The following is a 55,072-nucleotide window of genomic DNA, read 5'->3' on the forward strand; positions in this document are numbered from 1 at the left end:
CCAGTGTTGCTGCCGCCTTCAATGGTGCCGAAATTGGTCATCGACGAGTCGCGCCTGACCTGGGCGCCGGTTCCGCCGCCGCTGGCGGCGGCTGCGGTTGAGCCACCCGTGATGGTACCGCTGTTATTGAAGGTCGTAAGGCCGGTAAGGCTAAGGCCTACGCCGCCGGCGCCTCCACTGGAGGAGCCGCCAATGACCGTACCATTGTTGGTGATCGTGCTCGGAATGGTGCCGCCATTCTGATTGAAGCCTACGCCGGCGGTGCCCGCACTGGCCGCTCCCTGGAACGTCCCTGACAAGGTCAGCAGGTTGCCGTTCGTGGTCGTGACGCCGAAGTTGTTTCCGACGATGCCGGTGATGGTGAAGCCCTGCGTGTCGAGCGTGATGGGCTTGGTGGGGTTCGGCATATTTCCCGCGACGAAGCTCTGGGTCGCTACGATCGTCGCACTGGCGTCGCCGTCGGCGTTTGCCGCGGCCACGGCATTGTTCAACTCGGTCGCGTTGCTGACCACATAGGTCGCGGCCGAAGCCGTGGCCGGAAACCAGCAGGCGACCGCGATACCGCTTACCCCGGCCAGCAGTTTTCTTCCTCGAATGCGCCGAAGCGCGCGCCCGCTCGCTCTCATGGTGCCCCCGCTCGAAAAATATGCGCCCGCGCCGGATGCCCGCGATCTGAGGCGGCGCGCCGAACCAAACCGACAACAAGTTAACTTGGAGTTTGAGCCGTGTCTTGTAGTTGAATTGTCGGTACTGGATTTTTTCTTGGAGTTACTTCAAAGCAACATTAGTTTTTTAAAATATAAGATGGACAAAAATAAGCTTTCACTTAAATGTCGGTCATGCAGGGCCGGCAACATATACGGAAACGCCGAGGCGAGCATCTGTTTGCCTCAGGAACGAAGTCCAACCATGCGTCAAAGCCTAAGGGCAATTCCAGGAAAAGCGTGTAAGGGTTTTCCGCCCGGGATTGCATCCAAACAAAGGGATAGAGCGGCTCGCCGTTTCCGCGAAACGGTGGACCGCTCTGGACATCGGCCAATGCGCTGGCTAGCGCCGCGCGATCTGGCGGTGGCCGTCGGGCAGGCGGGTGGCGATCAGCTTGTCGATGCGGCGGCCGTCGAGGTCGACCACTTCGAAGCGCCAGCCTTGCGCGTCGACGCATTCGCCGGTGTTGGGGAGGTGGTGCAGATGCGACAGCACATAGCCGGCCACCGTCTCGTAGTCGCGGTTCTCCGGCAGGTCGATGCCCAGCACCTCGGCCATCTCGTCGGCCTGCATGTAACCTGCGAGCAGCCATGAGCCGTCCTCGCGCTTGACGGCGTTTTCTTCCTCGCCGGCATCGAGGTCCGAGCGGAAGACGCCGGTGATCGCTTCCAGGATGTCGGCCGGCGTGACGATGCCTTCGAAATGGCCGTATTCGTCGTGGACGAGCGCCATCGGCACATCCGATTCCTTCAGCTTCGCCAGCACGTCGAGCGCGTCGGCCTGATCGTGCACGATGGGTGCTGCGCGCACATGCTGGCGCGGCTCCAGCACCTTGCCGCCGAGGATCGCCGACAGCACGTCGCGTGTCTGGACGACACCGACCATGGCATCGACATTGCCGTCGCCGGCGGGCAGGCGCGAATGCTGGGTCTCCATCAGGAGCCGCCTGATCGCCGCCTCGTCGGATTGCAGGTTGATCCAGTCGACTTCGGTGCGCGGCGTCATCACGGCGCGCACGGCGCGATCGCCGAGGCGCATGACGCCGGCGATCATGCGCCGTTCGTCGGATTCGATCGTGCCGTGATGCTCGGCCTCGGCGACCAGCATCTTGATCTCCTCGTCGGTGACCTTCTCTTCCGCCTCGCCGTGCTGGCCGAGCAGCCACAGAACAGCGCGGCCGGAAATGTCGAGCAGGAAGACGAGCGGCGCCGATACCGTGGCCAGGATGGTCATGGCAGGCGCCGCCCTGACCGCCACACGCTCCGGATCCTTCAGCGCGATCTGCTTCGGCACGAGCTCGCCGACGATCAGCGAGGCGTAGGTGATGAGCGCGACGACGATGCCGACGCCGACGGGGTCGGCGATGTTCTCGCGGATGCCGGTCGAGACCAGATATTGCGCCAGTCGCTCGCCGAGCGTGGCGCCGGAAAAGGCGCCGGAGAGAACGCCGACCAGGGTGATGCCGATCTGCACCGACGACAGGAACTTGCCGGGGTTGGAGCCAAGCGCCAGCGCGCGGCCGGCGCCCCTGACGTTGCGGTCGATCATCGCCTTGAGGCGGGCCGGCCGCGACGAGACGATAGCGAGCTCCGACATGGCCAAAAGGCCGTTCACCAGGATGAGGACGGCCACGACGGCGATTTCAACATAAAGCATGCGCGTCAATAGCATTGCCGCGGTGCATTCGAAAATAGTCCGCCGTTATTTTTGAAGCATTACAATTGGAGGCATGACGGGCGAGCCGTTCAGGCATCCCAAGGCGGCGCCGAAAAATGGTCGACGAGCGCGTCGATGACGACCCGCACCTTTGGCGTCAGCGCCCGCGTCACCGGCCAGACCGCGTGCACGACGATGTTCTCGACCAGACAGTCGGACAGGACCATTTCAAGCTCGCCGCGCGCCAGGCTCTCAGCCGCCAGCCAGGTCGGCAGAAAGGTGATGCCGCAGCCGGCAAGGGCTGCATCGAGCATCGGTTCGCCGTGGCCAAGAACAAGCCTGGCCTTGGGGACAAAAGTCGTCAGATGGCCGTCGGTGCTCCTGATGGTCCAGGGACGAACGACACCCTCGCGCCCATAGCCGATGACGCTGTGGCGGGCGAGGTCGTCGATGGACTGCGGCCTGCCATATCTTTCAAGATAGGCGGGAGAGGCGCATATCGCCGAGCGCTGGGCATAGATGCGGCGTGCCGCCAATGACAGGCTGTCGTCGAGATCGCCCATGCGCACCGCAAGATCGATGCCTTCCTCGATCAGGTCGACGCGCCGGTCGTTGAAGGAAATCTCGATGACCAGTTCCGGGAATCTGCTCGAGATGCCGAACAGCAGGGGGGCGACGCATCTGCGGCCAAAGGCTAGCGGAACGTCAATGCGCAGCCTGCCCGACGGGACCTGCCGGCTTGACGCGAGCAGCGCCTGCCCGGCCTCGATTTCCGCCAGTGCCCGCACGCAGGCGTCATAATAGCTTGAGCCTTCACTGGTGGGGCTGAGGCTGCGGGTCGTGCGGTTGAGCAGGCGAACGCCGAGCCGCTGCTCCAGTTGCGCGACCGATTTGCCGATGGCCGACTTCGTCACATGCAGCCGTTTGCCGGCCCCGGTGAAGCTGCCGGCCTCAACCGCATGAACGAATGCGACTATGCCTTGCAGGTCGATCGAATCCATGATGCGCCCGTTGTAGAGTTTCCCTCTCCAATCTGTCGTCGAATATCCCGCATTGCGGCATTATTTTCTATAGTTGGATCGCATAGATGTCTGGCGCAGCCATCAATAAAGGAGCGCCCCACATGAGCACCGACGGCAACAGGTCCTGGCAGATGACGGGGTTCGGCCTGTCAAAACTGAACCCTGTGAGCGGCAGATTACCCGAGCCAGGCCCGCATGAGCTTCTGGTGCGCACCAAGGCCATCTCGCTGAACTACAAGGATAAGTTGATCGTGGACGGCATGCTGATCCCCGATCTTTCCTTCCCCTTCGTGCCGACATCGGACGCCGTGGGCGAGGTCGTTGCCGTCGGCAGCGCGGTCAGCCGATTCCAGGTCGGGCAGCGCGTGCTCGGCCAGGTGATCGCCGACTGGCCGGACGGCGATGCGCCGCCGGTGCTCCACAAGCACACGCTGGGCTCGTCGCTCTCGGGCATGCTTTCCGAGCATGTCGTCTTCGGCGAGGACACCGCGGTGCTCGCGCCGCCATCGCTCAGCGATGTCGAAGCGGCGACGCTGCCGATCGCGGCGCTGACGGCCTGGTTCGCCATGGCCGAAGCGACAAGGCCGGTGCCGGGCCAGACCGTGCTGATCCAGGGCACGGGCGGCGTCTCGCTGTTCGCGCTGCAGTTCGCCGCGGCGTTCGGCCTGCGTGCCATCGTCACGTCGAGCAGCGACGAGAAGCTCGAGCGCGCCAAGGATCTCGGCGCCTGGCAGGTGATCAACTATCGCTCGCAGCCGGCTTGGGACGAGGCAGCCCGCGATCTGACGGACGGGCTGGGCGTCAACCATATCCTGGAAATGGTCGGCGGCGACAATGCCAGGCGGTCGCTCAATGCGCTTGCCGCCGATGGCCGGCTGTCGATCATCGGCCTGCTTGGCGCCATGGAGATCAGCTTTCCGGTCCTGCCGTTCATGCGCAACCGCATCGTCATGCAAGGCATTTCCATCGGCCACCGCCGCAGTTTCGAGCGCATGAACCAGGCTATCGAGGCGCTTGGCATCAAGCCCGTCATCGACAAGGTCTATGGCTTCGACGATGTGCCGGAGGCTTTCGGGCATCTGGAGAAAGGGCCGTTCGGCAAGATCGTCATCGCCATGACCTGACTTGCCGCGCTGTCACGGCAGAGTCTTCAGGACGCCGACTAGCGCGAGGCCGTCGGTGAAATACGGATCGCCGCCGCCATTCCTGCCGTCCCGCGTGGCACCGATCGCCGGTACCTCGCTGGTCGAGGTCAGCAGACCCGCCGCCTTGAGATCGCCGATCAGGAAGTTGCGCTCGGCGTCGATGTCCGGGCCGATATGGTGGGTGATGGCGCCAGTGTCGTGGCTGAGGCCGACGCCGCGGTCGAAGCTGGCGGCCCCCAGCCAGAGCGGGCGGCCGTCGTCGCCGGCCGTGTTGGTCTGCCAAAAGCGGACATGGTGGCGCCTGTCGGCGCTGTCGCCGACCGGCTTCTCGAAGGCGAGATCCTGGGCGCGGCCTTCGAACAGCAGGCGGCTCACCGGGGCATCGGGATAGGGCCGGGAGAACAAGACACTTTCCCCGATGTCGATCGCCGTCCTCAGTGTGATGGCATCGGCCGTATCCCAGCCGGCGACGGCAAAGGCGTGGACCACCTCTTTTTCGGTCCCGACAAGTCCGACATTGATCGGATCGCCCGGAATCCCTTGCGGCGTATGCGTCACCATCTCGAAGCGCTGCGTGCGGAAGCCGCGCTCCCGCCAGGTCCAGAATTCCGGCGCGGCGAGATAGGCAAAGGCCAGATAGAAGGCGCAGAAAGCCGCCAGCCAGATCGCCGCGCGCCGCCTAAGACTTCGCTCACTCACGAGAAACCGCTCCCGAGCCCGTTCGCGGCCACTCTATGCCGCGCCGATCGGATTGGGCAGGGGAATGCTAACTATTTGTTTTTACGCAATTCCGGACGGAAGGCTACGGCGAAGTCGCCGAGCCTAACCGCTGCGCAGTTTTCCTGGAATTGCTCTAGCGGCAGGCGCGATAACCGTTCCTGCGGTTCTTGACGTCGAAATGGAAATGGTTGCGGTGGTCGTAATTGTAACCCGGACCGAGCACCGTGTTGAAATACTGGCAGCCGTCGGCGCGCACATTGTTCAGGAAGCCGCGGGTGCGGAAGGCGAACAGGCCGGGCTTGCGGACGTCGATGTCGTCGCCATTGTTGAGCTCGATGCTCATGACGTCGAGGGCGTTGCCCTTGCCGTGCTCGGACAAGACACCTTCGCCGGCGATGTTGCGGCAGGAATAGCTCGAGCCCTGGTGGATCGCCCTGACGCCGGAGAAATAGCGCCAGCGGGCGGCCGGCACCAGCTCGTTCCGGGTCCAGGCCGCGAAGGTCGCGGCCATGTTGCAGGTCAGCGTGGCGGCCGGCTTCATCTCGACGCTGCCGATGGCCGAGACTTTCACCGGGAAGTCGATGCCGCACTGGCCTTCGTGGATCGGCTGGATATCGGTGTAGACGACGCCCATGCGCTTCAATTCGTTGCGGCAGTCGATCTCGCTGGCCGGCATCTGCTCGACCGGCGACATCGGCTCATCCATGCGCGGATAGGCGGCCTGGGTCATATAGGGGTTGGATGGGACAAGCCTCTGCATGCCGGAATATTGCGGCGCCTCGGGCACAGCGGCGGTCTGGCCACCGACGTCGACAGCCGGCTGCAGCGAGAAGACATCGCCGGTGGTGCAGGCGGATATCGCAGCGATGGCAAGCCCGGTGGCCAACCTGACGACGACGCGCGCACAATTGTTCTGTCGCGCCCTGGCAAGCATGGCGCCAAGTCTTCCGGCCATCGAAAGGTTTCCTGTCCCCGGATGGCACAAGTCTAGTCGGCAAGAGTAAAGGAAAGATCAGCGCCCGTATTCACGCCTGGGGCCGAATTGCGGCATCTGTTCTTATCGGCAGAACGTCCCTTATTGGCAGAACGTCCCGCCGTGGCGGCGCGGCTCGAGGTCGAAGTGGAAGTGCAGCGCGTGGTCGGGATCGCTGCCCGGGCCGAGCACCGTCTTGAACGGCCCGCAGGCAGCCTTGCGCACCGTGTTCAGGAAATTTGCATCCTTTTCGGGCGGCACCGGGCCGATCTCGATCTTCCTGCCATCCGACAGGGTGAAGGAAGCGATGTCCAGCGCATTGCCGAAGGCGTGCTCCGACAGCTTTTCGCCGCCGTGGCGCGGACGGCAGACGAAGGCGGAAGCCTGTGTGATCGATTTGAGATCGGCACCGAATTCGGCCTTCGCCGCCGGCTGGATGACATCGGCGGCAAAGTGCGCGGCAGCCTCGGCCATCCGGCAATTGAGCTCGGCGCCGGAACCGATGCCGATCGATTTTCCAAGCGTTTTCAGAACGATGGGGTAGGGGATCGAGCAGCCGATTGCAGCATCGTGCTCGGCCTTGTGCTCCTCGAATTCGACGCCGAGCGTCTTGAGGCGCTCACGGCAGGCAACTTCCTCGGCCGGCATCTTGTCGGCGGGACGATCGGCCGAGCGCGGATCGGGCAGCGGTTTGTTGTCGCCGGTACCAGCCGGTTTTTCAGGTGGCTTCGGCGCGACGGCGGGCGGCTCGACCTCCGGTTCCGCGATGTCGGGCCTTGGTGTCGGAATCGGCACCGCGCCCGGCGCCTCAGGTTCGTTGTTCATGTCGGTTGACGGCTTCGGTGCCGAAGGCTCGGGGCGCTGCCGCCTTCCCTGACGAGACTTCTCCTGATTGAACCGGTCGGATGCGTCGGCGTTTCGCGCTTCCGCGGGACGCGGCTCCGGCACCGGAACGTCGGCGGGCAAGGTCGGCTGGTCCTGCGTTTGTCGTTGCGTCAGCTTTGGCTCTATATGCCGCTTCGCTCGCGATCTCACGCGGTGCTTGCTCCTCGGCCTCAGGGGCCGATCGGCCCGCTGCGTCAATGGCTGCTCCATACGCGGTGTCAGCGGCTGCCTGTGGCGATGCTTGGCATCGGCCGGCGTGATCAGCAAGGTCGCCGCCGCCAAAGGCAGCGCCAGTCTGCAAAATCTCGAAAAGCTCAGCGTTGCCATCGGCCGGAAACGGCGCCGGCATGGTTAAGTTGCCTTGGCGGCGGCGGCGTTGCGATCAAAATCGGTTACCGGCCCGTTACGCGCCGATCGCCTCCAGGCCTTCCTCCAGCCAGTCGGCGAGTTGCGGCAGGCCAAGCAGGTATTTTGCAGTGCGCTTGTTGGCGCGCTCGCGCGCCGCGGCCACCGCGTCGATCCATTCGGAGGCATCGTAGTCGCCACGACCGATCCAGGCCAATGCCACCAGCTCTGCCGCTTCATCGACGTTGAGGTCGTTGATCAGCTCGCGGAATTCCTCTTCGGTGAGGTCTTCCGAAGCTTCCTCGACGAGGCCGTCGTGATGGTGGCTGTCGTGCGTGCCGCCGTCGAACTCGACCTCATGCTCGGCGCCGTCGTCGTAATCTTCGTTGACGGCGGCGCTCAGCGCCTTGGCCTTGAGGATGAACAGGCGCACCGTATCCGGATCGATTGAAAGCTCCCATTCCTTCTCGAGGCGTTGCTGCACGGGCCTTTCTCCCACGTAAGCGCTTAGCTGATGATAGCGGATTTGCGGCCCGCGTCACGTCAGTTCGCAAGGAGCGGGAGGCGCGCTCGGAAAGTCCAGTTGGCAGCCGTCAGCTTTTCGGGATGAAACCCTATCGAAGCGGCGTTAGTCTGGCATTGTCACGCTCACGGAGGCTTAAATGCGCAGACGTTTGCTTATTCAGGTCATGGCTGTTGGTGCCCTGCCGCTGTTCGCGGCGCCTGCTTTCACCGCTGGTGAAGGTGGTAGTGCTGGTTCTAGCGGCGGCCAGACAACCACCCAGTGCAAGAAAGGCGAGGTCTGGGACAAGAAGAAGAAGAAATGTATTGTGCCGCAATATGGCATGCTGGATGACGACAGCATCTACGAGGCTGGCCACGATCTGGCGATGGCCGGACGCTATGACGAAGCGATCTCCGTGCTGACTTTAGCCGCCAACAAGCAGGATCCGCGCATTCTCAACTATCTCGGCTATTCGCATCGCCATTCCGGCCGCGTGACCGTCGGCCTCGGCTATTACGAGGAAGCGCTGCGCATCGACCCGAACTACACGCTGGTGCGCGAATATCTCGGTGAGGCGCATCTGCAGATCGGCGATCTTGCCGGCGCGCAGCAGCAGTTGATGGAGATCGAGAAGCGGACCGGCAAAGGCTCGCGCGAATACGGCATGCTGTCCGAGCAGATCGATCATTTCCTGAGGAGCTGATTCGACCACCGGCTTCCCCAAACCGGCCGTGCGCAATCACGGCCGGTTTTTTTTCCGCCTGCCGCATTTCGCGGCCGGACCGTTTCGCGAAAGCGGTGGTGAATTTGCCAAACTTCATTTTTGGGCGTGAAAATCACACGAAGATCGCTATATTCAGGGAAATTGTGGTGAAACGGTTCCGTTAGCCCGAGGCTGCCGGACCGTTTTCTTTTTGTACCCATCGACAAGGCCGCTCCCGATAAGCGGGGGCGGTGGCAGGAAAGGTCAGGCATATGAACAAGGTCCCGATGACAGGCGAGGGGTTCGCGTCATTGAAGGAAGAACTGCGCTGGCGCCAGCAGGAAGAGCGTCCACGCATCATCGAGGCGATTTCCGAAGCGCGCTCGCATGGCGACCTGTCCGAAAATGCCGAGTACCACGCCGCGAAAGAGGCTCAGAGCCACAATGAGGGCCGCGTCAACGAGCTCGAGGACCTGATCGCGCGGGCCGAGGTCATCGACGTCTCGAAGCTCAGCGGCGACAAGGTGAAGTTCGGCGCCACCGTCGTGCTGGTCGACGAAGACACCGAGGAAAAGAAGACCTATCAGATCGTCGGCGACCAGGAAGCAGACGTGAAGTCCGGCCGCATCTCGATCTCCTCGCCGATCGCGCGCGCGCTCATCGGCAAGGAAGTCGGCGACGCCATCGAGGTCAATGCGCCCGGCGGCGCCCGGGGTTATGAGATCGTCCAGGTGCAGTTCATCTAGGGCCCCTACGCCGCTGCCTGGGACTTGAGCATAAGCAGCCGTTCAGCCTCCTCCACCACCTCCGTCGGCGTGACCTTGCCGCTGGCGGGCGCCAGCAAGGTCGACGAGAACGGCCCGCGCGGACCGGTCAGGCCCGGCTCCGTCGCCAGGAATATGGCGACGGTCGGCAGACCGAAGGCGCTGGCGAGATGGGTGAGGCCGGTGTCGGCGCCAATCACCAGCGTCGACCGGCCAAGGATCGCGGCGATTTCCGCGAGCGGCGATTTCGGGATCAGCACCGCTCCCGGAACGGCACCGGCGATGGCTTCGGCAACGCGCTTTTCAGCTTCGTTCGACCAGGTGACGACAGGCGTGAATTGCCTGGCAACCAATTGGCGCGCGGCCTCGATCCAGTCCTCGACCGGCCATTTCTTGTCCTCGCGGCTGGTGCCGTGCAGCAGGAAGGCTGTTTTCCCCTCGACCCCGGTAAGCCCGCCTGCCGGCGGCACAATGCCGGAGGCTAGCGTCGAAAGATCCGGCTGATAACCCAGTACCAGGCCGAACAGGCGCCTGGTGCGCTCGATAGCGTGCAGGTCGCGCGGCACTGCGTATTTGCGCTGATAGAACAGCGTCGCCGAGGGCTCGCGGGCGCTGGAGCGGTCGAAGCCGGCGATCGGCGCGCCGGCCTGCCTGGCGACCATGGCCGATTTCAACAGCCCCTGGGCGTCGAGAACCAGGTCATAGTGGGCGGTTCGCAGAGCGTGGCGCAGGCCGGCCATCTCGCGCCATGTGCCGCCGTCGAACGGCTTCCTGCGCCAGCGTCGGATCGCCACCTTATGGATGGATTTTATCGCCGGATGCAAGGCGACGATGCCGGCGAAGGCCTCTTCCACGCACCAGTCTAAACTTATGTCCGGGCGATTGCGGAGTGCATCCTCGACAGCCGGGAACGTATGGATGACATCGCCCATCGACGATGTCTTGACTATCAGCACCTTCATGCGGCTGCCGGAACCTTGAGCAACCGGTCGGCCGCGGCCGCGACCCGCGCGACGTCGAGCGTCTTGAGGCAGTTGAGATGGCCGAGCGGGCAGACCTTGCTGTGGCAGGGCGAGCAGGAAAGCTGGAGCCAGATCAGCTCCGAGCGATCGGTCAGCGGCGGCGTGTTCTCGGGCGAGGTCGAGCCGTAGACGGCGACGATCGGCGTGCCGACGGCGGCCGCGACATGCATCAGCCCGCTGTCGTTCGACACGGCAAGCTTGGCCGCGGCGACCAGGTCGATGGCGTCCTCGAGCTTCGTCCTGCCGGCAAGGTCGATGGCGCCCGGCGCGAGCCTCGCGATCTCGCCGGTGACTTCGGCGTCGTTCTTCGAGCCGAGCAGGGCGACGCCCAAACCCTTTGCCATCATGCCTCGGGCGAGCTCGGCATAGTGTTCGCTCGGCCAGCGTTTCGCCGGGCCGAACTCGGCGCCCGGCATCAAGGCGACGAACTGCTTGGCGTCGAGCCCGAACCGCGCCAGCAGATCGGCCTGGTTGGCCGTATCGACCGTGAGTTTCGGCGCGCGGAACGTGCCGCCGCGCGCCAAGCCGAAATAGGCTCGCGCCGTGCGCCGCTTGAGGGTGTCGGGCAGCGGAACGATGTCCGTCAGCAGCCCGTAGCGCATTTCGCGCAAATAGCCGACGCGGCGTGGAATGCGGGCAAAGAACGGGATCAGCGCCGATTTCCAGCTCCCCGGCAGCACATAGGCCATGTCGTAGCGGCCTCGCAGCAGGCGGCCGAAGCGCCTGCGGCTGCGGAATTCGAGCGCACCTGGCATCAGCGGGAAATCGATCTGGCAGCGAATTTCCGGCATGCGCTTGACCAGGGGCGCTGCCCAGGCAGGCGCCAGCACGTCGATGGCGGCGTTCGGATGCTTTTCCTTCAGTGCCGCGAACAGGCACTGGGCCATGACCATGTCGCCTACCCAGCGTGGGCCGATCACGAGGATCGTTGGGCTTTCAGCCATTGGACATAGTCCCTGACGCCGGTTTCGACGGTGCGGAATTGGCCATTGTAGCCGGCCGCGCGCAAGCGGGACATATCCGCCTGCGTAAAACTCTGGTAGCTGCCCTTGAGATGATCAGGGAAGGGGATGAACTCGATCTCACCCTTGCCGAGCGTGTCGATCACCGTCTCGGCAATGGCCCGGAACGGCTGGGCGCGGCCGGTGCCGCAGTTGAAGATGCCGCTCAGGCCCCGTTTCCAAAGCCACAGATTGACGTCGGCGACATCGCCGACATGGATGAAGTCGCGACTCTGCTCGCCCGGGCCGAAGCCGTCATAGGCGCCGAACAGTTTCGGGTTCTGGCCTTGCTCGACCTGGTTGAACAGATGGAGGGCAACCGATGCCATGGCGCCCTTATGCGCCTCGCGCGGCCCGTAGACGTTGAAGTAGCGCAGGCCCGTCACTTGCGAATGGTCGGCGTCGACATTGCGGCGGACGTAGTCGTCGAACAGCTTCTTCGAATACGCGTAGACGTTGAGCGGCCGCTCGAACTCGGGCTCCTCGCGGAACTCGCTGCCGCCGCCATAGACCGAAGCCGAGGAGGCGTAGAGAAAGGGCACGCGCAGGGCGAGGCAGGCGTGCAGCAGGCGCTTCGAATAGGCGTAGTTCACGTCCATCATGAACTTGCCGTTCCATTCGGTGGTGGTCGAACAGGCGCCCTGATGGAAAACGGCCTCGACGCGGCCGATCTCGCCATCCTCGAGCCGGACCAGAAACTCGTCCTTGTCGAGATAATCGGCAATGTGGAGGTCGGCCAGGTTGGCGATCTTGTGGCCGTCGGTCAGATCGTCGACGACCATGATGTCGTCGTGTCCGTCGGCGTTGAGCGCGGCGACGATGTTGGAGCCGATCATGCCGGCGCCGCCCGTGACGATGATCATGAAGGCCTCTGTTTGCGTTGCCGATTCCGGCTCTTATAGGGGAGGCGGGCGGGAGTGTCGATAAAGCACGTTCGCGGGCTAAGCCGGCGATGCTTGGCCATAGTCGCGCCGCAAAGCTCCCGCTTCACTCGCGCCCGTTCCGCCTGCCCGGTTCGCAGCCTGCCGTTGCGCTAGCCCCAATTGCGGTATATCGGCATCGCAAATACGATGGGCGCTGCAATTCCGGCGCTTCAAACCGACCAAATCCGCCCTCGGGGCGCCAGTGAGATGATCAAGCACAATCCGCCTTCTCCGGAACCTTTGCATCGCACCATCGCCCGGTTCGGTGACGTCACCGTGCTGGTGGTGGGCGATTTCATCCTCGACCGCTTCATCAACGGTGTGATCGAGCGCATCTCGCCGGAAGCTCCGATCCCCGTGCTGCATGGACGGGGCGAGACGCTCAACATGGGCGGCGCCGGCAATGTCGTCTCCAACATCGTTTCGCTGGGCGGGGCCGCCATACCCGTGTCGGTAATCGGCGCCGACCAGGCGGGCAACAATCTGATGCGGATGCTCAGCGAGAGCGGCGTCGACACCGACGGGCTCCTGCAGCGCCAGGACCGCATGACCTCGTCGAAAAGCCGCTTCAGCGCACTCAACCAGCAGGTGCTGCGTTTCGACGAGGAGGAGATCAAGCCGCTGGCCCGCGGTGAGCGGGCTGCGCTCGTCGAGCACTTTCAGGCCGCGCTTGCGCGCGCCGACATCGTCATCCTGTCCGACTACGGCAAGGGCATCCTGCTCGACGGCGTGGCGGCCGAGCTGATCGCCATCTGCCGCGATGCCGGAAAGCCGGTGCTGGTCGACCCGAAGGGCCGCGACTATGCGCGCTATGCCGGAGCGACGGCGGTGACGCCCAATCGCAAGGAGCTTGGCGAGGCGGTCGGGCGCGCGGTCTTCGGCGACGACGAGATCGTCGCCGCGGCGCGGGACCTGATCGCCGCGCATGACTTCGACTTCATCGTCGCCACGCGCAGCGAAAAGGGCATGAGCGTCGTCACCGCCGAGGATGCCCGCCACATCTCCACGCAGGCGCGCGAGGTGTTCGACGTCTCCGGCGCCGGCGATACGGTCATCGCGACCTTCGCGCTTTCCCTCGCCGCCGGCGCCGACCGGGTGCATGCCGCCGTAATCGCCAACGCCGCCGGCGGGGTCGTGGTCGGCAAGCGCGGCACGGCGCGGCTGACGGTCGAGGAGCTCTCCGGCGCGCTGTTCCGCTCGCACGGGCCGGTTGTCCACCAGGATGCCATTCTCGACGCCAAGGCAGCGGCCAGGATGGTGGCGGCGTGGAATGAGGAGGGGCTGACCGTCGGTTTCACCAATGGCTGCTTCGACATCCTGCATGCCGGTCATGTCAGCCTGCTGCACGCCGCGCGCAGCCAGTGCGACCGGCTGGTGCTCGGCCTCAACAGCGATGCCTCGGTGCGCCGGCTCAAAGGTCCCGGACGCCCGGTCAACGACCAGCATGACCGCGCCTGCGTGTTGGCGGCGCTTGCCTCGGTGGATGCCGTCGTCGTCTTCGAGGAGGACACGCCGCTCAAGCTGATCGAGGCGCTAAAGCCCGACATCCTGGTCAAGGGCGCGGACTATACGATCGAGACCGTGGTCGGCGCCGACGTGGTGCAGAAGGCGGGCGGGCGCGTGGTGCTGGTCGACCTCGTCGCCGGCAAGAGCACGACAAGCACGATCGGCAAGCTGCGCGCCGGCGGCACGAATTGAGGGTTTCATGTCCGAACTGAACGATTATCTGGTCCGCTCCGCGGCGGCGATCTCGGCGATGGTCGAGCGCGACCTCACCGGCGAGATGGAGCGCGCGGTGAGCACGGTCGTGACGGCGCTGTCGCGGGGCAAGGCGCTGCTGATCTGCGGCAATGGCGGCTCGGCGAGCGATGCCATCCACATCGCCGGCGAACTGGTCGGCCGTTTCCTCAAGGAGCGCAAGGCCTACAATGTCATCGCGCTGCCGGCCAATGCGGCGGTGCTGACCGCCTGGGGCAACGATTATGGCTTCGACACGGTCTTCTCGCGCCAGGTCGAGGCACATGGATCGGAAGGCGCGGTGCTGCTCGCCATCTCGACCAGCGGCAATTCGCCGAGCATCCTTGCCGCCGCCGAGCAGGCGCGCGCCATGGGGATGACGGTGATCAGCCTCACCGGCGACACCGGCGGCAAGCTGAAGCCGCTGACCGACATCCTGCTCAACGTGCCGTCGACCTCGACACCGATCATCCAGCAGGGGCATCTCTGCCTCTACCATCATTTGTGCGAGGCGGTGGAAGCGCGTCTCAGCAATGGCTGACGGCGAAAGGGATTTTCCGCTCGCCGAGCCCGGCCTGTGGGTCGAGCGGATTGGATCCAGATCGTTCCCAGCCGGCCTGCCGGCGCTGTTTCTCGACCGCGACGGCACCATCAATGTCGACACCGGCTATCCCGACGATCCGGCCGCTATTGTGCTGCGCGACGGCATCGCGCCGGTCATAGAGGCCGCGAACCGGCGGGGCATCCCCGTCGTCGTCATCACCAACCAGTCCGGCATCGCGCGCGGCTATTTTGGCTGGGATGCCTTCGCCCGGGTCAATCAGCGGGTGCTCGACCTGCTTGCCGAGAAGAATGCAGCCGTCGACATGGTGCTGGCCTGCGCCTATCACGAGGCCGGTTCTGGCCCGCTGGCCGTCACCGATCATCCGATGCGCAAGCCAAATCCGGGCATGCTGCTCGAGGCAGGGCGCCGCCTCGGCCTCGATCTCGAGCGATCGCTGATCGTCGGCGACAAGCCTGCCGACATGGAAGCGGGCGAGCGCGCCAGCCTCACACGCGGCTGGCTGGTCGATGGCGAAGCCTCAACGATGGGCGGGCTTGCGGTTGCATCGTTGCGCGACGCCCGTGATCTCGACGGCCTGCTGGCCGCGATACGATCGCTCTGATCGCATATTGATTCGAACTTGGGCGCCAAACCGCTGGCTCTCCAGGGTTTTTCGGAAAAGCCGGCGCAGTTTTCCAGGAATCGCCTTCGTCAGCTCGGAAAAGCCACCAGCCCTTCGTCTTTCACGCGGCGGATGGTGAGCGCAGTGCGCACCGTGTCGACATTGGGGGCCGAAGCCAGTTCCTCGATGACGAAGGTCTGGAAGGTGCCGAGATCGCTCGCCACGCAGTGCAGCAGGAAATCGGATTCACCCGAGACCATCCAGGCATCGCGAACGATCGGCCAGCCGCGTGTGCGTTCCGCGAAAGTCTTCAGCTCGGCGTCGGCCTGATGATGCAGGCCGATAAGGCAGAAAGCGACGACATCCATGCCGAGGGCCGGTGCGTTGAGCAGCGCCCGGTAGCCGCGGATGATGCCGGCCTCTTCCAGCCGCCTGACGCGGCGCAGGCAAGGCGGCGCCGAGATGCCGACCCGGTTGGACAGCTCGACATTGGTCATGCGGCCGTCGTTCTGCAACTCGCGCAGAATCTTCCAATCGATGGCGTCGAGATCGGCTTTGAGCGGCATGACCGGCCTTCGCGCAAGAATCTTTCGCGATTTTGTAATTTGGTTTCGCGCGCGAGGCCATCCCTTCCCGATAATTTTTGCGCGTTCGAAGGGACATGGCCGGTTATGCCTTCGCTATGAAGCTTTCCGGGGACGAAGGCCAAGCTGCCTTGCTGGCTTGGCGGGCAGCACTTACATTACCGGCGACAAAACCACGGCCTCGCGCCGCAGGGGACTTTTAATGAACATCAAACACGCGCCCGTTCTCATCATCGGCTCCGGCCCGGCCGGCTACACGGCGGCAATCTATGCCGCGCGCGCCATGCTGAAGCCGATGCTCGTCGCCGGCCTGCAGCAGGGCGGCCAGTTGATGATCACCACCGACGTCGAAAACTATCCGGGCTTCGCCGATCCGATACAGGGTCCGTGGCTGATGGAGCAAATGCTCAAGCAGGCTGAGCATGTCGGCACCGAGATCGTCAACGACATCATCACCGAGGTCGACCTCAACGTGCGGCCGTTCCGCGCCACCGGCGATTCCGGCACCGTCTATACCGCGGACGCATTGATCATCGCCACCGGCGCGCAGGCCAAGTGGCTGGGCATTCCGTCGGAGCAGACCTTCATGGGCTTCGGCGTTTCGGCCTGCGCCACCTGCGACGGCTTCTTCTATCGCGGCAAGGATGTCGCGGTGGTCGGCGGCGGCAATTCGGCGGTCGAGGAAGCGCTCTATCTCGCCAACCTCGCCAGGAGCGTCACCGTCATTCACCGGCGCGGCGATTTCCGCGCCGAGCGCATCCTGCGCGAGCGGCTGTTCCAGAAGGACAATGTCCGCGTCATCTGGGATACGGTCGTCGACGAGATCACCGGGCAGCCGGGCAAGGCGCCGCTGCCGCCTTCGGTCGAGGGCTTGAAGCTGCGCAATGTGATGACCGGAGAAATATCGCGGCTGCCGGTCGACGGCGTCTTCGTCGCGATCGGTCATGCGCCGGCGGTCGAGCTTTTCGTCGGCAAGCTCAAGCAGAAGCCGAACGGCTATCTATGGACGGCGCCTGACTCGACCCGCACCGACGTCCCCGGCGTGTTTGCCGCCGGCGATGTCACCGACGATGTCTACCGCCAGGCGGTGACGGCGGCAGGGCTCGGCTGCATGGCCGCGCTCGAAGCGGAGAAATATCTGGCGGGGATCGAGGTTCACCGGGAAGCGGCGGAATAATCGATCGGCTGAAAAAAGCCGTTTAAAAGCCTGATTTTTCATTCAGACGCCAAAGGCAACACGAGGGGAATCATGGCGCTGGACTGGGACAAGCTACGCGTGTTTCACGCTGCGGCGGAGGCTGGGTCGTTCACCCATGCCGCCGAGACACTGCATCTTTCGCAATCGGCGATCTCGCGGCAGGTCAGCGCGCTCGAGCATGACGTTGGTGTGGCGCTGTTTCACCGCCACGCGCGCGGCCTCGTGCTGACCGAGCAGGGCGAGATGCTGTTCCGCACGGCGCATGACGTGCTGATGAAGCTGGAGACGATCAAGTCGCGGCTGACCGAGACCAAGGATCGGCCGTCCGGCGTGCTGAGGGTGACGACCACGGTAGGCCTGGGCGCGGGCTGGCTGACTGAGCGGGTGCAGGAATTCATCGAGCTCTATCCAGAGATCAGCCTGCAGCTCATCCTCGCCAATGAGGAGCTCGACCTGACCATGCGCCAGGCCGACTGCGCCATTCGGCTCAGGCAGCCACAGCAGCCGGACCTCATCCAGCGCCGGCTGTTCACCGTGCATTTCCATCTCTACGCGGCGCCTTCCTATGTCGCGAAGTTCGGCAAGCCGGCCTCGATCGCCGAGCTCAGGAACCACAGGATCGTCACCTTCGGCGTGCCGGTGCCCGCGCATCTGTCGGAACTGAACTGGCTGGAGACGGTCGGCGATTTCGAGGGTGGCCAAAGAGTGCCGACGCTGCAGATCAACGACATCCTGTCGATCAAGCGCGCGGTGCAGGGCGGCGCCGGCATCGCCATGCTGCCCGATTACGTCATCAGCAAGGACTCGAACCTGGTCCAGTTGCTGCCCGAGACCGAGGTGCCATCCTTCGACACCTATTTCGCCTATCCGGACGCGATGAAGAACCAGGCGAAGCTGCATGTGTTTCGCGATTTCATCATCGCGAAGGCGCGTAGCTGGTCATTCTGAGACAGCCTGAGACGCCACCGGACGTAAACTGCTACCCGCGCCAAGGCGTGATGCGCGGCAGCCAGCCGGGCACGGCGCGGCGGTAGGTTTCGTACTCGGCGCCATAGCGCCGGGCGAGCGTCGGCTCCTCGTAGACCTTGACGAAGGAGATCATCGCCGCCGCGGCGATGAGGCCGTAGACCAGCACCGCCCAGCTCGAAAAGATGAGCACCTGGCCAAGGATGATCGACAGCACTGCGACATACATGGGGTTGCGCACGTGGCGATAGATGCCGCCGACGACCAGTTTCTCGGTCGGCGCGACCGGGGCCGGCGTGCCCAGGCCCTCCAGGGCGAAACGGGCGAAGGCGTGAAGCAGGACCCCGGCCGCCCCGATCACCAGAATCCAGCCCAGGGGCACGAAACCCGGCACCGTGGACCACGGCACACGATAATGATCGGTCAAAAGCCAGGGCATCAGCCCTGCGACCATGCCGGGTGCCGCGACCAGGAACAGCGCGCTGCCGGCGACTGCCGAAAACGTCCGCATCAGGTCCTCCTGCCGCAAAAATGAACGCGGCCTGCCCGAATCCGTATCATTTCGGATTTCACGTATTTCCGGACAGAATCGGCAGCGATTTGCATATCAGCGATCGCTTTCGGTCCGGAAAGGCCCAGGATTCGGCGATTTTTGCTGGTCCTATCGGTTCCCGGAATAGGTTGGACCACAGCCTGCGTCTTTTTGCATGCGTGTGTTGCAAAATAGATGCTTGTTTCTTGGGCATGATGAGCACATATATAGTTCATCTCCAGGGCGCGTTCTCCTCCCATTAGCGCCCTCGAGTGTTCCCCTCTGGAGGTTAGCCCTAATCGGCACTTCCAATCAAACTCAGCCGGATCTTTATTGATCCGGCTTTTTTGTTGCGCCGAGGTCACGCCGACACCGGAAATGTGTGCGCCGGGACCACGTAACAGTGACATGTAACATCGGGTAACATGTCGCAGACGCACTCTATCGATTAAGTAGATCATAGGACGCGGTTGGTCGGTCCGGGAGATGGGGGCATCACTCGGGCAGGCCGGGCTCAGGCAGCTACCGCGTCCGAACCATTTTTCCTGATGCGGCGGACCTGCCGTTGCCTCCCAGGAAGACGGTCCGCAATAAGAACGGCGTCCGGACGATCCGGGCGCCGTTTTCATATCATCAGCGAGATCAGTCAGGCGGCCTTGCCGTTGGCGTTCATCGCCTCGTCGGCCAGGCGGCCGGTCAACTCGGCCATATGGTCGAAGGCCGCCTTGTAGCTGGCGACGCCGGCCGTCGCCGAGCGCAACTCGATGATCAGGTCGCCGATCTCGGCCTGGGGCATGGTCGCCTCGACCACGTCCCAGCCGGGCCAGTCCGGCCGTGCGTCATAGCCAAGGATCTGGCCGCGCCGCTGCGGGATCAGCGCGATGATCTTCGAGGTCGCGTCGGAAGGCGTCACGATCTCGACCTTCATGATCGGCTCCAGCAGAACCGGCGAACAGGCCGCCATGCCTTCCTTCATCGCCAGCTTCGCCGCCATCTGGAAGGCCATATCGGAGGAATCGACCGCATGGTAGGAACCGTCGGACAGGTTGACGGCGACATCGACCACGGGGAAGCCGAGCGGACCCGTCTTCAGATAATCGCGAATGCCCGTCTCCACCGACTGGATGTAGGTCTTGGGCACGACGCCACCCGTGATGGTGTCGGTAAACTGGAAGCCCGAGCCGCGCGGCAGTGGCTTGATCTCGATCACGACGTCGCCGAACTGACCATGGCCGCCGGACTGCTTCTTGTGGCGGCCGCGCTGCTGGGCGGATTTACGGATCGTTTCGCGATAAGGCACCGCCGGCGAGTGACCTTCGATCGGGATCTGGTTCTTGCCCTCCAGGCGCTCGCGCACCACGCGCAAGTGCATTTCGCCATGCCCCGACAACACGGTCTCCGCGGAGTCCTGGTTGTGGTGCAGGCTGAGCGAAGGGTCCTCCTCGGCAAGCCTCTGGATTGCCGCCGACATCTTGACCTCGTCCTTGCGCTCCTTGGGGCGCAGCGCGAAGGCAAAGACCGGCTGTGGCGCTTCCAGCGTGACGAGAGGCTTGATGCCGCTCTTGGCGGAACTCAGCGTCTGGCCGGTCCTGACGTTATCGAGCTTGCCGAGCGCGACAGTGTCGCCGGCCCTGGCCGATGACAGCTTCAACTGGTCCTTGCCCAACATCTTGTAGATGCCGGAGACCTTCGTCGCGTCGCCGTTGGAGAGGAAGAGCTCGGCCGCATCTGCCAATTGCCCCGAAAGCACGCGCGACACGGACAGCTTGCCGCCATGCGCGGTGTGGATGGTCTTCATCACCTGCACGACCGTCTGGCTGCCGTCCGGCGCGCCCAAGCGCTTGCGGGTCGCCTCGATATCGGGCGCATCGTGGCGGATCGTCTTCAACAGGCGCAGCACGCCATTGCCTTTCTCCGCCGTGCCGATCAGCACCGGCGTTACCGTGCCGGCACGAAGGTCGGCGGCGAGGTCATCGAAAATCGCGTCCTTCGGCGGCTCGATCTCCTCCAGCAACTGTTCCATCAGTTGGTCGTCATGGTCCGCCAGCGTCTCCAGCATCGAGAAGCGGGCCTCGAGCTCGCGCGCCTTGTCGTCGTCCGGAATCTCGGCGATCTGGCTCTCGGCATATTCGCGGTAGACATAGGCGCGCTCGAGCGCCAGATCGATCGAGCCGATGACGACGCCGTCCTTGCGCAGCGGAATCTGGCGAAGCAGCAGCGGCACCGAGCTCGCCGGCTGCAGCATCTTAAGCGTCTCGCGCACACCGGCGATCGCCTTGTCCACCTTGTTGAGGAACAGGATGCGCGGCACGCCGAGATCGTCGAGCTTGCGCATGATGAGCTGGAGCGCGGGTATCTTCTTTTCGTCCGCTTCGGCAACGACGACTGCGACATCGCAGGCTGCAAGCACCGGCTCGGCCTCGAAGGCGAATTCGATGGAGCCGGGGCAATCGACGAAGGTGAACTGCTCGCCCATGAATTCCGTGGTGGCAAAGGTGGCCTCGACGCTCATGGCGTGGGCGCGGGCTTCTGGCGAATGATCGGAAACTGTGTTGCCCGATGAAACGGGATTCTGGCGGGGGATGGCGCCCGTGCGGGCTAGGATTGCTTCGAGAAGTGTCGTCTTACCGCTTGCGAAGGGACCGACTATGGCAATGCATTTCGGTCCCGTGCGTCGTCCTCCGGCGCGAGTACCCATGGCTGACCTCCACTCAGGCGTTTCCCTGGGAGCGGCGGCCGGCCTGTTCGGCCGTCGCGGGCGGGGTTGTTGCTCACCACCTGCCCAAGGCCATCGTCACACGGGTTCGCGGAGAGGGCAAGAAAAATAGGAAATGCGCCGGCTTTGGTTTTGTCAGGCGTCCAGTTTGTCAGGCGCTGAGCGCGAGCGGCTCGCCATCGGTGGCGCACAGCACGCTCGTCTTGTCGCGCGGCGCCGGCTTGCCGAAGAAATAGCCCTGGAAGCGGCTGCAGCCAGCGGTGCGGGCAAGGGTGAACTCCTCCGACGATTCGACGCCCTCGGCGACGATGGTGATGTCCTGGATGCGCGCGATCTGAGCCAGAGCGGAAACGAAGATCTGCGCCACCTGGTCGTGGGCGAGGCTGCGGATGTAGGAACGGTCGATCTTGACGCTGTCGATCGGGAGCGTCTTCAGATAGTTGAAGCCGCAATGGCCGGTGCCGAAGTCGTCGAGCGCGATATGGAAGCCAAGCCCGCGCAATGCTTCGAGGCGCCTGAGGATTTCCGGCGTGGCGGCCATTGCGACCGTCTCGGTGATCTCGATGATGAACTCGGACGCCGATCTGCCGGTCTCGCGCAGAATGCGCTCGCACATCGTCACGATCTCGTCGCGCTTCAACTGCTCGCCGGAGACGTTGATCGAGATACGCCGCCCCTGAAAGTGGCCGATGTCGGCGCAGGCGCGCTTGAACACCCATTCGCCAATCATGTCGATCAAGGTCGAGCGCTCGGCGATCGGGATGAACTCGGCAGGCGAGATCAGGCCGCGGACGGGATGGCGCCAGCGGATCAAGCCCTCGAGCGCGTCGATGGAGCCCTCGGTGCCTACGATCGGCTGATAGTGGAGCTCCAGCTCGCCAAGATAGACGGCGGCGCGCAATTCACGCTCCACGAGACGGCGATAGCGCTTGTCCGACAGCATCTCCTCGTCGAAGACGGTTACGCGGCCCCGGCCTGCCGCCTTGCTTTCGTAGAGCGCGAGGTCGGCAAGCAACATCAACTCGGTGGGATTGGAAGCGTGCAGCGGCGCAAGCGCGACCCCCAACGAGATCGATAGTGGAATGATCTTGCCTTCATGCCGCTTTCCGGCCCGCATCGCGTCGAGCAGCCGGCGCGCATCCTTGTTGAGGGCAGCCGCGTCACCATGCGGGACGATGATGCCGAACTCGTCACCGCCCAGCCGTCCGATGATGCCGTCGGCAAAGATGCGCTCCGCCTCCTTGACCAGATAAGCAAGGGCAAGGTCGCCGAACTGGTGGCCAAAGGTGTCGTTGAGCTGCTTGAAATGATCGAGGTCGATCAAAAGCAGGCTTGCTTGCCGCCGGTTGCGCAAGCTGCCCAGCCTGTCGCTCAATGCTTCGAGGAAATAGCGGCGGGTCATGGCGCCGGTCATTGCGTCGACGCTGAGAAAACGGTGCTTCTCGGCTTCAGCGTCCGCCGCCGACCGCAAGCGCTGGACGACGCTCGAGCGCATATACATCAGCACCAGGAGCGCAAGGCCGGTCGATGCGACCGACACGGCGAGAGCCGCGGTGCGCGAGGCATCTTCGGTCAGGCCAAAGGTGGCAATCGCCGTGGCGGCGATGCTCGCCAAGAGCAGCGCCTGAATACCGCGGTAAATCCTGCCGCTATGATCCTTGATTGTCGCCAAGATGCTCATGTCCGCGCCCCCACAGCACGGGCCATGGCTAGAGCCGAGCGGTTAAAAAGACATTGAGCGCGACGACTGTCTTGCTCCGTTCTCCGATGCTCGGCTGATCGCCTAATTTTATGGTTAAAAAGCAACAATTTATGACGGTATTTTAAACAGCTAACAAAAAAGATTTGACGCAACCCCAAAGCTGCTTCGACACCCGTCGCCGTCTGCACCCGGAAGCGCCGGTTGCACTAGCCTCACAGCCGGTTGAAACTACATCCTGGGATGCGCCGCTTGCGGCTTCATGTTTCGTCAACGATTGAGGATTTGAACGATGAAGATCATTGCGTGCGGCAGCGTGCCGACGATCATCGCGCCGGAGAAGTATTTCACCGGCAAGGTGCTGCAGACGCCGATCATCGAGAAGGAGGCGCCGGCGCGGCTGAGGGCGACGCTGGTCAGTTTCGAACCGGGCGCCCGCACCCATTGGCACATGCACCCGCTCGGCCAGACGCTCTACGTCACGGCAGGGGCCGGGCTTGCGCAGACATGGGGCGGGCCGGTCGAGGTGATCAGAGCGGGCGACGTCATATCCTTCGCGCCCGGCGAAAAGCACTGGCACGGCGCCGGACCAAAAACCACCATGACGCATGTCGCCATGCAAGAGGCGCTGGACGGCAGCCACGCCGATTGGCTTGAGGCGGTCTCCGACGAGCAGTATGGCGGCTGAGAAGCCCAACAAAAAACCCGGCTTGATGAAGCCGGGTTTTCTCATTGGCTGGCCGGGTCGCCGATCAGGTCAGCGATGCGGTGAAGCGCTGGATGCGGGTGCAGGCCTCCTCCAGCAGCGCATCCGACGTTGCGTAGGAGATGCGGAAGTTCGGGCCGAGGCCGAAGGCCGAGCCGAACACCACCGCGACACCCTCGGCGTCGAGCAGCTCCGAGCAGAAGGCTTCGTCGCTATCGATGACCTTGCCGCTCTTCGTCTTCTTGCCTATCAGCGCAGCGCAGGACGGATAGACGTAGAAGGCGCCTTCCGGCGACGGGCAAGAGATGCCGCGCGCCTGGTTGAGCATCGAGACGACGAGATCGCGCCGCCCCTGGAAGATCGCCTTGTTCTTCGCGATGAAATCCTGCGGGCCGTTGAGCGCCTCGACGGAAGCCCATTGCGCGATGGTGCAGGCGCCGGAAGTCTGCTGGCCCTGGATCATGTCCATCGCCTTGATCAGCGGTACCGGGCCGGCGGCGTAGCCGATACGCCAGCCGGTCATGGCATAGGCTTTCGACACCCCGTTCATGGTCAGCGTGCGCTCGTAGAGGTTCGGCTCGACCTCGGCGATGGTCTTGAAGACGAAGTCGCCATAGGTCAGGTGCTCGTACATGTCGTCGGTCAGCGTCCATACATGCGGATGCCTGAGCAGCACGTCGGCCAGCGCGCGTAGCTCGGCCTCGGTGTAGGCTGCGCCCGACGGGTTGGATGGCGAGTTCATCAGCAGCCACTTGGTCTTCGGCGTGATGGCCTTTTCGAGCACTTCCGGCGTCAGCTTGAAGCCGTTGTCGATCGAGGTGTCGGCGAAGACGGAGGTGCCGCCGCAGATCGCCACCATTTCCGGATAGCTCACCCAATAGGGACGGGGGATGATGACCTCGTCGCCGGGGTTCAGCGTCGCCATGAAGGCGTTGAACAGGATCTGCTTGCCGCCGGTGCCGACGATGGTCTGCTCGGGCCGGTAGTCGAGATTGTTCTCGCGCTTGAACTTTTTCGCGATCGCCTCGCGCAGCGGCGCGATGCCGGAGACCGGCGGATATTTGGTCTCGCCGCGGCGGATCGCGTCGATCGCCGCGTTCTTGATGTTGTCTGGTGTGTCGAAGTCAGGCTCGCCGGCGCCGAGGCCGATGACGTCACGGCCGGCGTTTTTCAGCTCGCGCGCTTTCTGCGTCACCGCGATGGTCGCGGAAGGCTTCACGCGGGAAAGGGCGTCGGCAAGAAAGGCCATGACTAAGCGTCTCCAAGAGAGGGGCGCGGCCAGGAGCGGCCGCGGCGCCTCTCATGTCGCATCGCAGGCTCCAGCGCAAGCATTGTCGGATGATCCACAAGTCAAGGTGGCGTGAGCGGCGGCAATTATAAATTCATCAACGACCGGTAAACCCTTGGCTGGCAGGATGGCTGATTGAATTCCGCCGCGCTGGCGGAGCGAGGGACCTTTGTCGCGCAGCATCGGGCTTGCCCATATCATCCGTCATGACGACGGCACCTCCAGCGGTGTCTGGGGCATCTACACGCTGCAGAGCGCCTTCCAGCCGATCTTCGCCTTCAACGGAGGCAAGCTTTCGGTCGCCGCCTTCGAGGGGCTGATCCGGCCGTTCCGCGATGGCGAGCCGCAATCGCCGGTGAGCTTCTTCGGTACCTGCCCGGCGGCCGACCGGCTGCATATCGAGGCGCTGACAAGGACGCTGCATCTGCTCAACGCCGGCGCGTGCCTGCCGGAAGAGGCATCCATCTTCATCAATTTCGATCCGTCGGTGTTCACCGACCGCGCCATTGTCGACAAGGCGCTGCGCGACATGCGCCTGGTGCTGCACGAGGCCGGCATCGACCCGCGCCGCATCGTCTGCGAGGTGACCGAGCAGAAGTCGGCCTCGCAGGAAACGCTCTACAGCTTTGTCGAAGCGCTGCGAGCCAACGGCTTCCGCATCGCCGTCGACGACTATGGCGCCGACGATTCCGACATCAACCGCGTCAAGGAATTGCGGCCGGACATCGTCAAGTTCGACGCCCACTGGATCACCCAGCTCATGGAGTCCGGGGCAGGATTCGCGCTGCTGACCGCGATGGTGAAGAGCTTCGAAAGCCAGGGCATCCGCACGGTCTTCGAAGGCATCGAGGAAGGCTGGCAGCTGGAGCTCGCCGAGAAGTCCGGAGCCTCGATGGTGCAAGGCTATGTGCTCGCCAGGCCGGAGTTGGCGTCCACCAATTTTCGCGTCTTCGGCAAGAGTGCGCAGGCGCCCGCGACCGAGGAGGGCAAAGCCGCTGCCGCCAGGCCCGCTTCGGTGGCGCCAGCGCGCCCGACTAAGGCGTTTGGACGCAAGGTGACGCCATGATCGTGCGGCCCGAGAGGCGGCGCCCAGAAAGGCGGCGCAATGTCGCCGAGGCGATCTTCGCCGACGAGATCGGCCTCCAGTTCGGCGTCTATGGCGAGTTCCGGCTGTGGAGCGCCTATCAGCCGATCTTCGCGCCGCGGGGCAGTACGCTCAAACCTGTCGCCGTCGAAGCGCTGATCGAGCCGCGCCGCGTCGCAACCCCCGTTGCGCCGCAAGTTTTCTTCGACAGCGTCGCGGCATCGGACCGGCTGTTCGTCGAGACGATGTGCCGGATGCTGCATCTGGGCAACTACCGCAACATCGGCGTCGACGGGCTTGCCCTGTTCTTCAACTATGACCCGATGATCAACGATCACCTCGGGCGGGCACTGGCCGAGATCCGCCTTATGACCAGGCATCTCGGCGATTTCGGCCTCGAGCCGACCAAGCTCGTCTGCGAGATCACCGAACAGGCGGCCGACGATCAGGTGCTCGCCAGCCTCATGCGCGAGATGAGGCGTGACGGCATCCGCATCGCCGTCGACGATTTCGGCACCGGACATTCGACCGAAGCGCGCATCGGCCTTCTGTCGCCCGACATCGTCAAGATCGACGGCGGCTGGTTCGCGGAGCTCTGCCGTCATGCCGCAGCCGAACGGTTCTTCCGGCCGCTGGTCTCGATGCTGCACGACCGCGGCGCCAAGGTGCTGGTCGAAGGCATCGAGCAGGCCACGCATCTGCGCGTCGCGCTCGACGGCGGCGTCGACCTTCTGCAGGGATATCACCTTGCCCGCCCGGCGCTCGCCGGCACGATCTTCAACGACGAGCCGCTGTCGGTCGATGCGCTGCTCGGCATCGACAACAAGGTCGTGCAATTGCATCAGCGCCGCTGATGCTTTCCCCTAAAAACAAATCACTGGATGAAACGCGCGCGGGCGGGTTAGAGGCTTCTCGACATTCGACGCGCGAAGCGAGGGGCCATGATCCTTTATGACATGATCGACAGCGGCAATTGCTACAAGCCGCGTCTGTTGATGGCAAAGCTCGGCATTCCCTTCACCCGCATCGAGGTGAGCTCGCATACCGGCGAGACGCGCAAGGCCGACTATGTCGCCAAGAACCCGAACGCGATGGTGCCGCTGCTCGAGCTCGACGACGGCCGGCGTATCGCCGAATCCAACGCCATCCTGCTCTATCTCGCCGAAGGCACACGCTTCCTGCCGGCCGACAGATACGAGCGGGCGCTGGCCTATCAGTGGCTGTTCTTCGAGCAGTACAGCCACGAGCCCTATATCGCGGTGCGCAAGGCGCTGCTCACCTTCCCGGAAAGGGCGAAGGACGCGACGCCGGAAAGGCTGGCGCAAACGTTGGAGCGCGGCAACAAGGCGCTCGGCGTGATGAACAAGCACCTGGAGCAGAACGCCTTCTTCGCCGGCAGCGCCTACAGCGTCGCCGATATCGCGCTCTATGCCTACACCCACACCGCCGAGAAGGGCGGCTTCCAGCTCGACGCCTATCCGGCAGTGGTGGAGTGGCTGACGCGCGTCGAGGCGGACAAGGGGCACGTGCCGATCGAGTGGGTGCCTTAGTTCAACCCTCGTGTGGGGTGCTATTTGATAAGGCGATCATATTCGGCGTGAGTGCCGATCCAGATCCAATGATAGCCGTCGGTACTTTCTAGAGCCAAGGCGCGATAGTTGTCGTCTATTCTCGCTGACCAGAGTTCGCCTACCTTTTTGAAATGAAGCGATGGATGCCGCGGGTTGCTCTTCATCAACGTGAAGCTCTTGTCGGCCACACGGCGAACGGCTTTTGGCAAGGAGTTATATTTCGTCCAAAAACTGGCCGTAGCGCGGTGCCTCACAGGTCGCGCAGCTTACCGGCGGCTATCTCGGCACGAGCCTCGGCCACCAATTTGTCCAGCCGGCCCGCCTTTGCGTCGGCTTCGATCTGCTTGTCCCACAAGTCGGCCTGAAGCGCCTCGAACCATGCGGCAAATGCCTTCAGTTCTTCGGGGTTCAGTTCGGCGACGGACTTTTCAATCTGTTCGAGCTTGGTCATGGCCAGCAAATAACATAGTTGGGCCAACGAGGCCAATGGCGGCGATATAGCCAACAAAAAAGGCGGGACAATGCCCGCCTTCCTATGCCGGTAGCCTGATCGGGAGCGTTAGGCCGGGCCGGCAGCAATCTGCTGCTTCGGCTTGTCGGGTCCTTCCGCTCCGGCGCGCTTATCGCGCGACCGTCAGTACATCCGTGACTTGCCGCGCGCCCCGAACCTTCGTTCGGCGCGCGCCATCGCAAAAATCAGGCTGCCTTGCTCAGAGATCCAGCAGCGGACTTGCCGGTGCGGCGGTCCTGCTCGATCTCGAAGTTGATCTTCTGGCCCTCAACGAGGGTGGTCATGCCAGCGCGCTCGACGGCGGAGATGTGGACGAAAACGTCCGCGCCGCCATTGTCAGGCTGGATGAAGCCGTAGCCCTTGGTGGCGTTGAACCACTTGACTGTACCAGTTGCCATGTAAAATGCCCTTCGCATTTGCTTCGTTTGACCGGGCCAAAAACCCGGCCGGTGGTATCGAAATTTTGGAGACGTCAGCAAACGCGAAGATCGCGAGGCCCGATCGATCGGCCAAATTCAATGTGCCGCATATAGTATGGTTCGGGAACGAAAACAAGATGGAGTTGCCGGCACGCACCGAGATAGCGTGCGATGGGCGCTCCAATCGCGTGGAAGCTTGAGGCCAGGCGTGCGTTGTTGAGGGAAGACACGTTCGCTGTTGTAGGAGAGGATCATGAGGAGAATTCTGCTTGCCGCCTGCCTGATGCTGGTGGCCGCCGAGGCACAGGCTGCCGCGCGCTACGACCCGACGCGCATGAGCTGCGATCGCGTGCAGGCGACGATCGCCAGGCAGGGCGCCGTCATCCTGCGCTACCAGTCGACGCGCGTGCCGGGGCTGCCGCTCTATGACCGCTATATCCGGGACGAGCGCTTCTGCAACATGGGCGAGGTGAGGGCGCGGGCCTATGTGCCCAGCGCCGACACCAGGTCCTGCCCGGTCTATGTGTGCAAGCGGCCGGACTTCGACCGGCATTTCCGCCGGCGGCTCTTTCCTCATCGCTAGGGCTTGGCGCCCGGCAACTTTTCAGAACCCGAACGAAGCCTGCGCGGCCGGCGGCGGACCGACGCGCACGCCTTCCATGGCCAGCATCTTCTCCTTGGTGGCGGAGCCGCCAGGCGCAGAGAAGCCGCCGATCTTGCCGCCCGCGGCAAGGATGCGGTGGCAGGGAATGACCAGCGGCACCGGATTGGCGCCGAGGGCGGCACCGGTTTCGCGCGCGAGGCCGGAATGGCCGGCGCGCTTGGCCAGTTCGCCATAGGTGGTGGTCTCGCCGAAGCCGAGCTTGCGCGCGGCGTCATAGATGGCGAGGCGGAAATCGTCGACGCCGTCGAGATCGACCGGCACGCCGGAGAAATCGACATCCTCCCCGGCTGTATAGGCCTTGATCGAAGCGATCAATTCGACCACCCATTTCGGCTGCTCGGTGGCTCTCGAAACACCGGCATTGCGAAACAGCCGGCGCTCGACCGCTTCGCGGCTGCGTTCGGGCAGGCAGAGCCGGATCAGGCCCTTTTCGCTCCAGGCAATGCCCATGAAGCCGATCACTGTTTCTAACACTGCGTGGCCGGCCGTGATCGGTGATGCGTTTTCCATGGTGCGCTCCTTTCCGCAAACTGCGAAAAACAGGTACATCTCCAGTACAGATAGGGAACAATATCGCAGTTTGCTCCGAGTCTCGCCACCCGAAACCTGCATATTGGCCCCGATTGCCCGGTTGGAATCGCTGGTGTAAGGACTTTTTAACAACCGACAATCGGACCTGCAGGGCTTGGCAGCGAAAATCATCCTCACCGCGATCGGCGTGCTCGTTGCCGCTGCCGGCCTCAGCGGCTGTACCTCGACCTCGCAGATGAAGGCCACGCCCGCGCTTGCGGCGGCTTCGACGCCGGCCGTCGAGGACGATACACCGACCGTTGCGCTGCCTGAGACGGTGGCCGTGCTGCCTGAGCCTTCCGGCCTCGCGCAGGTACAGACGGCGGCGCTAGCCGGCGATGCCGTGGCGTTGGTGACTTCTGGGGCGACGATGCCCGGCGCGCCGACGACGCCTGGCGCGCCATTGCCGCCGCCGGTGCAACCTGGCACCGCGCTTCCGCCGCCGGCGCAACCCACGGCATTCGCCGGTTCGACACCCGTCGCCGGCCAGTTCCCGCCGCCGCCGGTGCTGATGGCCGGCGCGTCGCCGACCGGCCCCGCTTCGCTCAAGCAGGCAGCCGTCTACAGGACCGCCGGCGTTGTCATGCCGGTCACCGGTCAGTCAGCCAAGGTGGCTCCCATGCCGGGCGTCCAGCAGGCCGCCTATGTGGTGCCGCAAAACCCGGCGCTGCTTGCCCAACCGGTCCAGCCCGAACAGCATGCCAGCGGCCCGCGCGCCGAGATCGAGCGGCTGATCGAGAAGTATTCGGCGATCTACGAAGTGCCGGTCGATCTGGTGCGCCATGTCGTCAACCGGGAGAGCACGTTCAACCCGAAAGCCTACAATCACGGCCATTGGGGGCTGATGCAGATCAAGCACGCGACGGCGCGCGGCATGGGCTATGCCGGGCCGGCGAGCGGGTTGTTCGACGCCGAGACCAATCTCAAATACGCGGTCAAATATCTGCGCGGCGCCTGGCTGGTCTCGGGCGGCAACGCCAAGCGCGCCGACACGCTCTACCAGACCGGCTATTATTACGACGCCAAGCGCAAGGGTCTGCTCGATCAGACGGGCCTCGGCGTCGACCGCCGCCGCCTGCAGCCGGGCGCCTGAGCGTCCTACCCGGCGCAGGTCACCCAAGAGTGCGCAACTTGGGGGCGTAGCTGTCTGGGGCAGGGACATGCATGAGAACAAAGATCCTCGCCCGCCGGCCCCCAATGACATCCGCCTTCGCAAGCTTCTCGACGATGCGCTGACCGCGCCGCATTGGCCGGACGGATTCATCATGCGCCCCTTCGAGCACAGGGATGCGCAGGCCCTGCATGCGCTCCTGGAAGAGGCGTTCGACGACGGCGCCGACGGCCCGTTCGACGATTGGTGGGAGCGTATCTCGGGCGATGCCGAGTTCGATCCCGATCTCTGCTTCCTGGTCATCGACGGCAAGGGCTTGCTCGCCGGCGCCGCGCTTTGCTGGACGGCCGGCTTCGTCAAGGATCTTGCGGTCCACCCGGGTTCCAGAAAACGCGGCATCGGCGAGGCGCTGATGCGGCATGTCTTCCTTGCCTTTCGGGACAGGGGCGCGATCCATGTCGACCTCAAGACCAACACGGTCAGGCACGCCGCCGCCTTCAGGCTTTATGAGCGGCTGGGCATGATCCCCGTCGGCTGGGAAGGTTAATGATTTTCCACCGACCACCGGCATTGTGAACCGCTTCACATAGGATGACGTTAGGGCATGCTAATGCGTCGTCGTGCCGGGCGGCCGATCGGCGGATCGACGCGGGCAAGGCGTCGGAGGAGGCTGTGCCGGCATGCGTCAGCCACTCCAAGGCGGGCTCCGGGGCGGCGGGTTTCGGAGCCCGCCCGCTTTGGTTTGAAATCCGCCCTTCCATCCAGCCAGATTGAATTCTTGCGCTTCGATCAGCGGCCGAGACGCGGCCGATTCATGCCGAATAGCTGATGTTGGAACCCAAAGCGGCGCTCCGCATTCAAGTGCTGGGTGGGCATCTGATGGCTGTCGGCGCGCGCAGTCTCGGCCGCCAGCCTCCAAAGGGAGGTCCACCGCCATGAAGCTTCTTCACGCATTTCTTGCGCTTGCGGCCGGCGCGATGTTCGCCGCAGTCCCAGCTCATGCGGTCGACCTGTCGATCGTGTCGGGCGACACCGGCGACGGCATCAAGGTGCTGCGCGAGATACTCGACCGCTACGAGAAGCAGAGCGGCAACAAGGTCAACATCGTCGTCATGCCGCCGTCGACGACCGACCAGTTCGGCCAGTACAAGCTGTGGCTAGCCGCCGGAAACACCGACATCGACGTTTACCAGACCGACGTGATCTGGGCGCCGCAGCTCGCCAGCCAGCTCGTCGACCTGACCGATGCGACCAAGGACATCGTGGCCAAGCACTTCCCCTCGATCATCCAGTCGCAGACCGTCAACGGCAAGCTGGTCGCGCTGCCGATCTACACCGACGCGCCGGCGCTCTACTACCGCAAGGATCTGCTCGACAAATACGGCGCCAAGGTGCCGACCACCTGGAAGGAGTTGGCCGACACCGCGAAGCTGGTGATGGACAAGGAACGGGCCGCCGGCAACAAGGACATGTGGGGTTTCGTCTTCCAGGGCAATGCCTATGAGGGGCTGACTTGCGACGCGCTCGAATGGGTGATGTCGAATGGCGGCGGCCAGATCATCGATCCGGACGGCACGGTCTCCGTCAACAATCCAAAGGCGGCGGCCGCGCTCGACATGGTCAAGGGCTGGATCGGCACCATCTCGCCGCCGGGCGTGCTCGCCTACCAGGAAGAGGAAGCGCGCGGCGTCTGGCAGACCGGCAACGCCGTCTTCATGCGCAACTGGCCCTATGCCTATGCGCTCGGCAACGGCGGAGATTCACCCATCAAGGGCAAGTTCGACGTGGCGCCGCTGCCGGCGGGGGAGGGCGAAGGCGCGCGGCCGGTCGCGACGCTGGGCGGCTGGAATCTCGCGGTCTCCAAATATTCGAAGAACCCGGAGGCGGCGATCGACATGGTCAAGTTCATCGCTTCGCCCGAGATGCAGAAATACCGGACTCTGAAGAGATCGACCCTGCCGACCATCCAGGCGCTCTATGACGATGCCGACATCGCCAAGGAACAGCCGATCGTTCCGCGCTGGAAAGAGGTCTTCCTCAACGCGGCGCCGCGGCCCTCGGCGACGGTCAAGGTCAAGTACAACGAGGCGTCGAGCCAGTTCTGGACCGCCGTGCACAAGACCCTGTCCGGCGAGGGCAGCGCCGCCGACAATCTCGCCGATCTCGAAGTGACGCTGACCAAGCTGAAAGGCAGCGGCTGGTGACCGCGGCGCCGGCAGAAGCCGGCTCGGGCGTCCGCGGCGGCAAGACGAAACGGGCGCCGGAAGCAGTCGCCACCCGGCGTCCGCGCTCACGGCTGATGGCGCAGCGCGTGCGCTCGGCCTGGCTGTTCCTCACGCCGATGCTTGCGGTGCTTGCCGCCGTCGCCGGTTGGCCGCTGATCCGCACCGTCTATTTCAGCCTCACTGACGCCTCGCTGTCGGACCTCGACGCCCGCCAATGGGTGGGCTTCGCCAATTACTTCTCGATGCTCAGCATGCCGAGCGGCCGCACGATCTATGACGGGCTGCTGGTTGATCCGGTGTGGTGGCGCGCCGTCTGGAACACGATGCGCTTCACGGCGGTCTCGGTGACCTGCGAGACGATCCTGGGCATGATCGTCGCGCTCGTGCTCAACGCCGAGTTCCGTGGACGCGGCATCGTCAGGGCGGCGATCCTCATTCCCTGGGCGATCCCGACGATCGTCTCGGCAAAGATGTGGCAATGGATGCTCAACGACCAGTTCGGCATCATCAATGTCGTGCTGCTGAACCTCGGCCTGATCCATGCCAAGATCGCCTGGACCGCCAGCGCCGACACGGCGATGGTCGCGGTGCTGATCGTCGACATCTGGAAGACGACGCCGTTCATGGCGCTGCTGATCCTTGCAGCATTGCAGATGCTGCCGCGCGAGATCATCGAGGTGGCAAAGCTCGACGGCGCCAATCCGTGGCAGATCTTCTGGCGGGTGACCCTGCCGCTGATCCGCCCGGCGGTGATGGTGGCGGTGATCTTCCGCGCGCTCGATGCGCTGCGCATCTTCGACCTGATCTATGTGCTGACGCCCAACAATGTGCACACCAAGTCGATGTCGGTGTTCGCGCGCGAGAACCTGTTCGAGTTCGACAAGTTCGCCTATGGCTCGGCCGCCTCGACGCTGCTGTTCCTGATCCTCGCGCTGCTCACCATTTCCTACATCCGCATCGCCCGGATAAGCCTGGAAGGAGGCCGCTGAGATGGCGATCCTGAAACGCGCGGCCTTCTATCTGCTGGTGGCAGTGATCATCTTCATCGCGGTCTTCCCGTTCTACTACGCCATCGCCACCAGCCTGAAATCGGGAACGGAGCTCTTCGAGGCGAACCTGTGGCCGCATACGATCAGCCTCGCCAACTACCGGAACGTGATCACCGAAGGCACCTTCCTGCGCAATCTCGTGAACTCGCTGGTCGTCTCGGGCGCGGTCGTGCTGATCTCGCTGCTGCTCGGCGTCACCGCCGCCTATTCGCTGGCGCGCATCCGTTTTCGCGGCCGTGCGGCGCTGATGCTCGGCATCCTGTCGGTCTCGATGTTCCCGCAGGTGGCGGTGCTGGCCGGCCTGTTCGAGATGATCCGCTGGGCCGGCCTCTACAATTCGCTGATCGCGCTGATCTTCTCCTACATGATCTTCACCCTGCCGTTCACCGTCTGGGTGCTCACCACCTTCGTGCGCGACCTGCCGGTCGAGATCGAGGAAGCGGCGATCCTGGACGGCGCCACACCCTGGATCATCATCACCCGCGTCTTCCTGCCTTTGATGTGGCCGGCCTTGGCGACGACGGGCATGCTCGCCTTCATCGGCGCCTGGAACGAGTTCCTGTTCGCGCTGACCTTCACTTCCAACAATGCGCAGCGCACCGTGCCAGTGGCGATCGCGCTGCTTTCCGGCACCTCGCAGTTCGAAATTCCGTGGGGCAACATCATGGCCGCGTCGGTGATCGTCACCGTGCCGCTGGTGGTGCTGGTGCTGATCTTCCAGCGCAAGATCGTTTCCGGTCTCACCGCCGGCGGGGTCAAGGGATAGGCGTCAGAAGAAAGTGAGGGCGGCACGCGCCAAAAGTGTCGGATGCAGCCGGCGCGACACGTCCTTCGGTCGTAGTGCAACCCGCGCCGGGACGCCGGCGCGACGGCCAAGGAGAAAGCCATGATCACCTTTCCCAACGAATCCGCCAAATATCGCGCCGCCCGCGAGAAGCTCCTGCAAAAGGAAATCGAGCTGCGCCGCGCCATGGAAGCCGTGGCCGCGGCCAGACGCGCGCTGCCGCCGGGTGGGCTGGTGTCGCACGACTATCTCTTCGACGGGCTGGACGGCGAGGGCAGGGCGACGCGGGTCAGCCTGTCCGACCTGTTCCAGCCGGGCAAGGACTCGCTGATCCTCTACCAGATGATGTTTCCGCGCCATCCGCAGGAAACGCGCGCCGTGGCGGCGAGCGGCGAGACGGCGAAGCTTGCCCGAGCGGACCAGCCATGCCCGTCCTGCACCGCGCTGCTCGACCAGCTGGACGGCGCCGTCGGCCATCTGGAGGCGGCGGGCTTCAACTTCGCCGTGGTGGCGAAGACCGCGCTCGACAATCTGACGGCGCTCGGCCGCGACCGCGGCTGGAAGAACATGCGGCTCGTCTCCTCGGCCGGCAACAGCTTCAAGCGCGACTACAATTCCGAGACCAGCGACGGCGCGCAGATACCGCTGCTTTCGGTGTTCCGGCGCGACGACGACGGCATCCGTCATTTCTGGTCGTCGGAGCTTGGCTTCGCGCCGACCGAGCCCGGCCAGGATCCGCGCGCGATCGGCACCTGCGAGATCCTGTGGAACCTGATGGATTTCACTCCGGACGGCCGCCCGGACTGGCACGAGCAGCTGCAATATTCCGAACGCGCCGCCGAAGCGTCCTGCCACTGACGGCAAGGCGGGCTGTTCCGGCGCCGGTCTTTCCAGGCAACCCCGACGCCGGTGCCGCGTTTGAGGTGGCAGAGGGGCTGTTCCGGATCGGAGACTTCAGATGAGAACGCTTCTGCCCCTGGCCGCCATCGCGCTGCTCGCCGGCGCGCCGGCTGCCCTTGCCCAGTCGGACGACACCAGCCCGGATGCGGTTGGCCCCATGGTGACCGAGGACAAGGTCGACACCCAAACCTTCGTCGCCACCGTGCCCAACGCCGACGAATTCGAGATCCAGTCGGGCAAGCTGGCGCAAGAGAAGTCGGCGTCGGACGACGTCAAGGCCTTCGCCGGCCAGATGATCGCCGACCACGCCAAGATCGGCGAGGACTTCAAGGCGGCGCTGAGCCAGGGCCAGACGACCGCCTCGATCAAGCCCTCCGATCCCGCGCTGCAACCCAGGGAGCAGCAGATGCTCGGCGAATTGAAGAGCGCCAGCGGCAAGGATTTCGACCGGAAATACATCAAGATGCAGACCGACGCGCACAAGGATGCGGTCGCCCTGTTCAGCACCTACGCGAAGTCAGGCGACGACCCGGCGATGAAGGAATTCGCCAAGAAAGAGCTGCCGGTGCTGAAGATGCATGAGAAGCATGCGAAGGATCTGGCCGTGGCGCATCAGGGGAGTTGAACAGCACCTGATGAGTGCCTTGCAGAAAAAGGGCGCCGGCGTTGCGGCCAGCCCCTTCTCCCCGTTCCACGGGGAGAAGATGCCGGCAGGCAGATGAGGGGCAGCGCCGACGTTGGTTGGATAGTAGCGGGGCTTCGGATAGATAGTTGCCGCTGCTCGATCCATACCTTACCAAACGCCGGCGCCGCCCCTCATTGCCCTGCCGGGCATTTCTCCCCGTCTAGAGACGGGGAGAAAGACGCTTGCGCCGACGGTTTCGCCAATTTCCGAGGTTGCAGAAAGGGCGCTGACGTCGCGGCCAGCTCCCTTCTCCCCGTTCTACGGGGAGAAGATGCCGGCAGGCAGATGAGGGGCAGCGCCAACCTCTGCCGGTAGGCGAAACGATTGCGTCCGCCCTTTTTCGCGGCAGAATGTCGACCCGAACCGAATGAGCGATCACCCATGCCCAAGATCGACCTGTCATCCGTACCCGTCCGCAAGGGCTCGGGCTATCCGCCGCCCTTCGACCTCCCTTGCGCCGACCGCACACGACAGCGCCTCGGCGATGCCGGCGGGCTGGAGGATTTCGGCGTCAACCTGATGACGCTGCCGCCCGGCGGCTGGTCGAGCCAGCGCCACTGGCACAGCCATGAGGACGAGTTCGTCTATGTGCTGGAAGGCGAGCTGACGCTGGTCGAGGACGGCGGCGAAACGCTGCTCAGGGCGGGCGACTGCGCGACGTTCGCCAAGGACAGCGGCGACGGCCACCACATGATCAACCGCTCGTCAGTGACGGCGCGCTACCTGGAAGTCGGCTCGCGCAACCCGGACGATCTCATCACCTGCTCCGACATCGACATGATGAGCCCAAGCTCGGATGGACGGTTCTTGCACAAGGATGGGGTGCCGTATCCGGGGCAGGGGTGAAATTGGCATCAACAGTCTCGCCCAGTATGCGGCGTTCACGCGGTAGATAAGACCACGACGCCTGGCGTAGCGGCGCTAACTACGTCTAAGGCTCTTAAATGCATAAGGCCTGCGATGCCAGTGTTCTGCCGTCTAAAACGTACATGTTGTGTACATGGCCGGCCTTGTGTACACTCTTGAATGGGTGGGAGGACGAAATGATAGCAGATCAGAGTCTACAGGCGCTCGGCGAAATCGAGGGACTAATTAGAAACCCTCCAGAGACGAGCCGGATTGTTGATATCGATCCGAAGACCGCAAAAATTCTTTTGGACCAGAGAAACAGAGGAAACAGACCACAAAAGCCAAACAAGGTTCAGCAATTCACCGCCGATATAAGCTCAAGCAGGTGGGGCCTTACTGGAGACACCATCAAATTTGGCAGCGACGGGCGCCTTTTGGACGGGCAGAATCGACTTGCGGCATGCGTAAGAGCGGATAGGAACTTTAAAACGCATGTTGTCTTTAATATTGATCCAGCTCTTTTCGGTAGAATGGATATCGGAAAGCCGAGGAACGCAGCAGACGTCCTGCATATTGCTGGATACAAGTATGCCTCTACACTGGCATCAGCCGTACGGTGGGCCTATTTGCTCGATACAAATCCATACAACCGCGATACCTTAGGTCCGGATTTCATCCTCGGTCTCGTGAAGAACAAGTATCCTGACATTGAACCTTTTCTGTCTCGTGGACGTTCGATAAATAAGCAGTATGCCCATCCTGCTGGCCAAGCTTCTGCTCTTCTGTACAAATTCTCTAAATCAGATACTGGTAAATACTCTGAATTCTATGATGCGTGGATGACGGGAAAGAGAAATGGCCCGTACCAGATAATCGATACTATGCAAGCGCTTCTTCACTCGCAAAAAGTAAATAATAATGGCAGAATTCACGAGCTTGTTCGAGCGTCTGTCATCATTAAAGCGTGGAATATTTTTAGACTTGGTCAGAAAGGCTCGTTGGCCCAATTGCAAGCTGCAATGAATTCACCAATTGAAAAAATTGGGTAGCTTACACCTCATGTGCAAATTTGTCGTGAGAGTGCAACGAGATCCGTTGAGATAGAATCCACCCAACGGATAGGTGGTTGCGTGTTGGGTACGCGATCTCGAAGGAATTTCCCGGGCGTGACCCAGGGTAGCGGCGACCTGCTAACGACATGGTGGCTTGATCAAACTCGCGAGCGGCATGGTCTTGAGCATGTGCTATGCGGTGGCGAATAGCGGCGAAGTGCTGCAATCGCGCCTGCGCTGAGGCTACTATTATTTCATAGCGGCTATTATTAAGATAGGCGCGCGCACGATTGATAACTTGCCCCGGATTGTGCCACAGTTTGTACAGTTGATTGCCAAGAATGGCTGCTTCGGCATCCGCTATCGTCCTGAAATAGGTCTGATTTTGCCGCAACGGCTCCTGTCCGCCGGAATGCCGATAACCGCACAATAGCCGAAGCAGGCTTTCCTCCAGGAGGACTTCCCAAGAAAGAAATATTCTTAGATAACTAAGCTCATATGAAAGCTCTATATTTGCAGTCGAGAGGCGAGCGATTTGACGGCCCTGAGCAAACGCGTTCACCGCTTCGATTCTTGATATAAGAATCAATGCAGCATCAACATCATGTTGGAAGCTGACGTCGAGATGAGGTAGCTGCCTCGGCATTCAACGGAATGCCGATCCATATATATTCTCAAGGCGGATTTGCCGCGGGCGCAAGTTATCGGTTTGCCGTGAACACGCGCGAATAAACGTCTCATAACCCTCGAGTACCTCCCCGTCGTCTTCTTTGGCCAAGACGAGTATGCTGGATAGGTTCAAAACTGCTATCTGGAGTGTCTCTGCGTCGCTGCGGCTAAATCGCCCCGTGGCAGAGGTCTGCAGTTCAATCCTTGGCAGGCCGTATATGCGATGGTAGGTGGCTGTAAAAAGTGAATAGAAAAGTGGCACCCTGCGGAATTCTGTTGAAGGTAATTCATCCCCGACCGAGACATTGATGGCGTCGATGGTTTTGCGAAAGCGATCTTCTACTTGCCCTCTTTCGGGAAATTCTTCATCAAATTTGGCATAGAATCCATCAATTGATTTCTTTTTATCTTGCAACCCAGAAATCATAGCTATTATAAGCTCACTTGTTAGTTCTGCCTCTTGCATTCGAGCAATGCCTTGCTCTGTGAAGATTCTATTTTTTCTCCAAAACTCAAGATGCTCGACAGCGAGATCATAAGAAGACCTTTTAAATTGTCCAAAATACTTTCCATTGCGCAACTCTTGTGCATTCAACTTAACGGAGTGCGTATTTAACCTTGCGAATATCCTTAATATGTCGCTATCTTCGACGCCATAAAATACTTCACAGATGAGAGAGTATTGAGATATGCGATCCTTGGCATCTTGATCAAGGTCTGAGAACCGTTTCCCGATATAGGGGGATTCAATATTTTTCGTTAGAGCATATTTATCCCGCATAAACCCCAGTATTGCGCTTACACGTTGCTGACCGTCGACGACTTCACGTACAAGAGCTTTTCTACCCTGATCCTGCGTTACTCTCAGGTATATCGGAGGCACAGGCAATCCAAGGAGGAGAGTATCGATAAGAAACGATTGAGCAGCCCTGCTCCAGACACCTCTTCGCTGAAATTTAGGAGAAATTGCAAGGGTTCCGGCCTCGTCCCATTGGAGAAAATCCAGAGGAGTATAGTTACTTCTATCAGGTTTTCTCATTCTTATGTCGTCGATTCTGGATGTTAAATAGCGAAGGGCGTGAAGCCTAAGGATATAAGACGGAATTGCGCTCAGCAAGGAGCAGCGTCAGCTTAGTTTTCGGTAGAAATTTGGTGTTTCGTGACGGTGTTGGGGCTGCCACCTGCGTGGCCCCGAGAAGCGCATGAGCTGCCGCCTGCTCTCATCAAAGCTCGAAATGACGGCTCGTCACCCTCACCCAAAATACTCCTGCAGCGGCCGAACCTCCAGATTCCCCGCTCGCAGTGCCGCAATCGCCTCCGCCACCGCAGCCGCGCCTGACAGCGTCGTGTAATACGGCACCTTCTGCATCAGCGTGGCGCGGCGCAGTGACTTCGAGTCCGACACCGCCTTCTGGCCGTCGGTGGTGTTGAAGACGATCTGGACCTGGCGGTTGCGGATGGCGTCCTCGATGTGGGGGCGGCCTTCGAGCACCTTGTTGATCTTTTCCGCCGTCACGCCGTTCTCGGCGAGGAAGCGGGCGGTGCCGGAGGTGGCGAGGACCTTGAAGCCCTGGCCGGCGAGGCGTTTTACCGCCGGCAGGATGCCCTTCTTGTCTTCGTCGCGCACCGAGACGAACAGCGTGCCGGAGCGCGGCAGATCGACACCTGCGCCGAGCTGGCTCTTGGCGAAGGCCAGGGCGAAGTCGCGGTCGAGGCCCATGACCTCGCCGGTCGAGCGCATTTCCGGCCCGAGCAGGATGTCGACGCCGGGGAAGCGTGCGAAGGGGAAGACGGCTTCCTTGACCGCGATGTGGCCCGGGCTGCGCGGGTCGGGCATGGCGCCGTAATGGGCGAAGGCGTTTTCCAGCGTCTCGCCGGCCATGATGCGGGCCGCGATCTTGGCGATCGGGCGGCCGATGGTCTTGGCGACGAAAGGCACGGTGCGCGACGCGCGCGGGTTGACCTCCAGCACATAGACCGTGCCGTCCTTGATCGCGTATTGCACGTTCATCAGGCCGCCGACATTGAGCGCGCGAGCCAAGTTTGCTGTCTGCCGCTCCAGCTCGTCGACGAGGTCGGGGTGGAGCGAATGCACCGGCAGGGAGCAGGCGCTGTCGCCCGAATGGATGCCGGCCTCCTCGATATGCTCCAGGATGCCGGAGACGAAGGTCTCCTTGCCGTCGCACAGGCAGTCGACGTCGACCTCGGTGGCGCCGGTCAGATAGGTGTCGAACAGAAGCGGGTTCTTGCCGAGCAGTGTGTTGATCTGGCCAGTCTTGTCGGCGGGGTATTTCTGCTTGATGTCCTCCGGCACCAGGCCGGGCACGGTGTCGAGCAGATAGGTCTGCAGCATGCCTTCGTTGTAGATGATCTGCATGGCGCGGCCGCCAAGCACGTAGGACGGGCGCACCACCAGCGGGAAGCCGAGCTCGGCGGCGACGAGGCGCGCCTGCTCGACCGAATAGGCGATGCCGTTCTTCGGCTGGGTGAGGCCGAGCTTGTGCAGAAGCTTCTGAAAGCGGTCGCGGTCTTCGGCGAGGTCGATCATGTCGGGCGAGGTGCCGAGGATCGGGATGCCGGCCTTCTCCAGCGCATCCGCCAGCTTGAGCGGCGTCTGGCCGCCGAACTGGACGATGACGCCGACGAGCTCGCCGGAAGCCTGCTCGGCGCGCAGGATCTCCAGCACGTCCTCCGGCGTCAGCGGATCGAAATAAAGCCGGTCGGAGGTGTCGTAGTCGGTCGAGACGGTCTCCGGGTTGCAGTTGACCATGATCGCCTCGAAGCCGGCGTCGCGCAGCGCGAAGGCGGCATGGCAGCAGCAATAGTCGAACTCGATGCCCTGGCCGATGCGGTTGGGGCCGCCGCCGAGGATGACGACCTTCTTGCGCGACGAGACGCGCGCCTCATTGGCGAGCTCGCCGGCAAACGGCGTCTCGTAGGTCGAGTACATATAGGCGGTCGGCGAGGCGAACTCGGCGGCGCAGGTGTCGATGCGCTTATAAACCGGATGAACGCCGAGCTTTTCGCGAATGTTCTGAATCACTTCCGCGTCGGTCTTCGTCAGCGAGGCGAGGCGAGCATCGGAGAAACCCATCGCCTTCAGCATGCGCAGATTGGCGGCGTCCCGCGGCAAGCCATGCTCGCGGATACGCTCTTCCACGGCGATGATGCCGGCAATCTGCTCGAGGAACCACGGGTCGATCTTGCACATGGCGTGCACGTCCTCGAGCGAGGTGCCCATGCGGATCGCCTGCGCCACCATGCGCAGCCGGTCTGGCGTCGGCGTGCCGAGGGCGGCGCGGATGGCGTTGCGGTCGTCGCCGCCATCGGCGGAGCCGAGGCCGGGGATCTCGATCTCGTCCAATCCCGTCAGGCCGGTTTCGAGACCACGCAAAGCCTTCTGCAGCGATTCCTGGAAGCTGCGGCCGATGGCCATCACCTCGCCCACAGACTTCATGGCGGTGGTCAGCACCGGCTCCGCGCCGGGGAATTTCTCGAAGGCAAAGCGCGGGATCTTCGTCACCACGTAGTCGATCGACGGCTCGAACGAGGCCGGCGTCGCGCCGCCGGTGATGTCGTTCTCCAGCTCGTCCAGCGTGTAGCCGACGGCAAGTTTCGCCGCGACCTTGGCGATCGGGAAGCCGGTCGCCTTGGAGGCAAGCGCGGAGGAGCGTGAAACGCGCGGGTTCATCTCGATCACCACCAGGCGGCCGTCGGCCGGGTTGACGGCGAACTGCACGTTGGAGCCGCCGGTCTCGACGCCGATCTCGCGCAGCACCGCGATCGAGGCGTTGCGCATCATCTGATATTCTTTGTCGGTGAGCGTCAGGGCAGGGGCCACGGTGATGGAATCGCCGGTGTGCACGCCCATCGGATCGAGGTTCTCGATCGAGCAGATGATGATGCAGTTGTCCGCCTTGTCGCGGACGACCTCCATCTCATACTCCTTCCAGCCGAGCACGCTTTCCTCGATCAGCACCTCAGTGGTGGGCGAGGCGTCGAGGCCGGACTGGACGATGTCGTAGAATTCGGCGCGGTTATAGGCGATGCCACCGCCGGTGCCGCCCATGGTGAAGGAGGGGCGGATGATCGCCGGCAGGCCGACATGGTCCAGCGCCTGGGCGGCGATCGCCATGGCATGGCTGATATAGCGCTGCTTGCGGTCGCCTTCGCCGAGGTTCCAGCGCGTCTCCAGCGCGTCGAGCGCGGCGTCGAGGTTTTCGGGGTGCTCCGCCTTCAGCGCGGCGCGCTCGGCCTCGTGGATCTTGCGGTCGGCATCCTTGACGTCGGTGGCGTTGGCCAGCATCGAGCGCGGCGTCTCGAGGCCGATCTTGCTCATCGCCTGGCGGAACAGCGCGCGGTCCTCGGCCTTGTCGATGGCCGCGGCGTCGGCGCCGATCATCTCTACTTGATAGCGGTCGAGCACGCCCATGCGGCGCAGCGACAGCGCCGTGTTCAGCGCCGTCTGGCCGCCCATGGTTGGCAGAAGCGCATCGGGGCGCTCCTTGGCGATGATCTTGGCCACCACTTCGGGCGTGATCGGCTCGATATAGGTGGCGTCGGCCAGCTCCGGGTCGGTCATGATCGTGGCCGGATTGGAGTTGACCAGGATGACGCGGAACCCTTCCTCTTTCAGCGCCTTGCAGGCCTGGGTGCCGGAATAGTCGAACTCGCATGCCTGGCCGATAACGATGGGGCCGGCCCCGATGATCAGGATCGACTTGATGTCGGTGCGTCTTGGCATAGGCAGTTGGTTCCGTTCGGCGAGCGGCTTGCACGAAAAACCGGGCGGGGGGAGGACCCGGCCGGTTGTGCTTGCGATTCTGGTATCAGGCTAGGAGGGCCTTATAGGGAAGAGTTTTGGCGGATGTAACCCCGAAAATGAGAGAAGCAGGGCAGTAGGGCAGTAGGGCAGTAGGCATTCTTTCCCTACTCCCTTACTCCCCTATTCCCTTACTCCCCTAATGCCAGCGCGTCGGTGATCTCGAACCGCTCGGAAACGCCGACGCGGATCATGTTCAAGCTGCCTTCGCGCGTGTAGCGAAATTTATCCGGCGAGTCCGAGCCGGCGGGCATGCCGCCATGGAAGTTGATGACGCGCGTGCCGCCGTCCGGCCAGGTCACGGTCACGGCGCTGTCGCCATCCTTACGCGCGACGCTCACCTCGCAGCGGGTCATCGGCTGGCCGATGCGGCGCGCGCAGGGAATGCCGCCGGCGGCATCGGGGGCAGGGGTGTCGGATTCTTCGGCAGACGACGCCGAGGCCGCGAAGGCGAGACGATAGGCGTCCTGCATGGCGGTCACGCTGATGTCGGCCGCGGATGGCGGCTCGGCCGGCTCGCTGGCGCCCAGGCGCGACGCGATGTCCGGCTGCTCCTCGGAGGGCTGAGGCGCGGCGGCCGCAGTCGCCGGGACGGCGGCATCTTCCGGCGCAGGGGCCGGGTTGTTGGGGCTGAGATAGCGGGCGGGCGCCCATCCGGTGATGTGCGCGTCCTGCGTATCCTCGACCTTGCACCAGGGATAGTTGTTGACGAGCTTGCAGCCGTAGTTCTTCACGGCCGCGCCGTTCGGCAGGCGCGCCTCGATCTTGCCGCCCGGCGAAGCGGTGGCGCGAATGTTGAGGAGATCGTCGGGTGCCAGGCCGCCGATAATCGAAATGATCGCCGCCGGCGCCTCCTCGGCCAAAGCCGGCATGGCGGCCAGCAGCAAAGGGGCGGCGATCAGCAATATCGATCGGAGCGTGACTTTGCGCTTCATCCTTCGGCCACGGGCAATGCACTGCAATTGTCAGGCGCGACCAGAATCGGCGCGCCCACCTCAAGCCACGGCGTTTTTAGGGGAGGTTGCCGTCGCATGTCATCTCCAAAATGGACGCGTCGGCCTGGCTATGCTTACCTTGGCAGGGCACATGCCTTGGCGATTGGCCGAAATGCCCATCCCGTCGTCATCCTCGGGCGGAGCGGGAAGCGAAGCGTACCGCGCAGACCCGAGGATCCATGCTGTGACTTCAGAGCGCTGCTACGATGCAGAATTCTGCTCCGCTTGCACCCTTCGATCAAGGTAACGGCATGGATCCCAGGGTCTCCGCGACGGAGCTTCGCTCCTGCTTCGCCCTGGGATGACGAGGTTGAGAGGCTTCAGCTAGTCCCCAGCGCTTGCGCTGATTTCACAGAAACGGCGAAAATCTCACCGCTCACCCTGCACCTTTCGAAATCCCGGTGTCGAGGAACCAGCCGTTCGGGATATGAGCTGCGCTCAATCCTGGGTATGAGCTGCGCTCAATCCTGCACAAATCCGGTTCGCAGCGCGTGCGCCCATTCTGGGCGTCCCGCTTGTTCGGCCTGCGTTGCGGCGGCTTCATGGTCGTAGTCCACGGCGATCGCCTCGAAGCGGTCCGGGCGGTAAGCCGCGTCCAGCTCGACGATGCCATAACGCGCATGCGGGGTGCCTTGCTCGGAGACATGCGCGGGCGGTGTGTCATCCTCATAGGCCGGGCAGCCGACGCTGCCGGGGTTGAAGATGACCGGGCCGCCCGGAATGCGGATCAGCTCGCTGCGATGGCTGTGGCCGCACAGGGCTAGGCGGCAGGCGGGGTCGAGTGCCTTCAGCCGACGTTTGATCGCGCCGAGCGGCGCGCGCACCAGCTGGCCGTCGACGATCGCATCGGCAAGGTATTTTTCGTCATGGTCGGGCCGGGCATGGAAGGCGACGACGCCGGGCGCGATCTCGAGCGTGAGCGGCAAGGCGAACAGCGCTTCGCGCTGGGCGGCGGTCAGCCGTTCCTGCGCATAGCGGTCGGACGGCCACATTGCCTCGTCGGCCGGGTCCTGGGCGACACGACGGTCGTGATTGCCGCGCACGGTCGGCAGGTCGAGCGCTTCCAGCCGCTGCATGGTCTCGCGCGGCCAGAGCGGGCCGGAGACGCAATCGCCGAGATTGACGATGAGATCGGCGCCGCCGCGCTGCTGGAGATCGTGGAGGACGGCATCCAAGGCCAGCACGTTGCCATGGATGTCGGCGAGAATGGCAATGCGCATCAGGCGTCGATTTCGGTATCGGCGGCGCCGACCGCGGGAAGTGCCTTGTCCTCGCCGGCAGCCGCGATCACGCTGTCGAGCAGTCCGGGGAAGCGTCTGTCGAGGTCGTCGCGGCGCAGCGTGATCAGCCGGCTGGTGCCGACCGCTTCGGTGCGGGTCACGCCCGCCTCGCGCAGCTTGGCGAGGTGGTAGCTGAGGTTGGTCTTGGAGGCGAGGTCGAGGAACTTGCCGCAGTTCATCGGCACGCCTTCCTTGCTGGCGAGATAGCGCACGATGGCAAGCCTGGTCGGGTCGCCGAGCACGGCAAGCACGATCGGCAGGCTGATCTGATCGGCAGTCGGGTGGGGCAAGGTCATGTCGCAGAATTAAGCACAAACTGAAGCAACTTCAACGCGCCTCCTCGTCTTGCCGGTCTACACGTGCCCCCGGTTTTTGCCGGTCCTGACACAGGGCTGTCAGCAGGGTTCGGTTATTTTCCCCTGGCTCGGTTGACATCATGCCCCGTTATGTCCAATTGTTCAATAACTTTTGAACTAAGGACATCCCCATGGACAAGCGGATCTATTGGCTAGCGCTCGGATCGTTCGCGATCTCGACCGAAGGCTTCGTCATCTCCAGCCTTCTTCCCGACATCGCCGCGGATGCCGGCATCTCCGTTCCGCTCGCCGGATCGCTGATCACCGCCTTCGCGCTCGCTTATGCGATCGGCGCGCCGATCCTGGCGACGCTGACAGGCGAGTGGGACCGGCGGCGCGTCATCCTGTGGACGCTGGTCTTCTTCGTCATAGGCAATCTGGTCGCGGCGGTGAGCTCGTCCTTCGAATTGCTGCTGATCGCGCGCATCGTCATGGCGCTCTCGTCCGGCCTGTTCGCGGCGACCGCGCAAGGCACGGCCGTGGCACTGGTCGACGACCATCACCGGGCGCGTGCGATTGCCGTCGTCGTCGGCGGCACCACGGTGGCGGTCGCGGTCGGCGCGCCGCTCGGGGCGCTGGTGGCGGCGATCGCCGGCTGGCGTGGGACGTTCTTCGCCATTGCCGGGCTCGGCGCGCTGGCCGGCGCGATCCTGTGGTGGCGGCTGCCGCGCGGCATCATCGGCACCAGGCTGCCGCTGAAACGCCGGCTGGCGGCCGCAGTCCGTCCGGGCGTGTTGCCGATCCTGGTCACGACCGTGCTGGCGCTGGTCGGCGCCTTCACCGTCTTTGCCTTCATCGCGCCTCTCGCCATCGAGGGCGGCGGTCTCAGCCCGCTTGCATTGCCCGGCATGCTGCTCGCCTTCGGCATCGGCGCGGTCATCGGCAACATCGCCGGCGGCCAGGCCGCCGACCGTTTCGGCGCGGCGCGCACCGTCTGCTGGTCGCTGGCGCTTTCCGCGGCGATGCTCGTCACCTTCTCGCTGATCCCGACCTTCCTGCCGCATTCGATCGCCGGGCCGGCGCTGATGGGCATGATGGTGCCGTGGGGCATCGTCGGCTGGGCCTTCCCGCCGGCGCAGGCGAGCCGCATCATCAAGATCGCTCCGGACGCCGCTCCGATCGTGCTCTCGCTCAATGCCTCGGCGCTCTATTTCGGCGTGGCGCTGGGCGCTGTGGTCGGCGGCGCTGTGCTGCGCTTCGGCGCGCCGGCCGATCTCGGCCTGATCGCTGCGATCTTCCCGCTCGTCGGGCTGGGCGTCGTGCTCGCCGGCCGCGCGTTTGCTCGTCCGGTCGCCATGCCGGCCGAATAGGTTCGGCCAAAACGCTAGAGCGGCTCACCGTTTTACGGAAACGCCGAACCGCTCTAACTCTTCGTTTTTACGCAGTTGCGGGCGGAAAACCGATCACACTTTTCCTGGAATTGCTCTAAGAACTCACCGACGGCCGCTCCTTCAGATGGAAGGAGCGGCCGCTGCCAACTCAAAATCCAGCGCGGCCACTTCGTCCAGCGTCGCGCGCAGCTTCGCGGCCCGTTCCACGCCGACCATATCCTCGAATTGCCGCTGGGCGGCGCTCCACAGCTTGATCGCCTCGTCGAGCTTTGCCTGACCCTGCGGCGTCAGCCGCACGCGCTTGATGCGGCGGTCGTCCTTGTCGGCAAAAGTCTCGACATAGCCATCGCGGATCAGCGGCTTCAGCGTGTGGCCAAGCGCCGACAGATCCATGATCAGCTCTTCGGCAATCTCGCCCATCGCCGGCTCGCCGCCGGCATGGATCTGGAAGAGCAGGCCAAACTGCGTTCCCTTCAGTCCCGAAGGCGCCAGCGCGTCATCGTAGAAGCGGCCGAGCCTGCGCGCGGTGCGCCGCAAGGTGGCGTTGTTGCAACGGCTGAATCCGGGTTGCTGAGCTTCGGTCATGTCCACTCCTTGCCGGTGCGAAGGTGCGCCAGCCTGCCGCAGAGATAGTTTTCGCAACCGCCGTTGACAAGATAGTGGCATATACCTACTTCGGCAAAAGTGGCATATGCCACTAATAGAACATAGGCTCGGCGGTTGAGGTGTCCATCGGCGCCGAACGTGAGCGAACAGGACGAAAAGGAGCAGGACGATGAGCAAGAGCGAAAACAAGGGCACGGCCGTGATCACCGGCGCCTCCTCGGGCATCGGCGCGGTCTATGCCGACCGGCTTGCCGGACAGGGCTACGATCTTGTGCTGGTGGCGCGGCGCGCCGACCGGCTGCAGGAGGTGGCGGACCGGCTGGCTTATGCCTATGGCCGCAAGGTCGAGACGGTCGTCGCCGATCTCTCCGTAGACGCCGACCTGCGCCGGGTCGAGCAGGTGGTCGCGGCGGACGAGAGCGTGACGCTGCTGATCAACAATGCCGGCATGGGCGGCATCGAGACGGTGGCCGACGCCGACGCCGATGCGGCCGAACGTATGATCAAGGTCAATGTCGTCGCCTTGACGCGTTTGACCCGCGCGGTGCTGCCGGGGCTGCTTGCTCGCAATCGCGGCGCCATTGTCAACATCGCCTCGGTGGTCGCCTATGGCATCGCCGTCGGCGGCATCTACAGCGGCACCAAGGCCTATGTCGTCAACTTCACCGAAGCGCTGCAGAAGGAGGTCGCCGGCACCAAGGTGAGGGCGCAGGTCGTGCTGCCAGGGCCGATCCGTACCGAATTCTGGGACGTCTCCGGGATCAGCCTCGACAGGATCAACCAGGACTGGGTGATGAGCGCCGACGACCTGGTCGATGCGGCGCTGGCCGGCTTCGTCCAGGGCGAGACCGTCACCGCTCCGGGGCTGGCCGATCCGGCCGGGCTGGACACCTATCTCGGCGCGCGGGACCAGTTCTATGGCAGCCTGTTCGCCGGCAAGCCGGCGGCGCGTTACGCCGTATAGTCTCTCTCAGGCTGGCCGCCACATCTGCAGGATCGAGGCGGCCAGCAGCAGGCCAAGCACGATGTTGAGCGCGCGCCACTGCCGCTCGGTCTTGAGCAGGCGTGCCAGCAGCGTGCCAGCCACGCACCACAGCGACAGCGAGAAGGCCGCCGCAAGGCCGAACACGGCGCCCAACAATAGCGCGAGCTGCAACGGGCCGTCGGCGAGCGCCGCGAAGGAAGCGGCGGCGCCCAGTCCCATGGCCCAGCCCTTCGGGTTCATCCACTGAATGCCGGCGCCGCCGAGGAAGCTGTTCGGCTTGGCCATGCTGACATCGAGATTGGGCGGACCGCTGCGGCCGATCCTGATCGCCAGCCAGATCAGATAGAGCGAGCCCGCGACCTTCATGGTGAGCTGCAAGGACGGGACGGCGGCCAGCAGCCCGGCGAGGCCCGCCGCGCCTGCCGCCGCCACGGAAGCGAGTCCGGCTGCGCTGCCGGTCATGAGCGGCACCGAACGGCGAAAGCCGAACTGCGCACCGGACGCCGTCGACAGCGTCGTGGCGATGCCGGGCGTCGAGGTGGAAATCAGCGCGAACAGGACAAGAGGGGTAATGGTTTCGGACATACAGCTTTTCCGGTCGAAGAAGCCGTATGCTAGGCGCCTTGTGCTATCAGTAAATGCAATGTTTGATATGATCTGCATTAGCAGTTATAATGGATAAATGATCCGCGATCTCGATACCACGTTTGTCCGCACCTTCGTCACCGCAGCCGAAAAAGCGAGCATGACGGGCGCTGCAAATGCGCTCAATCTGACGCAAGGCGCCGTCAGTCAGCAGATCAAGCGACTGGAGGAGGTGCTTGGCCAGACGCTGTTCGAACGCGACCGGCGCGGTCTGAAGCTGACGCGCTCGGGCGAACGGCTGCTCGACAAGGGCCGGCGTCTGCTGCAGCTCAATGACGAGATCATCGCCGAAATGGGCGGCAAGGCGGTCGCCGGCCAGGTGCGGATCGGCGTGCCTTACGACCTCGTCGGCACATTGCTTCAACCCGTGCTCAAGACCTATGCCGAGGCCTGTCCGCAAGTGGAGATATCGCTGGTCTGCGCCTCCTCGCCGGAGCTCGCGGCGGCGCTGACGGCGGGGACGATCGATCTCGCCGTCATCGAGGAGCGGGCCGGGCCAACGGCCGGCGAATGCCTGCTGGTCGACCGCCTGGTCTGGGTCGGCGCGAGAGGCGGCTTGGCGCGCCTGAAGCGGCCGCTGCCGGTCTCGATGGTCGCCGACACCTGCGCCTTCCGGCCCGAGGTGCTGGCAGCGCTTAGCGGGCATGGTCTGGACTGGCGCACCGTGTTCGAGAACGGCAACATCGACGCCACGACCGCGACGGTACGCTCGGACCTGGCAGTGACGACATGGCTGGCCTCGACGGTTCCCGCGGACCTCGACATCCTGTCTGATGCCGACCTGCCGGCGCTGCCGAATTTCGCCATCAACCTGCATCTGCCGAAACATGGCGTCGAGCCCGCCGCGCGAGAGTTTGCGCGGCATATCAGGGAAGGGCTGGCGCGGCGGCCGGTTGCGGCTTGAGCCCTGGAAGAACTTGGGTTCCTCTCCCCCTTCCGGAGGGAGAGGAAAGGTGCCGGGGCCGTCCCGCTACTTCCAGTTCTTGCGCCGTTCGAGCTCGGCGTCGGACGGCTCGTCCTGCGCGAAGGATCCGGTCTTGATCTCGCCGCCACGCTCATAGGTCGCCATGATGACGCCGGTGCTGGAAGTCTGCGACTTGATGAGCTTGAAGGCGGCCGGCATCGCGTCCTCGCCGAACAGCCGCTTGCCCTTGCCCAGCAACAGCGGGAAGATCATCAGCCGGATCTCGTCGATCAGCCCGTTGGCGAGCAGGGTCTGGATCAGGTTGCCCGATCCCTGGATAAGCAGGTCGGGTCCGTCTTCCTGTTTGAGTTCCTTAAGCCTTGCAACGATATCCGGCCCAAGCGACTGAGTGTTCTGCCAGGTGAGCGACTCTGGCCGATGTGTGGCTACATATTTGGTCGCAGGGTTGAAGGCATCCGCGATCGGATCCTTCTGATACGGCCAGTATGCGGCGAAGATGTCGTAGGTTCTGCGGCCGAGCAGCAGGGCGAAGGGCTTGGAGAACAGCTCGTCTATTGCCGCGCCCGCAACCTCGTCAAAATAATGGAACGTCCAGCCACCGAATTGAAAGCCGCCGACCGGATCCTCTTCCGGCCCGCCCGGCGCCTGCATGACGCCGTCGAGGCTGACGAAGGTGGCGGCGATGATCTTGCGCATCTGTTTCTCCTTTTCATGATCCGCGCCGTCGCGGCCGGATTTCAGGCCAAGGACGAACGACGGGCGTCCATTGCGACAAGCGCCGGTAAGTTTTTAGCGTTTGCCGCCGGCGCGGATGGCGCGGGACGAGAACCAGACGTCGCCGAAGACGGCAGTGGCGGTGCGGTCGGGCGCCTTGTCTTCACTCAGCCAAATCGAGCGCGTGCGCGCGGCGCGCTCGCGGGTCGGCACTTTTGCCCCTGGTCCGGCGACCCAGGCGCCGACGCAGGGGATGAACCAGGAGCCCATGAACGGCTGGCAGGCAAAGCCTCTCTCCATGCGCGTGACGATCACCGCCAAGCCGATGCGCTCGGCGGGACGCCAGGGGAAGATCATGCGGCCGCCGGGTTTGAGCACCCTCAACCATGCCGCCGGAGGGGCGGCGACACCGGCATTGACATAGATGATGTCGGACGGCGGTAGCAGGCTGGTGACCGCGTTGCCGTGGATGACTTTCACATTGCCGTAAGCTGCAAGATTCTGGCTTGCTCGCTCCGCGAGATCGGCCTCGAGCTCGAAGGCGGTGACGCTGCCGCCAGGCTCGACCAGCTTCGCCAGCAGCGCGGTGTAGTAGCCGGTGCCGGCGCCGATATGGGTGACGGCTTCGCCGGGCCTCGGTTCGACCTTGCCGATCCACATGGCGTGCAGAACCGGCTCGCCGTTGTTGATGCCCTTGCCGGCATCGAGCACCACAAGCACGTTCTGGTAGATGTAGCTTGGATCGGCGGTCGGCGTTTTGAACGCGCCGTCGCCGGCAAAGATGGTCCACGGTCCAGGCCCGAGAAAGGCCTCGCGCGGCACCGAGGCGAACACCTCCTCGATGCGGGGATCGGCGGAGCGCGCATGCGCGGCCATCAGCTTGGCGTAGAATTTTCGGGCGTCGTCCGATCCGGTCATGCTTCCAGAAGTTAGCGCGGCCGGCTCGGATGTCGCGGTTCCATCTCAGCCGGCGATGGTGTCGTAAAGCAGCTTGAAGTTGAGCGCCAGGATGATTGCAGCGACCACCCAGGCGAGCGCTGCGACGCTGCGCGGGATGGCGAAATTGCCCATTTTCTTCTTGTCCGACACGAACTGTACCAAAGGCACCACGGCGAAGGGCAACTGCATCGACAGGATGACCTGGCTGAAGACCAGGAGCTGGGCCGTGCCCTTCTCGCCGTAGAGCGCGGTCACGATCACGACGGGGACGATGGCGGCGCCGCGCGTCAACAAGCGACGCGCCCACTGCGGGATGCGCAGGCGCAGGAAGCCTTCCATGACGATCTGGCCCGCGAGCGTCGCGGTGACCGTCGAGTTGAGGCCGGAGGCGAGCAGCGCGACGGCGAACAGGATCGAGGCGATGCTCAAGCCCAGCAATGGCGACAGGAGCTCGAAGGCCTGGCCGATCTCGGCGACATCCTGGTGGCCGGTGCCGTGGAAAGCCACGGCCGCAACGATCAGGATGGAGGCGTTGACGAACAGCGCCAGGATCAGCGCGATGGTCGAATCCGTGGTCGCCCACTTGATGGCGTCGCGCTTGCCCGCGTCGGTGCGGTCATAGGCTCGGGTCTGCACGATCGAAGAGTGCAGGTAGAGATTGTGTGGCATCACCGTGGCGCCGATGATGCCGATTGCGATGTAGAGCATCGCCGGGTTGGTGACGATCTCGGACGACGGCACGAACATCGAATGCAGGATGGTGCCGGCAGGCGGCGCGGCGACGAAGATCTGAACGGCGAAGCAGCCGAAGATGACGATCAGCAGCGCGACGACGAAAGCCTCGAGATAACGGAAGCCCCTGTTCATCAGCAGCAGCACGAGGAAGGCGTCGAGCGCGGTGATGAGGGCGCCGCCGATCAGCGGGATGCCGAACAGCAGCTGCAGCGCGATTGCCGTGCCGATCACCTCGGCCAGATCGCAAGCGATGATCGCCAGCTCGCAGGCGACCCAGAGCAGGAAATTGACCGGGCGCGGATAATAGGCGCGGCAGGCCTGCGCGAGGTCGCGGCCGGTGGCGATGCCGAGGCGGGCGGCCAAGGCCTGCAAAAGGATCGCCATCAGGTTCGACAGCATGATGACGAACAGCAGCGTGTAGCCGAACTGGGCACCGCCGGCGAGATCGGTCGCCCAGTTGCCGGGGTCCATATAGCCGACCGACACCATGTAGCCCGGGCCCATGAAGGCGAACAGGCGACGAAGCCACATGCCGGTCCGCGGCACCGCGATCGTGGCATTGACCTCGCGCAGGCTGGGCTGCTCGTCGTTAGGCCTGTCGAAACGCCATGCGGAACGGGATACTGCTGCTACTTCGGCGTCGGACATGAGGATTCCATTGGAACGGATCGATCGTGCCCCTTATCTACGCCATGGCTCAACATTATGCAATAGGCTATATTTCATTGTTTGTGCTTTTGCATGCCGAGGGCCGGTTGCATGTGAGCGGAAATGCAAATAAACGGCCGGACCACCTGGGTTCGTGTTATGTATGCGATCCCGATTCAGGCTTCGGCCAGCCAGGAAGGAGCGCGTGTTGGCGCTGAGGAACAGACCGGTTCGACGCGAAAAGCCGCTTCCCGATGCCGAGATCCACTCGGAAGGATTCCGGCAGACGCGCGAAGCGCGCCGCAGCGCGCTCGTCGAGGACTATGTCGAGCTGATCGCCGACCTTATCGAGGACGGCAACGAGGCCCGTCAGGTCGACATCGCCGCCAGGCTTGGCGTCGCCCAGCCGACGGTCGCGAAGATGCTGACCAGGCTCTGTGCCGACGGGCTGGTCTCCAGAAAGCCTTACCGGGGGGTGTTCCTGACCGAGACCGGCCGGAAAGTCGCCGAAGAGAGCCGTATCCGCCACCAGACGGTGGAAGCCTTCCTGCGCTCGCTGGGCGTCAGCGCCGAAACGGCGCGCATCGATGCCGAGGGCATCGAGCATCATGTCAGCGCCGAGACGCTGGAAGCGTTTCGCAGGGCGATGACTGCCGCCCGCTGAGCCCGGTGCCCGGAGACACGGATCGGTTGCGGAGCGCGACGGTGCAGCGCCGCCAGCGCGAAAAATGCTGTGACTTGGATTATGCGTTGCGATAATTGTCAGTGGGGGCGGTCGGCGGACCAATCCTTCCAGGACATCTGCATTGCGAGGAGTTGCCATGCTTTGGAGAGGCCGTCGTCAGAGCGACAATATCGAGGACGAGCGCAGCGATAGTGGCGGCGGACTCGGTGGCGGATTGGGTGGCAGCCCGGGTCAGTTCCGCATTCCGATCGGCGGCCGCGCCGGCGGCGGTTCCAGCATCATCCTGGTCATCCTCGTCGTTC

General features: G+C 63.6%; 56 protein-coding genes (2 of these 56 cut by a window edge). 27 read left to right on the forward strand and 29 right to left on the reverse strand.

Features of this window, described 5'->3' with window-relative positions:
* The 3 genes from QAZ47_RS13290 to QAZ47_RS13300 all read right to left on the reverse strand — a co-directional run.
* Window positions 1–626: the 5' portion of an autotransporter outer membrane beta-barrel domain-containing protein gene (locus tag QAZ47_RS13290; RefSeq protein ID WP_278233547.1), read on the reverse strand. The gene continues 4,171 nt to the left of window position 1, outside the view; 626 of the gene's 4,797 nt are visible here — the first part of the coding sequence; it begins with the start codon at window positions 624–626; its stop codon lies off the left edge, out of view.
* 421 nt (window positions 627–1,047) lie between these two features.
* Window positions 1,048–2,361 (reverse strand): hemolysin family protein, encoded by a 1,314-nt coding sequence (locus QAZ47_RS13295; RefSeq protein WP_278233548.1) that lies wholly within the window; start codon window positions 2,359–2,361, stop codon window positions 1,048–1,050.
* 89 nt (window positions 2,362–2,450) lie between these two features.
* Window positions 2,451–3,362 carry a LysR family transcriptional regulator gene (locus tag QAZ47_RS13300; RefSeq protein ID WP_278233549.1) on the reverse strand — a complete coding sequence of 304 codons (912 nt, stop codon included), beginning with the start codon at window positions 3,360–3,362 and terminating at the stop codon, window positions 2,451–2,453.
* Between the two features lie 122 nt (window positions 3,363–3,484).
* Here QAZ47_RS13300 and QAZ47_RS13305 point away from each other — a divergent pair, with 122 nt between their 5' ends.
* The gene (locus tag QAZ47_RS13305) at window positions 3,485–4,507 is read left to right on the forward strand and encodes an NAD(P)-dependent alcohol dehydrogenase (RefSeq protein WP_278233550.1); all 1,023 of its coding nucleotides are present in this window, start codon (window positions 3,485–3,487) and stop codon (window positions 4,505–4,507) included.
* Between the two features lie 12 nt (window positions 4,508–4,519).
* On the opposite strand, the gene QAZ47_RS13310 is transcribed toward QAZ47_RS13305, so the two are convergent.
* From QAZ47_RS13310 to QAZ47_RS13325, 4 genes are all read right to left on the reverse strand, one after another.
* Entirely contained in the window at window positions 4,520–5,227 is a 708-nt protein-coding gene (locus tag QAZ47_RS13310; protein WP_278233551.1) for an LssY C-terminal domain-containing protein, read from the reverse strand.
* A gap of 154 nt (window positions 5,228–5,381) precedes the next feature.
* The gene (locus QAZ47_RS13315) at window positions 5,382–6,203 is read right to left on the reverse strand and encodes an extensin family protein (protein ID WP_278233552.1); all 822 of its coding nucleotides are present in this window, start codon (window positions 6,201–6,203) and stop codon (window positions 5,382–5,384) included.
* 120 nt (window positions 6,204–6,323) lie between these two features.
* On the reverse strand, window positions 6,324–7,316 hold the full coding sequence (locus QAZ47_RS13320; RefSeq protein WP_278233807.1) for an extensin family protein: 993 nt from the start codon (window positions 7,314–7,316) through the stop codon (window positions 6,324–6,326).
* Window positions 7,317–7,509: 193 nt separating this feature from the next.
* A complete protein-coding gene (locus QAZ47_RS13325) occupies window positions 7,510–7,935 on the reverse strand; it encodes a DUF3775 domain-containing protein (protein WP_278207216.1) in 426 nt (141 codons plus the stop codon).
* Between the two features lie 178 nt (window positions 7,936–8,113).
* Here QAZ47_RS13325 and QAZ47_RS13330 point away from each other — a divergent pair, with 178 nt between their 5' ends.
* Window positions 8,114–8,659 carry a tetratricopeptide repeat protein gene (locus tag QAZ47_RS13330; protein WP_278233553.1) on the forward strand — a complete coding sequence of 182 codons (546 nt, stop codon included), beginning with the start codon at window positions 8,114–8,116 and terminating at the stop codon, window positions 8,657–8,659.
* Window positions 8,660–8,931: 272 nt separating this feature from the next.
* On the forward strand, window positions 8,932–9,405 hold the full coding sequence (gene greA, locus QAZ47_RS13335; protein ID WP_278074901.1) for a transcription elongation factor GreA: 474 nt from the start codon (window positions 8,932–8,934) through the stop codon (window positions 9,403–9,405).
* A gap of 5 nt (window positions 9,406–9,410) precedes the next feature.
* On the opposite strand, the gene waaC is transcribed toward greA, so the two are convergent.
* The 3 genes from waaC to rfaD are packed head-to-tail and all read right to left on the reverse strand — an operon-like array spanning window position 9,411 to window position 12,309.
* Window positions 9,411–10,385, reverse strand: a complete 975-nt coding sequence (waaC, locus tag QAZ47_RS13340; RefSeq protein WP_278233554.1) for a lipopolysaccharide heptosyltransferase I — start codon at window positions 10,383–10,385, stop codon at window positions 9,411–9,413.
* Window positions 10,382–11,389 (reverse strand): lipopolysaccharide heptosyltransferase II, encoded by a 1,008-nt coding sequence (waaF, locus tag QAZ47_RS13345; RefSeq protein WP_278233555.1) that lies wholly within the window; start codon window positions 11,387–11,389, stop codon window positions 10,382–10,384. Before waaF ends, waaC begins: the two co-directional genes overlap by 4 nt.
* The gene (rfaD, locus tag QAZ47_RS13350) at window positions 11,362–12,309 is read right to left on the reverse strand and encodes an ADP-glyceromanno-heptose 6-epimerase (protein ID WP_278233556.1); all 948 of its coding nucleotides are present in this window, start codon (window positions 12,307–12,309) and stop codon (window positions 11,362–11,364) included. Before rfaD ends, waaF begins: the two co-directional genes overlap by 28 nt.
* Window positions 12,310–12,576: 267 nt before the next feature.
* On the opposite strand from rfaD, the gene rfaE1 reads away from it, so the two are divergent.
* From rfaE1 to QAZ47_RS13365, 3 genes are read left to right on the forward strand one after another with little or no spacing between them, the layout of a single operon-like run.
* Complete coding sequence (gene rfaE1 / locus QAZ47_RS13355; RefSeq protein ID WP_278233557.1) at window positions 12,577–14,067, forward strand: D-glycero-beta-D-manno-heptose-7-phosphate kinase; 1,491 nt, start codon at window positions 12,577–12,579, stop codon at window positions 14,065–14,067.
* Between the two features lie 7 nt (window positions 14,068–14,074).
* Window positions 14,075–14,647 carry an SIS domain-containing protein gene (locus QAZ47_RS13360; protein ID WP_278233558.1) on the forward strand — a complete coding sequence of 191 codons (573 nt, stop codon included), beginning with the start codon at window positions 14,075–14,077 and terminating at the stop codon, window positions 14,645–14,647.
* Window positions 14,640–15,272, forward strand: coding sequence for an HAD family hydrolase (locus QAZ47_RS13365; protein ID WP_278233559.1), 633 nt, complete (start codon window positions 14,640–14,642; stop codon window positions 15,270–15,272). Before QAZ47_RS13360 ends, QAZ47_RS13365 begins: the two co-directional genes overlap by 8 nt.
* Window positions 15,273–15,361: 89 nt before the next feature.
* Here QAZ47_RS13365 and QAZ47_RS13370 read toward each other — a convergent pair whose 3' ends face one another.
* Window positions 15,362–15,838: an Lrp/AsnC family transcriptional regulator gene (locus QAZ47_RS13370; protein ID WP_278207224.1), complete on the reverse strand. Its 477-nt coding sequence runs from the start codon at window positions 15,836–15,838 to the stop codon at window positions 15,362–15,364.
* A 220-nt stretch (window positions 15,839–16,058) separates the two neighbouring features.
* On the opposite strand from QAZ47_RS13370, the gene trxB reads away from it, so the two are divergent.
* Together trxB and QAZ47_RS13380 are read left to right on the forward strand one after the other, a co-directional pair.
* Window positions 16,059–17,033, forward strand: coding sequence for a thioredoxin-disulfide reductase (trxB, locus tag QAZ47_RS13375; protein ID WP_278233560.1), 975 nt, complete (start codon window positions 16,059–16,061; stop codon window positions 17,031–17,033).
* Between the two features lie 72 nt (window positions 17,034–17,105).
* Window positions 17,106–18,002 carry a LysR family transcriptional regulator gene (locus QAZ47_RS13380; RefSeq protein ID WP_278074890.1) on the forward strand — a complete coding sequence of 299 codons (897 nt, stop codon included), beginning with the start codon at window positions 17,106–17,108 and terminating at the stop codon, window positions 18,000–18,002.
* 31 nt (window positions 18,003–18,033) lie between these two features.
* On the opposite strand, the gene QAZ47_RS13385 is transcribed toward QAZ47_RS13380, so the two are convergent.
* From QAZ47_RS13385 to QAZ47_RS13395, 3 genes are all read right to left on the reverse strand, one after another.
* Window positions 18,034–18,531: an isoprenylcysteine carboxylmethyltransferase family protein gene (locus QAZ47_RS13385; RefSeq protein WP_278233561.1), complete on the reverse strand. Its 498-nt coding sequence runs from the start codon at window positions 18,529–18,531 to the stop codon at window positions 18,034–18,036.
* A 667-nt stretch (window positions 18,532–19,198) separates the two neighbouring features.
* A complete protein-coding gene (locus tag QAZ47_RS13390) occupies window positions 19,199–21,250 on the reverse strand; it encodes an elongation factor G (RefSeq protein ID WP_278233562.1) in 2,052 nt (683 codons plus the stop codon).
* A gap of 169 nt (window positions 21,251–21,419) precedes the next feature.
* Entirely contained in the window at window positions 21,420–22,949 is a 1,530-nt protein-coding gene (locus QAZ47_RS13395) for an EAL domain-containing protein (RefSeq protein ID WP_278233563.1), read from the reverse strand.
* A 310-nt stretch (window positions 22,950–23,259) separates the two neighbouring features.
* On the opposite strand from QAZ47_RS13395, the gene QAZ47_RS13400 reads away from it, so the two are divergent.
* Window positions 23,260–23,655, forward strand: coding sequence for a cupin domain-containing protein (locus tag QAZ47_RS13400; protein WP_278233564.1), 396 nt, complete (start codon window positions 23,260–23,262; stop codon window positions 23,653–23,655).
* Between the two features lie 64 nt (window positions 23,656–23,719).
* Here the strand turns inward: QAZ47_RS13400 and QAZ47_RS13405 are convergent, their stop codons facing one another.
* Window positions 23,720–24,922: a pyridoxal phosphate-dependent aminotransferase gene (locus QAZ47_RS13405; RefSeq protein WP_278233565.1), complete on the reverse strand. Its 1,203-nt coding sequence runs from the start codon at window positions 24,920–24,922 to the stop codon at window positions 23,720–23,722.
* 208 nt (window positions 24,923–25,130) lie between these two features.
* On the opposite strand from QAZ47_RS13405, the gene QAZ47_RS13410 reads away from it, so the two are divergent.
* From QAZ47_RS13410 to QAZ47_RS13420, 3 genes are all read left to right on the forward strand, one after another.
* Window positions 25,131–26,027 (forward strand): EAL domain-containing protein, encoded by an 897-nt coding sequence (locus QAZ47_RS13410; RefSeq protein ID WP_278233566.1) that lies wholly within the window; start codon window positions 25,131–25,133, stop codon window positions 26,025–26,027.
* Window positions 26,024–26,899, forward strand: a complete 876-nt coding sequence (locus QAZ47_RS13415; protein ID WP_278233567.1) for an EAL domain-containing protein — start codon at window positions 26,024–26,026, stop codon at window positions 26,897–26,899. Before QAZ47_RS13410 ends, QAZ47_RS13415 begins: the two co-directional genes overlap by 4 nt.
* An 87-nt stretch (window positions 26,900–26,986) precedes the next feature.
* Window positions 26,987–27,595 carry a glutathione S-transferase family protein gene (locus tag QAZ47_RS13420; protein ID WP_278233568.1) on the forward strand — a complete coding sequence of 203 codons (609 nt, stop codon included), beginning with the start codon at window positions 26,987–26,989 and terminating at the stop codon, window positions 27,593–27,595.
* 271 nt (window positions 27,596–27,866) lie between these two features.
* On the opposite strand, the gene QAZ47_RS13430 is transcribed toward QAZ47_RS13420, so the two are convergent.
* Window positions 27,867–28,067: a hypothetical protein gene (locus tag QAZ47_RS13430; RefSeq protein ID WP_278207235.1), complete on the reverse strand. Its 201-nt coding sequence runs from the start codon at window positions 28,065–28,067 to the stop codon at window positions 27,867–27,869.
* Window positions 28,068–28,312: 245 nt separating this feature from the next.
* On the reverse strand, window positions 28,313–28,525 hold the full coding sequence (locus QAZ47_RS13435) for a cold-shock protein (protein WP_040970890.1): 213 nt from the start codon (window positions 28,523–28,525) through the stop codon (window positions 28,313–28,315).
* A 274-nt stretch (window positions 28,526–28,799) separates the two neighbouring features.
* On the opposite strand from QAZ47_RS13435, the gene QAZ47_RS13440 reads away from it, so the two are divergent.
* Window positions 28,800–29,129 (forward strand): hypothetical protein, encoded by a 330-nt coding sequence (locus QAZ47_RS13440; protein ID WP_278207237.1) that lies wholly within the window; start codon window positions 28,800–28,802, stop codon window positions 29,127–29,129.
* Between the two features lie 21 nt (window positions 29,130–29,150).
* On the opposite strand, the gene QAZ47_RS13445 is transcribed toward QAZ47_RS13440, so the two are convergent.
* On the reverse strand, window positions 29,151–29,720 hold the full coding sequence (locus tag QAZ47_RS13445) for a methylated-DNA--[protein]-cysteine S-methyltransferase (RefSeq protein ID WP_278233570.1): 570 nt from the start codon (window positions 29,718–29,720) through the stop codon (window positions 29,151–29,153).
* A gap of 175 nt (window positions 29,721–29,895) precedes the next feature.
* On the opposite strand from QAZ47_RS13445, the gene QAZ47_RS13450 reads away from it, so the two are divergent.
* The 9 genes from QAZ47_RS13450 to QAZ47_RS13490 all read left to right on the forward strand — a co-directional run bounded on the left by QAZ47_RS13450 (window position 29,896) and on the right by QAZ47_RS13490 (window position 38,432).
* Window positions 29,896–30,873: a transglycosylase SLT domain-containing protein gene (locus tag QAZ47_RS13450; protein WP_278233571.1), complete on the forward strand. Its 978-nt coding sequence runs from the start codon at window positions 29,896–29,898 to the stop codon at window positions 30,871–30,873.
* Window positions 30,874–30,940: 67 nt separating this feature from the next.
* On the forward strand, window positions 30,941–31,438 hold the full coding sequence (locus tag QAZ47_RS13455) for an N-acetyltransferase (protein ID WP_278233572.1): 498 nt from the start codon (window positions 30,941–30,943) through the stop codon (window positions 31,436–31,438).
* 388 nt (window positions 31,439–31,826) lie between these two features.
* Window positions 31,827–33,095, forward strand: a complete 1,269-nt coding sequence (locus tag QAZ47_RS13460) for an ABC transporter substrate-binding protein (protein WP_278233573.1) — start codon at window positions 31,827–31,829, stop codon at window positions 33,093–33,095.
* 95 nt (window positions 33,096–33,190) lie between these two features.
* Window positions 33,191–34,105: a sugar ABC transporter permease gene (locus QAZ47_RS13465; RefSeq protein WP_278233808.1), complete on the forward strand. Its 915-nt coding sequence runs from the start codon at window positions 33,191–33,193 to the stop codon at window positions 34,103–34,105.
* Window position 34,106: 1 nt separating this feature from the next.
* On the forward strand, window positions 34,107–34,931 hold the full coding sequence (locus QAZ47_RS13470) for a carbohydrate ABC transporter permease (protein ID WP_278233574.1): 825 nt from the start codon (window positions 34,107–34,109) through the stop codon (window positions 34,929–34,931).
* A 120-nt stretch (window positions 34,932–35,051) separates the two neighbouring features.
* Window positions 35,052–35,807 carry a DUF899 family protein gene (locus tag QAZ47_RS13475; protein WP_278233575.1) on the forward strand — a complete coding sequence of 252 codons (756 nt, stop codon included), beginning with the start codon at window positions 35,052–35,054 and terminating at the stop codon, window positions 35,805–35,807.
* Between the two features lie 100 nt (window positions 35,808–35,907).
* Window positions 35,908–36,474 carry a DUF4142 domain-containing protein gene (locus QAZ47_RS13480; RefSeq protein WP_278233576.1) on the forward strand — a complete coding sequence of 189 codons (567 nt, stop codon included), beginning with the start codon at window positions 35,908–35,910 and terminating at the stop codon, window positions 36,472–36,474.
* A gap of 441 nt (window positions 36,475–36,915) precedes the next feature.
* Entirely contained in the window at window positions 36,916–37,380 is a 465-nt protein-coding gene (locus tag QAZ47_RS13485) for a cupin domain-containing protein (protein WP_278233577.1), read from the forward strand.
* A 197-nt stretch (window positions 37,381–37,577) separates the two neighbouring features.
* Entirely contained in the window at window positions 37,578–38,432 is an 855-nt protein-coding gene (locus QAZ47_RS13490; protein WP_278233578.1) for a hypothetical protein, read from the forward strand.
* Window position 38,433: 1 nt separating this feature from the next.
* Here QAZ47_RS13490 and QAZ47_RS13495 read toward each other — a convergent pair whose 3' ends face one another.
* The 6 genes from QAZ47_RS13495 to QAZ47_RS13520 form a co-directional block, all read right to left on the reverse strand.
* Complete coding sequence (locus tag QAZ47_RS13495) at window positions 38,434–39,081, reverse strand: hypothetical protein (protein ID WP_278233579.1); 648 nt, start codon at window positions 39,079–39,081, stop codon at window positions 38,434–38,436.
* On the reverse strand, window positions 39,082–40,143 hold the full coding sequence (locus QAZ47_RS13500) for a DUF262 domain-containing protein (RefSeq protein ID WP_278233580.1): 1,062 nt from the start codon (window positions 40,141–40,143) through the stop codon (window positions 39,082–39,084).
* A gap of 213 nt (window positions 40,144–40,356) precedes the next feature.
* A complete protein-coding gene (gene carB / locus QAZ47_RS13505) occupies window positions 40,357–43,848 on the reverse strand; it encodes a carbamoyl-phosphate synthase large subunit (protein WP_278233581.1) in 3,492 nt (1,163 codons plus the stop codon).
* Window positions 43,849–44,057: 209 nt separating this feature from the next.
* Window positions 44,058–44,831, reverse strand: coding sequence for an SH3 domain-containing protein (locus QAZ47_RS13510; RefSeq protein WP_347566941.1), 774 nt, complete (start codon window positions 44,829–44,831; stop codon window positions 44,058–44,060).
* Window positions 44,832–45,382: 551 nt separating this feature from the next.
* A complete protein-coding gene (locus QAZ47_RS13515; protein ID WP_278207249.1) occupies window positions 45,383–46,141 on the reverse strand; it encodes a metallophosphoesterase family protein in 759 nt (252 codons plus the stop codon).
* Window positions 46,141–46,497 carry a helix-turn-helix transcriptional regulator gene (locus QAZ47_RS13520; protein WP_278074869.1) on the reverse strand — a complete coding sequence of 119 codons (357 nt, stop codon included), beginning with the start codon at window positions 46,495–46,497 and terminating at the stop codon, window positions 46,141–46,143. The genes QAZ47_RS13515 and QAZ47_RS13520 overlap by 1 nt, the downstream gene beginning before the upstream one ends.
* Window positions 46,498–46,688: 191 nt before the next feature.
* Between QAZ47_RS13520 and QAZ47_RS13525 the strand changes: the two genes are divergently transcribed.
* Complete coding sequence (locus QAZ47_RS13525) at window positions 46,689–47,867, forward strand: MFS transporter (protein ID WP_278233582.1); 1,179 nt, start codon at window positions 46,689–46,691, stop codon at window positions 47,865–47,867.
* A gap of 141 nt (window positions 47,868–48,008) precedes the next feature.
* On the opposite strand, the gene QAZ47_RS13530 is transcribed toward QAZ47_RS13525, so the two are convergent.
* On the reverse strand, window positions 48,009–48,473 hold the full coding sequence (locus tag QAZ47_RS13530; RefSeq protein ID WP_278233583.1) for a MarR family winged helix-turn-helix transcriptional regulator: 465 nt from the start codon (window positions 48,471–48,473) through the stop codon (window positions 48,009–48,011).
* Between the two features lie 190 nt (window positions 48,474–48,663).
* On the opposite strand from QAZ47_RS13530, the gene QAZ47_RS13535 reads away from it, so the two are divergent.
* Window positions 48,664–49,458: an SDR family oxidoreductase gene (locus QAZ47_RS13535; protein ID WP_278233584.1), complete on the forward strand. Its 795-nt coding sequence runs from the start codon at window positions 48,664–48,666 to the stop codon at window positions 49,456–49,458.
* A gap of 6 nt (window positions 49,459–49,464) precedes the next feature.
* Here QAZ47_RS13535 and QAZ47_RS13540 read toward each other — a convergent pair whose 3' ends face one another.
* Window positions 49,465–50,064: a LysE family translocator gene (locus tag QAZ47_RS13540; protein ID WP_278233585.1), complete on the reverse strand. Its 600-nt coding sequence runs from the start codon at window positions 50,062–50,064 to the stop codon at window positions 49,465–49,467.
* A 97-nt stretch (window positions 50,065–50,161) separates the two neighbouring features.
* On the opposite strand from QAZ47_RS13540, the gene QAZ47_RS13545 reads away from it, so the two are divergent.
* A complete protein-coding gene (locus QAZ47_RS13545; RefSeq protein ID WP_278233586.1) occupies window positions 50,162–51,028 on the forward strand; it encodes a LysR family transcriptional regulator in 867 nt (288 codons plus the stop codon).
* A 66-nt stretch (window positions 51,029–51,094) separates the two neighbouring features.
* Here QAZ47_RS13545 and QAZ47_RS13550 read toward each other — a convergent pair whose 3' ends face one another.
* From QAZ47_RS13550 to QAZ47_RS13560, 3 genes are all read right to left on the reverse strand, one after another.
* The gene (locus QAZ47_RS13550) at window positions 51,095–51,745 is read right to left on the reverse strand and encodes a dihydrofolate reductase family protein (RefSeq protein WP_278233587.1); all 651 of its coding nucleotides are present in this window, start codon (window positions 51,743–51,745) and stop codon (window positions 51,095–51,097) included.
* A gap of 93 nt (window positions 51,746–51,838) precedes the next feature.
* Window positions 51,839–52,681 (reverse strand): rRNA adenine N-6-methyltransferase family protein, encoded by an 843-nt coding sequence (locus QAZ47_RS13555; RefSeq protein WP_278233588.1) that lies wholly within the window; start codon window positions 52,679–52,681, stop codon window positions 51,839–51,841.
* 45 nt (window positions 52,682–52,726) lie between these two features.
* Complete coding sequence (locus QAZ47_RS13560; protein ID WP_278233589.1) at window positions 52,727–54,085, reverse strand: Nramp family divalent metal transporter; 1,359 nt, start codon at window positions 54,083–54,085, stop codon at window positions 52,727–52,729.
* Window positions 54,086–54,293: 208 nt separating this feature from the next.
* Here QAZ47_RS13560 and mntR point away from each other — a divergent pair, with 208 nt between their 5' ends.
* A complete protein-coding gene (gene mntR, locus QAZ47_RS13565; protein ID WP_278233590.1) occupies window positions 54,294–54,749 on the forward strand; it encodes a manganese-binding transcriptional regulator MntR in 456 nt (151 codons plus the stop codon).
* A 157-nt stretch (window positions 54,750–54,906) separates the two neighbouring features.
* Window positions 54,907–55,072 carry the beginning of a neutral zinc metallopeptidase gene (locus tag QAZ47_RS13570; protein ID WP_278233591.1) on the forward strand. It continues 767 nt past the right edge of the window, so 166 of the gene's 933 nt are visible here — the first part of the coding sequence; it begins with the start codon at window positions 54,907–54,909; the stop codon falls past the right edge of the window.

This window comes from Mesorhizobium sp. WSM4904, from assembly GCF_029674545.1.
Classification (GTDB): Bacteria; Pseudomonadota; Alphaproteobacteria; order Rhizobiales; family Rhizobiaceae; genus Mesorhizobium.

Excerpts from the sequence above, each read along its gene's own strand:
- QAZ47_RS13545 (WP_278233586.1), top strand. The coding sequence starts at position 50,162 with ATGATCCGCGATCTCGATACCACGTTTGTCCGCACCTTCGTCACCGCA.
- QAZ47_RS13380 (WP_278074890.1), top strand. The coding sequence starts at position 17,106 with ATGGCGCTGGACTGGGACAAGCTACGCGTGTTTCACGCTGCGGCGGAG.
- QAZ47_RS13370 (WP_278207224.1), bottom strand. The coding sequence starts at position 15,838 with ATGCCGCTCAAAGCCGATCTCGACGCCATCGATTGGAAGATTCTGCGC.
- QAZ47_RS13440 (WP_278207237.1), top strand. The coding sequence starts at position 28,800 with ATGAGGAGAATTCTGCTTGCCGCCTGCCTGATGCTGGTGGCCGCCGAG.
- QAZ47_RS13465 (WP_278233808.1), top strand. The coding sequence starts at position 33,191 with ATGGCGCAGCGCGTGCGCTCGGCCTGGCTGTTCCTCACGCCGATGCTT.
- QAZ47_RS13315 (WP_278233552.1), bottom strand. The coding sequence starts at position 6,203 with ATGGCCGGAAGACTTGGCGCCATGCTTGCCAGGGCGCGACAGAACAAT.
- rfaD (WP_278233556.1), bottom strand. The coding sequence starts at position 12,309 with ATGATCATCGTCACGGGCGGCGCCGGCATGATCGGCTCCAACATCGTC.
- QAZ47_RS13320 (WP_278233807.1), bottom strand. The coding sequence starts at position 7,316 with ATGGAGCAGCCATTGACGCAGCGGGCCGATCGGCCCCTGAGGCCGAGG.
- QAZ47_RS13460 (WP_278233573.1), top strand. The coding sequence starts at position 31,827 with ATGAAGCTTCTTCACGCATTTCTTGCGCTTGCGGCCGGCGCGATGTTC.
- QAZ47_RS13430 (WP_278207235.1), bottom strand. The coding sequence starts at position 28,067 with ATGACCAAGCTCGAACAGATTGAAAAGTCCGTCGCCGAACTGAACCCC.
- QAZ47_RS13470 (WP_278233574.1), top strand. The coding sequence starts at position 34,107 with ATGGCGATCCTGAAACGCGCGGCCTTCTATCTGCTGGTGGCAGTGATC.
- QAZ47_RS13520 (WP_278074869.1), bottom strand. The coding sequence starts at position 46,497 with ATGACCTTGCCCCACCCGACTGCCGATCAGATCAGCCTGCCGATCGTG.
- QAZ47_RS13405 (WP_278233565.1), bottom strand. The coding sequence starts at position 24,922 with ATGGCCTTTCTTGCCGACGCCCTTTCCCGCGTGAAGCCTTCCGCGACC.
- QAZ47_RS13500 (WP_278233580.1), bottom strand. The coding sequence starts at position 40,143 with ATGAGAAAACCTGATAGAAGTAACTATACTCCTCTGGATTTTCTCCAA.
- QAZ47_RS13360 (WP_278233558.1), top strand. The coding sequence starts at position 14,075 with ATGTCCGAACTGAACGATTATCTGGTCCGCTCCGCGGCGGCGATCTCG.
- QAZ47_RS13295 (WP_278233548.1), bottom strand. The coding sequence starts at position 2,361 with ATGCTTTATGTTGAAATCGCCGTCGTGGCCGTCCTCATCCTGGTGAAC.
- greA (WP_278074901.1), top strand. The coding sequence starts at position 8,932 with ATGAACAAGGTCCCGATGACAGGCGAGGGGTTCGCGTCATTGAAGGAA.
- QAZ47_RS13415 (WP_278233567.1), top strand. The coding sequence starts at position 26,024 with ATGATCGTGCGGCCCGAGAGGCGGCGCCCAGAAAGGCGGCGCAATGTC.
- QAZ47_RS13495 (WP_278233579.1), bottom strand. The coding sequence starts at position 39,081 with ATGCCGAGGCAGCTACCTCATCTCGACGTCAGCTTCCAACATGATGTT.
- QAZ47_RS13475 (WP_278233575.1), top strand. The coding sequence starts at position 35,052 with ATGATCACCTTTCCCAACGAATCCGCCAAATATCGCGCCGCCCGCGAG.
- QAZ47_RS13390 (WP_278233562.1), bottom strand. The coding sequence starts at position 21,250 with ATGGGTACTCGCGCCGGAGGACGACGCACGGGACCGAAATGCATTGCC.
- QAZ47_RS13305 (WP_278233550.1), top strand. The coding sequence starts at position 3,485 with ATGAGCACCGACGGCAACAGGTCCTGGCAGATGACGGGGTTCGGCCTG.
- QAZ47_RS13530 (WP_278233583.1), bottom strand. The coding sequence starts at position 48,473 with ATGACCGAAGCTCAGCAACCCGGATTCAGCCGTTGCAACAACGCCACC.
- carB (WP_278233581.1), bottom strand. The coding sequence starts at position 43,848 with ATGCCAAGACGCACCGACATCAAGTCGATCCTGATCATCGGGGCCGGC.
- QAZ47_RS13540 (WP_278233585.1), bottom strand. The coding sequence starts at position 50,064 with ATGTCCGAAACCATTACCCCTCTTGTCCTGTTCGCGCTGATTTCCACC.
- QAZ47_RS13400 (WP_278233564.1), top strand. The coding sequence starts at position 23,260 with ATGAAGATCATTGCGTGCGGCAGCGTGCCGACGATCATCGCGCCGGAG.
- trxB (WP_278233560.1), top strand. The coding sequence starts at position 16,059 with ATGAACATCAAACACGCGCCCGTTCTCATCATCGGCTCCGGCCCGGCC.
- QAZ47_RS13330 (WP_278233553.1), top strand. The coding sequence starts at position 8,114 with ATGCGCAGACGTTTGCTTATTCAGGTCATGGCTGTTGGTGCCCTGCCG.
- QAZ47_RS13300 (WP_278233549.1), bottom strand. The coding sequence starts at position 3,362 with ATGGATTCGATCGACCTGCAAGGCATAGTCGCATTCGTTCATGCGGTT.
- QAZ47_RS13480 (WP_278233576.1), top strand. The coding sequence starts at position 35,908 with ATGAGAACGCTTCTGCCCCTGGCCGCCATCGCGCTGCTCGCCGGCGCG.
- QAZ47_RS13555 (WP_278233588.1), bottom strand. The coding sequence starts at position 52,681 with ATGACCGGATCGGACGACGCCCGAAAATTCTACGCCAAGCTGATGGCC.
- QAZ47_RS13435 (WP_040970890.1), bottom strand. The coding sequence starts at position 28,525 with ATGGCAACTGGTACAGTCAAGTGGTTCAACGCCACCAAGGGCTACGGC.
- QAZ47_RS13455 (WP_278233572.1), top strand. The coding sequence starts at position 30,941 with ATGCATGAGAACAAAGATCCTCGCCCGCCGGCCCCCAATGACATCCGC.
- QAZ47_RS13515 (WP_278207249.1), bottom strand. The coding sequence starts at position 46,141 with ATGCGCATTGCCATTCTCGCCGACATCCATGGCAACGTGCTGGCCTTG.
- QAZ47_RS13445 (WP_278233570.1), bottom strand. The coding sequence starts at position 29,720 with ATGGAAAACGCATCACCGATCACGGCCGGCCACGCAGTGTTAGAAACA.
- QAZ47_RS13420 (WP_278233568.1), top strand. The coding sequence starts at position 26,987 with ATGATCCTTTATGACATGATCGACAGCGGCAATTGCTACAAGCCGCGT.
- QAZ47_RS13525 (WP_278233582.1), top strand. The coding sequence starts at position 46,689 with ATGGACAAGCGGATCTATTGGCTAGCGCTCGGATCGTTCGCGATCTCG.
- QAZ47_RS13490 (WP_278233578.1), top strand. The coding sequence starts at position 37,578 with ATGATAGCAGATCAGAGTCTACAGGCGCTCGGCGAAATCGAGGGACTA.
- waaF (WP_278233555.1), bottom strand. The coding sequence starts at position 11,389 with ATGGCTGAAAGCCCAACGATCCTCGTGATCGGCCCACGCTGGGTAGGC.
- QAZ47_RS13485 (WP_278233577.1), top strand. The coding sequence starts at position 36,916 with ATGCCCAAGATCGACCTGTCATCCGTACCCGTCCGCAAGGGCTCGGGC.
- QAZ47_RS13560 (WP_278233589.1), bottom strand. The coding sequence starts at position 54,085 with ATGTCCGACGCCGAAGTAGCAGCAGTATCCCGTTCCGCATGGCGTTTC.
- QAZ47_RS13365 (WP_278233559.1), top strand. The coding sequence starts at position 14,640 with ATGGCTGACGGCGAAAGGGATTTTCCGCTCGCCGAGCCCGGCCTGTGG.
- waaC (WP_278233554.1), bottom strand. The coding sequence starts at position 10,385 with ATGAAGGTGCTGATAGTCAAGACATCGTCGATGGGCGATGTCATCCAT.
- QAZ47_RS13535 (WP_278233584.1), top strand. The coding sequence starts at position 48,664 with ATGAGCAAGAGCGAAAACAAGGGCACGGCCGTGATCACCGGCGCCTCC.
- QAZ47_RS13550 (WP_278233587.1), bottom strand. The coding sequence starts at position 51,745 with ATGCGCAAGATCATCGCCGCCACCTTCGTCAGCCTCGACGGCGTCATG.
- QAZ47_RS13385 (WP_278233561.1), bottom strand. The coding sequence starts at position 18,531 with ATGCGGACGTTTTCGGCAGTCGCCGGCAGCGCGCTGTTCCTGGTCGCG.
- QAZ47_RS13395 (WP_278233563.1), bottom strand. The coding sequence starts at position 22,949 with ATGAGCATCTTGGCGACAATCAAGGATCATAGCGGCAGGATTTACCGC.
- rfaE1 (WP_278233557.1), top strand. The coding sequence starts at position 12,577 with ATGATCAAGCACAATCCGCCTTCTCCGGAACCTTTGCATCGCACCATC.